We start from the raw sequence: 57,671 nt of genomic DNA, 5'->3' as shown, positions 1-57,671 counted from the left end.
ACATGGAAATGAAGACGACCGATTCGAAAATTTTCTTTATTGTTCTCTCCAGTATCTCCTAAATAAATATGCGCATGGTGCGTTTTAGAAGTCAACACGGTTCCTATGCCATGCCCAATTTCATGCATTAGTAGGCTAAGTGGAACGATAAAAATAAGTAGTACTATGTTCATACGCCTTACTCACTCCCATTTATACTCTCACAAAAGATGATGATTTTTTATTTATATAGAACTTCTCTTACAAGAAAATATCTCCTTGCCACTCCCATTGATCAAAGAAATCAAGATCTGCTTGGTCCAGCTCGAAGTCAAAGACTTCGAAGTTCTCTTTGATTCGTTCTTCGTGAACGGATTTTGTTAATGGAATATAGTTTTTATCTATCCCATAACGTAACAATAATTGTGCGATGGATTTTTGATATTTTTCTGCCATTTGGATGATTGTTTCATTTTCTGCCATTTGTGGGATCGGTGACAATGGAGACCACGCTTGGATAGCCATTCCTGCTTCACGGCTCATCGCTACTGTTTCTGCTTGGAGCAAACCTGGATGTAAGCGAAGTTGATTGACCATTGGTTTGATGCGGCAGTTTGGCAATAGGTTTTCTAAGTGTTCTACTTTGAAGTTACTGAGACCAATTGCTTTTAATTTACCTGCTTCATAAGCTTCTTCCAATGCGCGCCATGTTTCAATGTTATCTTCGCGCCAATCTTCTTCATGACCATCTACTACTGGCCAGTGAATCAAGAATAGATCTAAATAATCTGTACCTAGCTTTTCTAAGGACTCATCGATCGTTCGAACAGTATTTTCATACCCGTGGTTTGAATTGTTTAATTTGCTTGTTAGGAAGATTTCTTCGCGAGGAACTCCACTTAAACGCATTCCTTCTCCTACTAACTCTTCATTGCCATACATTTGAGCCGTGTCGATATGACGATAACCCATTAATAAAGCATTCTTCACACCTTCTACACACTCACTTGGATCTGTATTTCGCCAAGTACCATATCCTAACACAGGAATTTCTATGCGATTTGACAATTTTACTGTTTTCTGCAAATTTACTCACTCCTACTCTTTAAGTTATTCTTATTTTACCGCATTTTCGCTTTTTATGCAGGAGAACGGTTTGTTTTCTAGGGGAACTTTCTTTAAAATGAATAGAAGGATGTTTCGACCGATTATTTAAAAATGATAGTAGAAGGAGCATATTTATGAACCGTTTTAAAGAATCAAAACTCTTTTTCTGGACGATAGAACTATTAGCGATCTTTTTGCTTGTATGGACAGGAACAAAAATCAGTTTTGTTTTCTATCCGATTGGTGCCTTTTTCTCAGTTTTATTTACTCCCTTAATCATTGCTGGGTTTCTTTATTATTTGATGAATCCTTTAGTAGAAATATTAGAAAAAATTCGCGTTAAACGAATGTATGCCATTCTAGCTTTATTTGGTTTTGTTATTTTTCTGGCTGTTATTGTTTTAACTAAGTATATACCCATTTTAGTTAGTCAAATTAACCAGCTCGTTCTAGGTTTTCCAGAATTTCTCACAAATCTTCAAAATACAACCATAAGCTTAATGGATCGCTTTGGACTGGATGACCAAACCATACAAAATGCCTTTGCCGAGTGGAACGTATCCTTTTCAGAATTAATTAAAAATACTTTTTCAAATGTTTCAAGTGGATTAACCTCTTTTATCGGGATTATTTCGCGAGTGACAGTTGTCCTTATTACTGCTCCAGCAATCTTATTTTTTATGTTAAAAGAAGGAGACCAATTTTCTCAAGCTGTGGTTAAGTTTTTTCCTGAAAATTTCCGTAAAGAAGCCCTCGATTTATTTGTTAAATTAAACAGAACCTTATCTTCTTATATCACTGGTCAGGCTCTGGTTTGTTTATACGTTGGCATCTTTACTACGATTGGATACTTCATCATCGGTATGCCTTATGCTTTGCTTTTAGGGACAATTGCAGGAGTAATGGATATTATCCCTTATTTAGGTCCATGGATTGGAATTGCTCCTGCATTTTTTATCGCCTTTTCTATCTCGCCACTCCAAGCTCTACTAGTAGTAGGAGTCGTTTTAATTGTTCAGTTAGGCGAGTCCTATTTTGTTTCCCCATTTGTACTGGGAAAACATCTGAAAGTTCATCCTTTGACAATTATCCTGATTCTACTTGTTGCTGGAAATATCGCAGGATTAATGGGAATGATTTTAGCGATTCCTGTCTATGCGATTTCGAAAGAAATTTTGATAAATGTCTACTCTATCTACCAAGACCATAAGAAAGTGAACAAGGCTTAATCAAGAGACTGTCTTTAACGATTTTACACAAAAGGGATGCGTTCAAGCGCATCCCTTTTGACTCTCTATTATGAAGTTAGGTTTTTATTATAAAAGCTACAAAACCAATAATAAGCAGAAAAAAAACGATATCTTCCAGAATCCATACGAACTTATTACTTTTAGCTTGATGAATGAAATAAAATTCTCCCATTAAAAATAGAATGCCCACTACGAATAAAGCATAGATATTATAATAGTCAAACCAGATCATCAGTGAAAATACTATGGTCAAAGGAAAACAAAATCCGAATAGGTAACTATTGTGGTATTTCTTTGGCAATAATTCAAATTGTTCTGTAAACATATAACTCCTCCAGATAAAATTAAACTATTTTTGAGTAAAGAGTCAGCAAGACTATGACTTTTAGAATAAAAATAATTTCGGAATAGAGCCATTCTCTTTTTCCGTATCGTGCTTTACTGATAAAAAACAGGCTTCCAATTACATATACAAAACCTAAAATCAAAATATTGTTTAGAATAAAGAAATCAAAATAAATCATTCCTAACAGTATGATTAGTAATGGCATTAAAAATCCAAATGAGTAGAATCTTTCAAGTTTTAACGGAAGTTTTCTAGTATTCACTTTGTTCCCTCCTTAAGAGGATTGTTCTTTCTTTTATTGTACCCTATTTATTTAATACGAAGTACTTGAATTATCTGGTCCTCTGACAACTTATGCCGAATTAACCGAAGCATTAAAAGTTGCTAGCGGCAAAGAATTCGACGTCATTTCTATGAGCGATGCAAATTACAAAAAAGTCTTAGTGAACAGTGGCGTACCGGAGGCTGGAATCAATTTTGTTCTCCCTCTTTAAAAAGACATTCGTGAACATCAATTAGAAGTTGAATCAAGTGATTTTGAGAAAACACTAGGAAAACCATTGACTCCGCTGGTGGATGCTTTGAAAGAATTTTTAGGAGAATAAAGACAATCAGCGAGAGGTTCAGAAACATTTTTTGCTCTGAACCTCTCGCTTTTTTGTCTCCAGTATTTAGTGTAACTCAAGAAAGTCTCTGTAATAACTAGAAAAGCTTCTCTGAATAGCATAAGACAGCTATTTCTATAATCAATCACTAATATAAGCTTCCTAAGTTATATATTCACATCTTGGTTATTTAGTAGCCTATGTGCAACGTATGTTGCATTTATTCTTCGAAATTACAAAACCATCTTCATCAATGTAATAATCAAATAAAAGGTGGTGAACAGATTATGGAAGAGATTATTATCATTGTAATAACAGGAGGAAAACCTCCATATTTCAATCCTTTATAGTGTGCATTCTAATAATTTGTCACTATCCAATGGTTCAAAGAGACTATTTTTTCAGATAGTTCGTCTTTACCAATAAGCTGCAGACTCTCTACAAAAGAAGAAAAATTTTTACTTGCTTCTCGCTCTCCTTCTGCATAATCTAAATAACTGGCTAACAATTTTTCAAAAAAGCTTTCAAAAAATAATGTTTCTCGGGTCGGAAAAATGGATAATCGATTATGCCATTTTCGTGCTAAAGCTACTTCTTTCCTACTTAAGAAAGAAATAATCGCATTAATCATAATTCGAGAAATGCGGTTTTGATATTCTGGATTTTCTTCATATGCTGAATAGCTATGTAATATATTTTTTAAGAAGTAATCAATCGTTTCAGTAGGCAATATTTTTAGACAATTACCGAACATCATTATTTCATAATGTGTCCATGTTTCTACTCTATTCAGGTAGCAAATCAAGTCATTATTTTTCCACTCTGCTTCACTATAAGAGCTAAATTCCAAAAGTATAGAGATAAGTGAAATGATATGTTTTTGAGCTTGAGGATTTTCCCAGTCTTCCTCGCTTAATTTATTTTGTAGTACTCGTAACTTGTCCTTGTTACCGGAGTTGAAGTGGACTTCAATTTCTAATATAGCGACTATTGTTGGATTGTTATGGTAGCCATTATGGATAAAAAGAAATTCCTCATACGATATGTTCAGCCGCATGAGTAAACGATTAAATTTTGAAATACTAGTATCGATTTCTCCATTTTTAAAACGATTATAGGTAGAACGAGTCATTATGTCTTCAACTAATTCATTAATAGGGATATTCTTTTTCCTTCTAATTTGATTAAGCGTCTTTCCGAAGTTTACATTCACGACAGCCCCTCCTATGTAGCATATTTGCTGCTAATGACGCAATTATAGTACAAAATATTTTGATTTACTATCTTTATTTTATAATTAATATAAAATTAGGAGGTATCTATGAATAAAGCAAAGAAGTTAAATAGATAGAAAACCAGAAGATTATCTTCCAAAGCAGACAATCAAGGAGTTTCTCCTATTTGAAAAATTTTATATAAAGTTATTTAGGCAGCCTTTAACAATGAAGAAAGTGAATCCGTAAATTCTGAAGACTTCAAACATTTTGAAGAAATACTTGAATGGCTAGATTATGATGGTCTGTCATGAAAAATTAAAAATACAAACTGATGGATGTTGGAGCATTATACTAAAAATATGATAAAAACAGTAGTTGTTCATTACGTACCTATCCTTGAATCTATATACAATAGAAGCTACTATAGTACGTTAAAATGTTAGAATGGTGGTTAAATAGTTTACTATATAGAGTAGAAAGGTTGATGCTAGTACAAATAATTTGATAGATGTAGATATTAAAACAAAGGGGGGCTAATAATTAATTGTTTGTGAAAGATAGATTTTCTAACAAAAGTCAGTATAAATATAAATGAGGAGGAAAAGTACTGAAAAATCTTTTAAACATTTTCTTTATAGCTTTAGTTTTAGTAATAAGTTCTGGCTGTACACAAACAGAAACAGTGGATCTCTCTGAATCAAGTTTAGCCAACACACTATATATACAAAATTCTCCTTCTGGAGGGGTAAATAAACAATATTACTTTTCTGAGAACACATTAACCATCAGTTCCACAGATAAAATAACCCCAGATTTAGTTGACACCGAAAAATACGAAAGTCCGATTTCAGAAGAATACGATAACATTAAAGTAACCGAAAAAAAAGATGAAATTATTATCACGGATGAGAATGAACTTCGTATAGTGTTTACAAAAACTTCTGATGGTTTATTAAAGAATGAAGATGGAGTAACTTTTATAAAAAAAAATTGAACTATTGATGATAGTACATACAGAGGAACTTTAAAAGTTGTAGAATACTGGGGTAATAAAGATGGTACTTTTACTGCAACCTATTCAGGAAAAGTTTATAAGGGTGCCATACCTCTTCCCGACTCTCTTTCAGAAGAAATAGAGTAATTAAAAAATTATGTTTACTATGAATAAAACAGGAACCAAACCCTTTCTATCAAGAGTTTGATTCCTTTTTATTTATATACTATTCTCCAAAACCGTATATCTGCCACTTTGTACATACACCATCAGGACTGAAATGTCTGCTGGGTTTACGCCGCTGATGCGGCTTGCTTGGGCAATGGTTTCGGGTTGGATTTTTTTCAATTTGTCTTTGGCTTCTGTCGCAATCCCGTTGATGGCATCGTAATCGATGTTTTCTGGAATGCGTTTTTCTTCCATTTTTTTCAATTTATCCACTTTTGCGACTGCTTTTTTAATGTAGCCTTCGTATTTGATTTGGATTTCAATTTGGCTAATAACTTCTTTTGGCAACTCTTCTTCAAGCGGCGCAAAAGGATACAAAGCAGCGTAGTCTAACTCTGGACGCTTCAATAAATCACTGAACAAGAATCCGTCTTTTAATGCGGCAGAATTACGGGATTCTAGGAAAGCTTGTAGCTCGGCAGTTGGTTTTAAACGAATCGATTTGATTCGGGCAATTTCCGCTTCTACTGCTACTTGCTTCTCAATGTATGCTTGATAGCGTTCTTCCGGTAGCAAACCGATTTCGTGCCCGATTTCTGATAAACGGATATCTGCATTATCATGACGTAACAATAAACGGTACTCTGCACGAGATGTCAATAAGCGGTAAGGCTCAAGCGTTCCCTTTGTTACTAAATCATCAATCATGACACCGATATAGCCGTCGCTTCGTTTCAATACCAATGGTTCTTTTCCTTGAACAGCAAGCGCGGCATTAATTCCTGCAATAATTCCTTGACCGGCAGCTTCTTCATAACCTGAAGTTCCATTCATTTGACCAGCAGTGTATAAGTTTTTCACTAATTTTGTTTCCAGTGACGGACGAAGTTGATGTGGTTTAACGACATCGTATTCGATCGCATAACCGGTCCGCATCATTTTTGCATTTTCCAAGCCGTCAATCGAATGCAATACATCCAACTGTACCTCTTCTGGTAAAGAAGAAGAAAGTCCTTGAACATATACTTCTTCTGTATTGCGTCCTTCGGGCTCTAAGAATAATTGATGGCGCGGTTTGTCGCTAAAACGAACCACTTTATCTTCAATGGAAGGACAGTAACGAGCGCCTACTCCTTCAACAATTCCCGTAAACATCGGTGCACGGTGTAAATTATCACGAATAATTTGATGCGCTTCTGTTCCTGTATAAGTCAGCCAGCAAGATAGCTGATCTTGTAAGTAATCTTCATCTTTTGATGAGTAACTAAAGTGATTCGGCTCTAAATCTCCCGGTTGTTCTTCTGTTTTTGAATAATCAATGGAAGAAGCCAGAATTCGAGGCGGCGTTCCTGTTTTAAACCGTGCCAAATCAAAACCTAAGTCCAATAAATTTTCAGATAATTTAATCGATGGTTGCGAGTTATTCGGACCGGAAGAATATTTTAATTCTCCGATAATAATTTGCCCTCGAGAAGAGGTTCCAGCTGTCAAAACGACAGCTTCCGCGCGATATACTGCACCGGTGTGGGTGACCACGCCTTGAACAACGCCATCTTCCACGATTAATTCTTCTACAATCCCTTGACGTAGTAAGAGATTTTCTTGTTTTTCAAGTGTTTTTTTCATTTCTTGTGCATATTCATTTTTGTCTGCTTGTGCACGTAATGCTTGGACAGCAGGACCTTTTCCTGTGTTCAACATCCGCATTTGCACGTAAGTCTTATCAATGTTACGCCCCATCTCGCCGCCAAGTGCATCCACTTCACGAACAACGACTCCTTTAGCAGGGCCGCCAATCGAGGGATTACATGGCATAAAGGCAATCATATCTAAATCAATCGTCAATAGTACCGTTGAACTTCCCATACGAGCAGCCGCTAAAGCAGCTTCTGATCCAGCATGTCCTGCACCAACAACGATTACATCAAATTTTCCAGCTTCATATCGATTCATTCGTTTTTTCCCTTCTATATATAGACATTTTTTTATCTCTATTCTGACGTGCTTTTATCTTCTCAATTTTTTTAAAATGACAGTTGAAAACGAAATTAGATTTGCAAGTGTTCAAAAAGAACCAAAAACCGTAGTTGAAAATAAAATTTTGTTTGCAAGTGACGTTTTTCGGCCAAAACCCGCAGTTGAAAACAATATTCGACTTGCAACTGTCAATCCGTCGCTCAATTCCTCTTATTTTCCAAGGCAGAATTGACTAAACAATTGTGTCAGCAATTCATCTTGTACCGTATCTCCGGTAATTTCACCGAGTAATTCCCACGCTCTTGTAAAGTCAATCTGAACAAGGTCTACTGGCATATCCATTTCAATTCCAGAGATGACTTCTGCTAATGCTTCTTGCGCTTCGTGCAACAATGCAATGTGACGAACATTTGAAATATAAGTAGCATCTTGCTCACCTGTTTCACCGGCGAAGAACATCTCAGAGATTTGTTTTTCTAATTGATCGAGTCCGGTTTGCTCTAGCATAGAAGTAGTAATCACATTTTCAGGACTACTCCACTCTGCTAATTCATCCACAGACACTTGAGGAGCTAAGTCACTCTTGTTCAATAAAATAATTCGATTCATATCTTGTGTCAGGTGAAGTAATTCTTTGTCTTCTTCCGCTAGTGTTTCACTTTGGTTGATTAACAGTAGAATTAAGTCTGCTTCCATCAATGCTTTACGGCTGCGTTCTACTCCGATCTGTTCCACTATATCATCTGTCTCTCGTATCCCAGCAGTATCTACTAGCTTCAACGGTACACCATTCACATTCACGTATTCTTCAATTGTATCCCGTGTTGTTCCTGCAATATCAGTTACAATTGCTTTTTCTTCTCGAATCAAGCGATTCAATAAACTTGATTTACCAACGTTTGGACGTCCAATGATAGCTGTTTCCAGCCCTTCACGAAGGATTTTTCCTTGTTTTGCGGTATGTAATAACTGCTCTACATGTCCTTGTACTTCCATCGTTTTTTCTTTTAGTAATTTTGTTGTAACTTCTTCTACGTCATCATACTCAGGATAATCAATATTTACTTCCACTTCTGCCAACGTATTTAAGATGATCTGACGAATATTGCGGATCAAATTGGACAAATCGCCATCTAACTGACGAAGAGCTACGTCCATTGCTCGATCTGTCTTCGCACGAATCAAATCCATTACCGCTTCTGCCTGGGAGAGGTCAATCCGCCCATTCAAAAAGGCACGTTTGGTAAATTCACCCGGCTCTGCCATTCTCGCTCCATTTTGCAAGATTGTCTGTAAAATACGATTCACGCTCACCACGCCGCCGTGGCAGTTAATCTCTACGACGTCTTCTTTCGTAAACGTCTTTGGTGCTCGCATGATAGTAACCATCACTTCATCAATAATTTCATCTGTTTTCGGATTACGAATGTGTCCATAATGGATGGTGTGACTCGGTACATCCTTTAAGTTCTTCGAACCTGCTTGGTACAGAGTATCCGCAATCGTAATTGCATCATCTCCACTTAATCGTACAATTCCAATTGCCCCTTCTCCTGGAGGCGTCGAAATTGCTGTAATTGTATCAAATTCATTTATCATGAGGGAAAGCCTCTCCTTCCTGTTTAAAATGTTTGGTTAAAAGCGGACTTGTCCCGCTTTTTTTGTGTCTAGCTCTCAAGTCCGCTTTTCTTTGTTTTTGCGCATGAAAAAAGCGCCCACTCCACCCTGCGGCTCCGCTAGGGTGGTTAAGCACTTTGACTGCGTAACACATTTTTATCTATATTTTATTTCGCTATTGAATTCTATGAAATTATACAGGCATTGCTTACTAAATGCAAGTACTTTGTTTCAATTTTAAGGTATATATGCCTCCCTTTTTCATGTTAAGATAAAGTCAATCATTATTAACGGGAAGGACTTATGTATGAAAATCATCATCTCACCCACTAAAAAAATGGTGGTAGAATCAGATAGCTTTTTTGCGGAAAGCCAGCCGCAGTTTTTACCAGAGACAAAACAAATTCTCCAAGAGCTTAAAAGCTTGTCCTATGAAGAAGCTAAAAAACTTTGGCGATGCAGCGATAAAGTAGCTCAGGAAAATTATAGTCATATACAAAATTTGGACTTAAAGCGCCAAAGTTCACCAGCGATCATGACTTATAAAGGACTCCAATATCAATATATGGCTCCTGATTTATTCACCGAAGAAGCTTTCATTTATATTAAAAATAATTTACGTATCTTATCCGGTTTTTACGGTATTTTGCGTCCTTTTGATGGGGTTAGTCCGTACCGTTTAGAAATGCAGGCCCCTTTATCTGTATCAGAGGCTAATAATCTTTATAAGTTTTGGGGAAGTAAGCTCTATGAATCACTTCATTTCGATGAAGGACCGGTCATTAATTTAGCATCTAAAGAATACACGAAAACAATTGCACCTTACCTAAAATCCACCGATCAACTAATAGAGATTGTTTTCGCTAGTCTCGTCAATGGAAAACCAAAAATAAAAGCCACTTTAGCTAAGATGGCACGTGGCGAAATGGTTCGCTATATGGCGGAAAATCAAGTGAAGGAAGTCGAAGAAATTAAGCAATTTGAGCATCCTGATTATGTTTTTTCCAACGAACTTTCAAATACTAATCAGTTTGTTTTTGTTTCTCAAAAATAAACTGATTAGGTCTGGAGAGATTTTTTGACTAGTAAGTTCATGAATGGATTTATCTTTATTGGTGGTTTACTTTTTTAACAGGGTGATCAGCGCTAGTGGAACAAATGTTTAATAGGAGCCCTGACTGCTATACCTCGAATACAAAGATATTAACAACATTTCTACTATCGAAAATACTTTTTTATCCACTTTATTTCTCCTTACAAAGTAAATATTCTTATTCTAATTCAACAGCAAAAGAAGATTTTAAAGTATTTCAGATACACTGAATAGCATGCATGCCCATCAGTCATATTTAGAAAAAGAATTAGAAATCATCTTCCAAAAAAAATGAGGTCTTAGTTGATATGATTGAATGATAATAAAATAAAGGAGGAAACTTAATGACTTATCGAGGAAAAGGAAACATTGCTTTAAAAGATTATCTCTTTTTTAATTCAACTTTCACTATCAAAAGTTATGCAGCGTACGCTGGACTTAGTTTAGCACTTTGCTATCTATTCTTCTTACAATTCATGGAAGCTTATACTGTAAAGAAACAAATTTTTTCTGTTGTTCTTATTTTTATAATCTTTTTTCTTTCTTTTATAATTGCTCAGACAATTTCATTATTAATTAGACTTAAAAAAAGTCCGCATGAAATTGGAATAAGGGATATCATTATCAATGATGATGGGCTTTTTTCAAAAAAAACAACGGACGATATATGGTACCACTTAGAATGGAATAGGATTCAAGGTCTTATTAAGAGAAAAGAATTCTGGCTTTTAAAGATAGATGATCATCATATTGAAATCGTTCCTTATTCAGCTTTTAAGGAAAACGAAATTCGGGAGATAGAGCTCTTTTTAGAAGATAGAACACGGGGTTAACAATAAAACTTTATTTATTTTCCTTATATTTATTGATTAACCACATTAAAATATAAAAAAACATTAGTGTCAGAAGGAAAAAACCTACCTTTGCATTGTTTGGTGCTATGAATAGTTGAATAAGAATAAAAATTTCAAATAAAATGATCATGCAGATGTATAATAAAAGTTCACCTTTTTTCAATAGTTTTTTCCTTTCGTATTTATTGTATTTGTATCTTAAATCAAAGAAATAATTGAGCAAATTGTGTTAACTCTATTACCTAATATATAAAAAAGGCTCTACAGAAAAATAAGGGACGTACGTGAAATCTAATCCACAAAAAATTAACAATCCTTACATGGTTTTGGTATGATAAATTTACAACAAAAGAAGGGAGAGCTCAAAAATGTATCATGGAACAGCTAATTTTTCTTTAAAAGATTATCTCTTTATAAACTTAACAGTAAACACGAAAAAATATTTAGCATATGCCGGTGCCACTTTAGTGATTTGCTTGTGGTTTATTCTTCTATTTATGAAAGAATATACATTGGAAAGACAAATTATTTCTACCATTTTTATTTTTATATTTATCTTTCTATCTTTTGTGGTTGCTGAAATAATTACCTTGATAAAGAAACTAAAAAAATACCCTCACTCTATAGGAGTTAGAGAATTCATTATTACCAAAGAAGGCTTTCAAACAAAGAACCTTGAAAAAAATGAAGCTATTTTCTTCATTTGGGATGAATTTCAATGCTTGATTAACCGGAAAAAATTTTGGCTATTAAAAATCAACGATCAGCAAATTAAAGTCATTCCCCATGCTGCTTTCAACGAAACCAAAATAAAGGAAATTACCCAATTTATAAGCGACAACATTGAAATTTAAAAACAGAATAAATATTTACGGTTTTATATAGTATTTAATTAACCATACGGAATAGGATATCGAAAGCAAGGCAATAATAAAAGAAGCTAACTTCTCATCTTCTGGCATAATAACCATTACACTGGCATTATATATCCCATATAGTATGAGAAGGCATATTAGTATCAGCAACCCTATTTTTTTTATTTTTTTCACTGCTAGAATTCGTTTAGTTACCTTTGTCTAACATTCATACTGTAATTGGAATTCCCAATGCTGGTACGGCTATTCATGAAGCTATTGCTGGTAAAATTGGAGCAGCTATCGCCATAAGGAATCCTAAACCAATAAAGGAAACTGTCGCCACTGCTCCAGTAATGAGGGCTTAGTTAGTTTGATGAATCAGCTTGAAAAAGAACACCATGCTTTTATTATTAATCCATAAAAAATTAACAATCCTTACATAGTTTTGGTATGATAAATTTACAACAAAAGAAAGGAGAAAATTAATGACTTACCATGGAAAAAGAAAATTACCATTACAAGATTTCTTATTTATAAATCTAACCATAAAGAAAGAAAAGTACCTTATTTATGCTGCTTTTTCTTTATTACTTTGCTATTTATTCTTTATGGAATTTATGAAAAACGATACATTTGAAAAACAGGTTATTTCTACTATTCTCATTTTTTTATTTATCTTTTTGTTCATTATCCTTACTGAAGTCTTTCTCCTCTTTCGTTCATACAAAAAATTATCTAAAATGAACCAACATAACGAATATATTATTAACGATGAAGGTATCCAAACGAAAAAAGGAAGTAGCGAAAATCGTATTTTTTTACCATGGGAGATACTTACTGACTCTATTAATTGTAAAAAGTACTGGCTTTTAAAAATAGAGAATGAAAAAAAATTTATTCTTCCTCATAATGCCTTTGATAGAAATAAGATTGAGGAAATAACTATCTTTTTAAATGAACGGATTAAGAAGTGAGAATCGACACTCATTTCTTAGCCTTTTTATAATTTTGAAATAACCAAGTGAAGTTAAAAATAATAATTAAAAGCAAAAGAAAGTACCCTATTTTTTCATTCATAGGAGCTTGAAACAGGAACACAACATCGATGACTCCAAATATGATAGTTAGAATCATTAGCATTAAAGCATCTCTTCTTTTCAAAAAAATCTGTCCTCTCGTTTTTCAAATATGTTCATGTACTTTACTTTAAAATAAACGCTATTACTCAACAAGTTACTGAGTTTAATTTTCTACAATAGATAAAGCAATGGTCAAGCAATTTTTATCTGCTAGTTATTTGTTTTATTTTTAAAATAAGATAATTCTCTTGTTAGCTGATGCTCGTTTCCCACTAGGTTTAAGGCTATGATTACAAGCGATAATAAAAGAATGATCGTAGTCCCAGTCAATAATTGTAGTGTAAATAACGATTACTTATAATTAAAATAGTTTTTGCTTCATCACTATCTTTGGTATGATTTAACTAACGATAAATAAAGGAGGCAAATCAATGATATACCAAGGAAAAGGAACTCTTTCTTTAAAAGATTCCCTATTTTTAAATTTAACACTAATCACTAATAATTATTTGATTTACGCTAGCTTCACTCTGTTCCTTTGCTTCATTATTTTTATGATCTTCATGGGAGACTATACAGTAAATAGACAAATTGTTTTAAGTATTTTGATTTTTTTATTCATATTTTCTTCTTTTATACTTGCGGAAGCGCTCAGCTTAATAAAAAGCGTCAAAAAATTTCCTAAATCTATTGGGTATAGAGTATTCATTATGGATAAGGATGGCCTTCAAATAATACAACCTAGCAATGATGGAACAAAATTTTTCTCATGGAATGAATTTGAAGGCCTTATTAATCGAAAGAAATTCTGGCTCTTAAGATTAAATAATCAGCAAATTAAAGCGATTCCCCATGCAGCTTTCAAAGAGAATGAAGTTCAGGAAATTAACCATTTTTTTAGTGAAAAAATTAGAATCTTAAACTAAGATTTGACTCATTTTTTCTTATTATTCTTGACTAAAAATATAACGTACAAGGCTATTGATAAAAAGAGAATAACAATTCCTACTTTTCTATTATTTGGAACAATAAAAAATAAAAGAATATTCCAAATTTCAAAAAAAATAAGAAAAGAAATTAGCAATACGAAGGTTCTTTTCTTCAAGAGTATCTCTCCTTTCAACATTTTTTAAACCATGTATATCATACATTAAATGAATAACTATATATAATAATTCCTTTTACTTAGTAGATAATGTGTAAGACAAATTAAATAGTCCAGTAAAGTTATTAAAACTACTACTGGACTATTTTTGTAACAATTTGTTCTAAAATACGAATTTCTAGTTCTTCTAATTATCTACAATTAACATTATTACAACTATTCCAACCGCCACTAAGGGCAATGCAGGCCCTGAAGCTAATGCTGCTAAAAATGGTGTAAGTTCAGCGATAAGTAACCCTCCAAGAATAACAGAAGAAGTTACTAATACTGATACGCCCGCTGTACTTAAAAAATTCGAATATTTATTCACTGTTTGTAACCATTACGCCTGTTGGTCCCGGAGTAATGAGCGTACCATCATCAATTTCAAAGGTAATCCGGCACGAAGCTCCCATTGTACTTCCGTCAGATAACGTAATGGAATTAAAGTTAACAATGTAATTGTACAGCATCTTTCCGCTTCGATATCCTACTGAAAGAACTACATTTACTTGTTTTTCTCGTATGACATCTCTCTAAGAAAATGAAGCCTTTGAATATAACTGTCTTTACAGGCACATTTGTTCCATATACTTTGCCTGCTATGAAGTTACCTATGTTCGATCCTAAATGGTTATTAATAATTGTCAATAAAATCTTTCTTAATGAACATAATCTTTGGTATGGTCGAATAATAACATCAAGGAGGCAAATCCATGACCTATCACGGTAAAATTGATTTATCTGTAAAAGATTATCTCTTTTTAAATTTAGCAGCTACCACCAAAAATTATATAGCTTATTCGGGCCTCTCTTTAATGATTTGCTACCTATTTTTTGTAAGCTTTATGCGAGATTTCACAATAACAAAACAAATTATTTCTCTCTTTTTACTCTTTTCAGTCACTTTTCTTTCTCTTATATTTATTCAAGTGATTGGTTTACTGATATGGTTGAAAAAATTACCTCATTATATTGGTCAAAGAAAATTTATTATCAACAATGAAGGAGTTGAATTAAAACAATTAGAAAATAATGAAGGAAATTTTTACTCATGGGAAGAGTTTCAAGGCCTGATCAACCTAAAAAAATACTGGCTTTTAAAAATAGACGATAAACAGATTAAAGTGATTCCTCATGCAGCTTTTAAGAAAAATGAAATTCTAAAAATAAATCAGTTAATGAATAGTAAGATAGACGTTCTAAAATAAGATTATTACTTATCTTTCTTGTACTCCTTGATTAACCAGATAGAACAGGAAAATGCTAGGAAGGCGAGTATGATATGACCTATCTTTTCGTTAACAGGAGCATAGAATACTAAAATGCTAATGATGATTCCATTAATTGTCAAAATACATATTAAAAGTAATAGTACAAATTTTTTCAAAAAATCATCCCTTTTTATTTTTTATTATATCTTAAACCAAAAAAATAAAGGCATTTTACGATATCTAATTCGTCGGACATACTGCCTATCTGCACAGGATTTCTCCCCAATTCCGCATAAATGTGATAGAATTCATATGAGAAAGCACATGCAGCTACTAAAATGTATGTTGCTAAGGAGTTTAATTGTATGAATAAATTTTATGAAATCTTTCGAGATTTAAAACAAAAAATTGACCAGAAAGAATATCCAGCAGGTTCTTTACTTCCAAGCGAACTGAATTTAGCACAAATGTACAATGTTTCGAGAGAGACTATTCGAAAGGCACTGAATCTGCTTCTTGAAAGTGGTTATATTCAAAAACAACAAGGAAAAGGCTCTATTGTATTGGATATCCAACGGCTGCAGTTCCCTGTTTCCGGTTTGACCAGTTTTAAAGAGTTACAAGAAGGACAGCAAATTGACAGCCAAACAATTGTTATCAAAAATAAGACTGAAAAAATTCCAAGGTACCTAGCAGAGCAATTTCATTTACCAGAAGATACCGATGTTGTCAGCCTAGTACGTTTACGGAAAATTTCTGGCGAAGTTATTATTTTGGATAAAGATTATCTCTTGCATGACATTGTTGATTCTGTTCCAACTGAAGCAGCAGAAGTTTCCTTGTATGGCTACTTGGAAAAAGAATGCAAACTAACTATTGCTTATGCCAAAAAAGAATTCGTAGTAGAACCAATTACACAAGAAGATCAAAAATACATGAATTTAAAAAATGATACGCATGTTGTTGTTGTAAAAAGTGAAGTGTACTTAGAAGATACTCGATTATTTCAATATACGGAGTCAAGACACCGCTTGGACCGATTTAAATTCGTGGAATTTGCAAGAAGAAAGCATACGTTGCTATAGGTGGAGAAAATAAACAATCGGGGGAGTCTACACGTATGACGAAAACGAAAAAGTTACTCTATTTATTCTATGTCGCTTTGGCACTCGTTCTAGGCCTGTTAGAGGTCAACCATATGATTCAGATTCGTAACCAAGTTGTTTGGTTTCTTGGAATTGTCTTTGCAGTAAAGTTATTTACAACAATTCCTTTTCCTCAGCATGAGCTTTCAACTATAAGAGCAACAGAGAGGCTTAGTAAAGAACAACGAAAACACCCTACCATGAATTTTCTTGACTTTTTACTTATCATTATTCCTCCCATTCTTTTTTTAGGACTTACTTAAATAATCATAAAATTGAGAGGGGCTGGGAAAAAACTCCCGGCCCCTCTAGTATTAACGAATAATAGTGGTGTAAACGTGCTCAAAAAGGCAGATCCGACATCCACTTCACGAATAATGCGCGGATGGTCTTCGTCCATCCTGTGCTTATTCGTTCCAGTGATTCGGATCTAAACGCCTTTTTTCCCACTCTCTTTTATTTGTTTTAGCACGCTGCCTATTGTTTTCTTTATAAAGTCGTTTCCCGTATGATAAAGAAAAATAGACAGTGAGGGTGAAAATGATGCCGAAAATTGAAAGAAGAAAACGTGAAACCAAGCCCCCGAAAGATGAAGATATTATCGTGAAAGTAGGCAAATATCGTTTTTATTTCCAAAATTATTACACAATTATCTCGTTAGCAAACGACATGCTTACAGGCGCTCTATATTTTATTGGCAGTCTTTCCAATCTATTGGGAGCGAATCCAATGGTGGGACAAATTTTGTATATTTTGGGCGGATTTTTCTTGTTAATGCGACCCATTTTACGAATACTGCGTAATATCTTTTTTTATGATGAAGAACAGTTTCAAGAAGAAGTCGGCGATATCGATACCGAGGAAGTAACTTTTCTCAAGAAAAAGACTGACAAAGACTGAACAAACAAAAAGTGTTATAATAGAAACTGTTTTCAAGAATAAATAAGAAATGATGTGAGCGTTTGCAGTCGGATATGACAAGTGGAAACATCTCGAATCAATTAATTCGTTTTTCAATCCCAATGGTTTTAGGGAATATTATTCAATTATCTTATAACGCGCTCGACTCCATTATTGTCGGTCGTTTTGTAGGAAAAAATGCTTTAGCAGCAGTAGGTACTTCCAATCCAATTATGACAATTTTTGTATTAGGAATTAGTGGGATTTGTATTGGCGCTTCCGTGTTGATGAGTGAATTTTATGGTGCGAAGGACTATACGAAGTTACGTAAACAAGTATCGACTGTATTGTTATTTGGAGCTTTATTTTCTTTTATTGTTTTATTTTTTGGACTTATTTTTACCCCGAATATTCTCTTGCTTCTAAAAGTACCTGTTGAAATACTTAGCGACGCTACTATTTATTTACGGATTGTGTTAATTGGATTTCCCTTTACTTATTTGTATAATGCTTTAGCCGCTGCTTTGCGGAGTATGGGCAATTCAAAAATACCTCTCTATTTCTTAATACTTTCGTCTGTATTAAATGGAGTGCTTGACATTGTATTTGTTGCTTTTTGGGGTTGGGGAGTTGCAGGAGCAGCAATTGCTACGGTTATCGCTGGGATTTTATCCGCTGTTTTATGTTTGATTTATGTCTACAGACATATAAGCGAGCTTCAAGTAAAACGAGGCGAATGGCAGATCGACAAAGAATTATTAAAAATAACCTTAAATTATGGTTCAGTCACCGCTTTGCAACAAGCAGCGCAACCGATTGGTAAATTATTGATTCAAGGTAAAATGAATACGTTGGGCGTGGATGTCATTGCTGTTTTTAACGCCGTAAGTCGGATAGACGACTTTGCCTTTACACCACAGCAAAGTATCGCCAATGGAATGACTGTTTTTATGGCTCAAAACCGCGGAGCCAAGAAAAAAGTCCGTATGCAAAAAGGATTCCGAACGGGTTTACGTCTGGAAACAGGCTACTGGTTGATTATTTGCATTCTCATCCTGCTATTCCAGCAGCCCATCATGGAGTTATTCGTTTCAGCTGCTAATCAGCACCTTGTTGAAATGGGAACGAGCTACTTAAGTTTGATGGCTTTCTTTTATTTATGGCCTGCTTTTACAAATGGCATGCAAGGATACTTCCGAGGAATTGGAAAAATGCAGCCAACATTAATCGGGACCGTGATTCAGATTTCCTTCCGTGTTCTCTTTGTTTATCTATTAGTTCCTAGACTGGGAATTCGCGGCGTTGCTTTCGCCAGCATGATTGGTTGGAGTTTTATGTTGGTGTATCAAGTGTTTACGTATCGTGTCTTGAAGATGAGGAAAGAATGATTTTAAAGCTAAAAACAGAGTACCACGTTGAATAACGGCAGGCACTCTGTTTTTTTATAAAGGATGAAAGCTCCTTATTCCTCTTCAAAAGACTTCAGAAAAGTGATGATTCCATCACTAATGACCCAAACAGAAATTAATGTGAACAGGCACTTCAAAATATAAATCGTAACATAGAAGAGTTCTGAGTAAGGTTCTTCTCCCATTGTGTGAATCATGAAAACTGGAATAAGCAAGATAAATATTCCTTTTAAAAAATTTATGATTAGAATCGCGATTCTCATAGGTATGACCTCCTTACCAATTTAAGTAAGATTCAATATATCTATAAGCATAATGATTCGATGAATTACTTACACCAAAACTTACACTTGCTGATTCACCTATTCCAATATTAACTCCAGCATTAAATGTTGTTGTTCCATTATTATAAAAATCTCCATTTACAATAAAATAAATTCTATCCGAACGCTCTAAATTCGTATAGACAGTTCCTCCAAATTGTTTTGATATTCCATTATATCCTCTAATCATATTTACAGTTAAGATTTTTAAAACACCATGGTATAAACCGCTTTCGCTTGTTTCACAGTAAAATCTCATTGTCGGTTTATAAGTAGAGGTGACTGTAAATTGTTGGGAAAGAGTTCTAAAAGTTGCTGCCTTAACAGAAGCAACTGATTTACTTGTACTATTTTGAAGAACCATATTTTCTGCATCTGCCAAAGAAATTTCTAAATCTTTAGAAATTTCTTTTGTTATCTCTTCAAATGTTAAAACATTACTTATTTCTGAAGTAGAGTCTGTAATTTCCAAAAGATATTCGTGATTTACATCCGATGAAATAACCTCTTCTGCATTAACTTCTTTTCCTATGATTAGCAAAGGGATGAGTAAAAACGAACCTAAAAGCAAAGTCATTTTTTTCATAATTATCATCTCTTTTCTTAGTCTTCAAAATTTTTTTACAAAATTACGTGCTTATTAGAGAAACCTTAATCAAATCATTTCCTAACTCAATAATTATAAAGTAGATATCAGTACCTACCCTCCTTTTATACTACTTACAACTACTATCTAATAAATTTAAATAGGCTATAAAGTGTATAATTCTCTACCTCTACTAATATTATCCTGTAATTAGTATCCGTTGAAAAGAACTTAAAAGTTGCTTTCTGCTTTTTTGTTAATAATTTTGTCACTTTTAAAGAGCTAAAATTTTATTTATACAATAAAACGTTAAAATGTGGGAGAAATAAAGGTTGAGACAATTTTCGTCTCAACCTCTCTCATTCTTTATTCGTTAAAATATTCCGGCATTCCTTCATCTGGTCTGCCGCCTTGTCCTCCCGGCATGCCGTTCATACCACCCGGTTGCATGCCGCCCATACCCATGCCACTTCCGTTTGAAGTAACCATATCTTCCAGCGTTAACTCTATTTCCGTACCGTCGATTGCAATGACATACGTTTCCCCGACTACCAAATCTTCAGAACTGAAAATTAAGGAAGAGAAACTCTTCGCTGCCGTCCATGATAGAAGGACCGTGCCATCTGTGCTTTTCACTTCGACTAGAGTTCCAGCAGCATAGGTACTATCTAAGTTATACAATACATTCGCTTGTGTCGAATCACTTGCAAAGCCTTCTGCCATGCCGCTACTTCCTGCTCCTACAATTGTACCACCTTTAATCGTCGTGCCGCCGCCTGAATCAAGGGTTCCATTTCCTGAGTTTTCCGGTCCACTTACAATAATATCGCCACCGTTGATGGTCGTTGTCCCGTTCGAATCCAAACCATCTCCTTGTGCATCCACAACAATTGTACCGCCATTGATGATCAGTTGGTTTTCGTCATTTGATTCAAATGGATTTGCTCCTGGTCGATCCAAGGATGAACCGTCATTTCCCCCTGCAACATTAAAGCCGTCATCGCTTGCCGTTACTTGGATATTTCCCGCATCTACGGTAATGGTACTTCCTTCAATCCCTTCGTAACTATTAATAATCGTAATATCTGCCCTATTCAGCAACAGATCGCTATCTGCATGAATCCCGTCATCTCCTGTATCGGCAATAATACTCCCACCCGATAACGTAATTGTTCCATTTGAGTGAATACTATCATCAGCTGTATCAAAAACAAATTCACCACCATTGATAATGAGTTCATTTCCCGCTTTTAGTCCTTTCGTGCTAGGTGTCTCTTCTGTTTCAGTCTCTTCTGTATTTGTTTCAAAATTATCAAATGGACCCATTGTTTCTGTATGGTCGACTCCATTTTCACTTCCGCCAGCCGTTACAACTTCAAAAGTCCCGCCGGTTACTTGAAGCAGAGTCTCCGCCTGAATGGCATCTCCTTGGCTTTCGATAAAGAATGTACCGGACTCAATGTATACAAATCCACGTCCTGCATCTTCTGCATTATCCGATTGAATCGCATCTTTTTGGGTCGTCAAAGTGAAGGTTCCTTCTTTGATTTTTACTGCATCTTTCCCAGAAAGTCCTTGTCCATTAGCAGTAATATTGTAGGTACCGCTTGTAATAATGAGATCATCTTTCGAAACAATGCCATGTTTTGTATTGGCTTGAATCGTTAATTCGCCCGCTCCATTGAAAGCAAGGTCTGCCTTACTGTAAATAGTACCATCTATCGTACTGCTATCTTCCCCACTACCAATTGTGTCGGTACTCCCTTCTGCATCAGTCAAATAATTTTCACTTCCTTCGTTTAAGGTAATCCAAACTTTGTCTGCTTCTGTTATTGAAATAGGCGCACTCGTTGACGATGTCATATCAACTCCATTTAAAATAATATGCACTTTCTCCGTATCTGCCACAGAAACTACTACTTGACCATCGCTCAAAGTTCCTTCAATCAAGTAATCTCCACCTGCTGTAATGGTGATAATATCATCCTCAACCGCTGCTCCTTCCCCATCTATAGAACTGTTCCCATCTCCGAGTTGAATAGTCGTCACGCTTTCTTCTTCATAGCCCGTTTCCAAATCTGAAGAACTAAACGTCAAGTCATATTCTCCCGAACTCTGTGAGGTTCCTTCACTAACGATTTCTTCAGTTGATGTCATTTCGGAAACTTCACCGCTAGTTTCTGAAGAAGCTGACTCTGCTGCTCCAGTTTTTGCTGTACAAGCTGCTAAAAAACCTGTTAAAAAGACTGCTGTTATCCCTCTTATGAGTTGATTCCATTTTTTTGTCATAAAACTTCTTTCCCTTCTAGTGACCGGCTGCAGCTAATTTCCAAATTCCCATTTCGCGTACGCAAAGCATCAATCAATTGTTTTTCGTTTTTTGCATCCTTCATTTCAACCTGATATTCAACACGAAATAAACTACCCATATTCGTTGTTCTTACGCTTATTAACTCATTTTTCGTTAAATATTCTTCGAATACCTCATCAAATACATTCGTATAATCCAAATTTTCTGGAATAGTAATGCGTAAGAAGCGCTCGCCTGCGCCTTTTTCCGCAAAGGATGACCCGTTTAGCACCAGCATCGTCGCACAGACCATGACTGTAAATAAAATGGCGATTCCCACATAGCCGGTACCTGTCGCAAGCCCCACCGCCATTGCCAAGAAAATGCTGCTAATCTCTTTGGCAGTTCCCGGAATCGAACGGAAGCGCACCAAACTGAATGCTCCTAAAGCTGCTACCCCAGTGCCGACGCTACCGCTGACTAACAAGATGACCATCTGCACGATGGAAGGTAAAACAAACAAGGTAATGACAAAGCCTTTGTTATATTGATTTGTTTTCATGTAACTCCATGCAATCATCCATCCCAAAAATAAACTTGCGACTGTGCACATTAAAAAATCTATCAACGAAAAAGCGGCTGTACTCTCTACTAATAAGCTGTTAAATAATCCATTCATGCACTATATACCTCTTTTTCTGTTTTTTCTTTTGCTTGTGTCTGTAGATAATCCTCATATCCTGTCGAAAATTTAGAAAATTTCGCTGGATAAATAGCTAAATCTGTCAACGCATTTACCAGCCAAAGCGGCATGCCGCCGCTAATCTTTATTTCCATCAATAACTTCTCTTCCGGCAAAATTTCTTTCCCATAAGAGCCTTGTGCAAGCGATAAGTCATAAGTCCTGTAAAGAATATTTTGATCGAATGTCATTCGTACATTTGGATCTTCTTTTCCAAGATAGGCTAGACGTTCGTAAGAAATATACATGGCTGGCTTCAAATCTGGATAGCAAGCCATCACATATTGAAATTCTTTCAGGATTTGATTTGACTCTGTTAGAAGACTGATCTTCTCATGACTTAAAAACCGTTCTGTTCGATTTAGTGGCATACTCGTCCGCCTTTTATAGACAATCCCTTTGTATTTTTTCTTCAATTCAAGAAAGACAGCTTCATTCATTTGCGGCACACCGTAACTGCGCACCCGAACTTTTTCTTTGTAGGTTGGTTTCGACATGGAATGCCGAGCCAAGTACCAAGTATTCGTATCATAGTAGATATTTGAGATTAAATGTTTTCCATATTCATCGAGCTTCATGAATGGTTCCATCTGTTTTAATAGACTTTCCCACTGTTTATAGCTAAGCAAGTATTTGACTTCTTTTCTTTCAAAGATTTTTTGATAATTCCCCATTTCTTTCATTCCCTTCATCTTTGAGTAGCTTTACTATACTTCCACAACCTAAAATCAACCTTAAGTTTCAATGTTTTTTTGATCGTACGTATAATTTCATCTAGTGAACCGATTTTTTAAGTCCACTGAATGAAATTCAAGTCGAATCTCTTCCAGTGGTGTCTTCTCAAAACTGTCACTGGATGAGATCAATGATTATTTTCATCTAGTCCAATCAAAATGACTCGCTCACTAGATGAAATCAGGAATTCCCACTTTTTTTCTGCAAACAAAAAAACCCACAAAGCAGCTGAACTAAACTGCCTTATGGATTTTATAAAGGAAATCGTACGTCAAACTGAATCTGATTTGAAGATGGGGAAGATGCTTCAATGGATCCCCCGTGTTGTCCAACAATTGCTTGTGCAAGAGATAGACCAATTCCATAACCGCCCACACGTTGATTGCGTGACTCGCTTTCTCGGTAAAAACGGTCAAATAATCGATCTAGTTTCTCTGGCAGTGAATCAACAGAATTCGAAACAGATAGAACTACCTTTTTCTTTTCTTTTTTCAATTCTACTTGAATCATTCCTTTTTCAGTTACATACTTCTGTGCATTGTCCAACAGAATCGAACAAACTTTTCGCAGAGATTCCTTCTCTCCTTGAATGACAATAGATTCTTCAATCGATGTAGAAAATGAAATCCCCTCTTGCTCACAAAGCAGTTGAAAAGGAGTGATCTCTTCTCGTACAACTTTACTCAGCTCGATGCTTTCCATCTTTTGTATAAACGATCCTTCCTCCATACGAGCAAGGCTCAACATCTCTTCTACTAGACGATTAAGGCGCACGATTTGATTTCGGGTACTTTGGGTCCATTCACTTTGTCCGTCTATCAATTCTTGTACATCATTATTCGCTGAAATAATCGATAGTGGCGTCTTGATTTCATGCCCTGCATCTGTAATGAATCGCTTCTGTTTATCCAGATTTTCTTGAACAGGCGCAACGATTTTTTTAGAAAAGAAAACAACCAACAACAAAATCATGATCAAACTGGCTATGCCAATAAAAATAGAATTCCTCAAAAAAGATCGGAAAGTTTCCAGTTCTCGGTAATTATCTACAAACAAAAGCAATTGTGTTCCCTCTTCTTGCATGACCTTCCAATAGCGGAAATCATCCAGGTAACCTTTTTCTTTATCCCCTGTAAGTACTGCTTCTCCATAAGATTGGGCTAGCTCGGAGTCAACGGAACGAACCCTGCTTGTATCAATCTGAAGAATTTCTCCTTCTTCATTTGCGATCACCTTAAAAAAACGAGTCTCGAATGGTGTCTCTGAATTAATTGCATTGCCTGGACCAAAGTTGTTTCTGGGTCCTTCCAATTGGGGGAAGCTACCGTCATTTTCTGCTAAAACTTCTAATACTTCATCCGCTCGATTACGAGCATGGATATAGTTGAAGCCATTCAACGCCAGCAAAATTCCTGCCATCACAAAAAACACAGAGCCCATTGTGATAATAATAAATTTATATCGCAGCTTCTCAATCATTGCCTTCCTCCAGAGAATATCCTGCTCCACGAGTTGCAACGATGCGAACCGATGACTGCAGTAGCGCTAATTTTTTACGCATGTTACTAATGTGAACCCAAATACTGTTCATTTCCACATCCGATTCGAATCCCCAAATTTTTTCTAATAACTGGTCCGCCGAAAAGAGGCGGTGCGGATTCTCAATCAATAGTTCCATAATTTGGAATTCTTTATTCGCCAACTTTACTTCCTTGTCTTTACAGGACAATGTTCTGGTTTCACGGTCTAATTTCAAATCACCAAAGGAAAGAATGTCCGCGACAAAAATCGATTTACGTCGGGTCATCGCGCGTACGCGCGCAAGGAGTTCTCCCATAGAAAATGGCTTAGTTAAATAATCATCTGCTCCGCTGTCTAATCCATCAATCCGGTCTTCGACAGCCGATTTTGCAGTTAATAATAAAATTGGTGATTGAGATCCTTCTTCCCGAAGTTTCTTCACTACTTCCACGCCAGAAATTTTTGGCATCATAATATCAAAAATCATACCGTCATATTCAGTTAAATTTGCATAATCATAGGCATCTTGCCCGTCATGAACGACATCTACCAAATAGTCTTGCTTCTCCAGAATGACTTGAACAGCCCGCGCCAGCTCTTTTTCATCTTCTGCTAATAAAATCCGCATGTTCATCCTTCTTCCTAACCCTCATTCGTTGCTCTATTATTTACCCAAACAGAAAAAAATTGCAACTTATTTTTCTGACGAACGTTCAAATCAGTTTTTTATTAAAAATCACCTAGGCAATAATAGCGCATTACTCTTTAGGAAAACGGACAAGTCCTCCTTGGATTAATCAAAAAAAGACGGACCATTACAGTCCGCCTTTTCGCATTTATTTATCCTATTCTGCTACGCCTTCCATATCTACCTTGAAGGATTCGTCTTCTTGCATGGAGTAGTGGCCCGATTCATATGGTGCTCCTTCAATCGTTAAGACCACTTCTTCTACGCCATAGTAAGTTCCGATTGTATTGACAATTCCTTGTAGGAGTAGTGATTCACCTGAACTACCAGCATTCATGTTTGCCACCAATTCTTGTGAGAAATCTACATAGACTCTGCCGTCTTCATTTAAGTACATACTGTTAATCGATGCATCTTCCGGAATCAAACGTCCATATTCGACATCAGGAACTTGTCTCAATAATTCTGTCATTGTTTCGCGAGTCACGTCATTCGTAAAGAATGCTACGCTAACATCTGCTGTCTCAATGCCCATCGCATTTGCATCTGGGAAGAATACTTTGATTGTAGCTGCTTCCGGTGTTTCTTCCGTCTGTTCTTCTAAAGTAGAGGTCACTTCATAACTACCTTCTGTATCAGTCGCAACTTCTTTTACTAAGCCAACGCCGATTGAATAGTAGCGAATATTGATGGAATTTTCTTCAGTAGTGGTAACTTCGATTGATGGAAATACACCAAGCGGCGTCTCAACATCTACATCAACAGCTGTAATTTCGACTGTCCCGCCAGATGGATTTTCCCAGTTATTGCCCACTTCTAGCGGTTCTTGCAATAAAATATTTCCCGCATTTTCGCTCGTTTTATCTAACATATTTTCGCGGAAATAGGTTTCAGGTCGTACAAATTTCTCTACTAATTGGCCATCCGTATATTCCAAAACAGTCACGATGTTCGTACCACTATTTTTTTCTACATATTGGATCCGATTCTCTTCGATATATTGTGGATACAATTCATAAGACGAATACTCGATGCCATCACCTAAATAAGAGGAATAAATACTCTCCATAAACGGGAAATAATCTCCGATTGATGCTGTTTCTTCTTCTGAACTAGATTCCTCAGATTCTGGCATTGATGAACTTTCTTCCGAACTACTTTCAGAATTAACCTCTGAACTCATTACCTCGGAGGACGAGTCTGCATCCTGATCGGTATTCGTACATCCTGTCACAAATAGCGCAAGTAACCCCACCACTAATAAACGATTTTTTTTCAAAACAATCCCTCCTACCAACTTCTTTACCTTATAATAATTATATCATAACAAAACTTCGATACGAATTGATTCGAGGAGGAAAAAAATGACGAAATATTCAACACATTTTGGGGTGTACGGTGTTGCGCTTAAGAATGAAAAATTATTATGTATTAGAAAAAATGCAGGTCCTTACAAAAATCGTTTTGACTTACCCGGTGGTAGTCAAGAAAATGGGGAAAGTTTAACCGAAACACTTTTTAGAGAAGTTTTAGAGGAAACAGGCTGTAAAATAAGCTCTTATCAAAATAACCGAATCTATGATTCCTTTGTAAAAGAAACAGGACGTCCTGACACTGTTCACCATATTTTTGTGCTTTATTCGATTGAGTTCTCAGATGGTAAGAAAAAAGAAATTCCAGCTATCGTTGCCGACGGAAAAAACGATTCCGATGGGGCAATTTGGGTAAAAATTAGTGAGTTGAATGAAGAAAATTCTTCTCCAATCATATTAAAAGTTTTAGAAGAAATAACCCAAAGTAGTAAACTTTTAGAGGCAAGTAATTATTTACATTGGAAAGTAAAATGCTGAAAATATAACTTTTTTAGAGGAGAGTGGGAAAAAAGGCGTTTAGCCCCGAATCACTGGAGCGAATAAGCGCAGGATGGTTGTAAACCATCAGAGCATTATTCGTGAAGTGGACGTCGGGGCTGCCTTTTTGAGCACGTTTACGCTACAATTTTCGGGTATAGTCAAGGGGCTGGAGTTTCTTCCCGGCCCCCTCTTTCATTTATATAAGCTTTGGATTTTTCTAGCACTTCTGCTTGTATCTTCCGCTCATATTTTCTTATGAAGTGTAAAAATTTGTGAACAAAAGCGACTATGATATAATTGAATCAATATAAGTGGTATTTCATTCAGTCAGCAATTATAAAAGGAGAAGAAAATGAAAAAACAATTATTGTTTTTAACAATGTCCGCAACTATATTAACCGCCTGCGCCTCTTCTCAGCCAAACGATGACCAATCTTCTGTCTCTTCTTCAGTAGTTGAAGAGTCTAGCTCCAGTCAGTCTTCTCAAAGCAGCGAGGCTTCTTCGGTTGAGGAATCTGTTTCTTCTGAACCAATAGAAGAATCTTCCTCTAGAGAACAGACTTGGTCTTCCATGGACGAGGCTATTGATTTTTATGAAAATACACTGAGAGCTGATTTGGGAGAAGAACAAGCACGTATCGACTTGGAAAGTAAGTTTTATGACCGGGATGGGTGGGAATTGATTGAGAATGAAGGAGACACGATGGTTCTTTTCAAACCAAATATTGGTAGAGAAGGAGGACAAGCTGTTGAATTTATTAAGAGAAAAGATTATACAGAGATTACCTTTTTTAAAAATGATACTCCCTACCCTGAGCAGCCCGGTACAACAAAAGTCTTCCGCAATGAGGATCACATTCTCATAGACAAGGAGAAGAAAGACTCAAATTCAAGCGGAGTTATTGACCCCTTCACTCCTGAAAATGCTTTTGAGTACATGAAAGAGACAGGAAGATACGGTATCAATGATGATATCGTAGTGGAGTATTCTGTTTACTATGAAGATGAAAATTATTATCAGCTAAAACTAGTCTCCAAGTCCATCCAAGCTCAAGGCGGTAGTGGAACGGTAGGAATTTATCATGTATATGAGGACGGGATAATTGTAGATACCTATGCAGTTTAAAATCTTTTTAATAATCTTCTTTTATATTACATAGAGATTTTTTTCGTCTAAACGTCTTATACTGAAATTTTAAAGCTAATAAAAGGAGAAGAAAATGGAAAAACAATTATTATTTTTAACAATGTCCGCAACTATATTAACCGCCTGCGCCTCTTCTCAGCCAAACGATGGCCAATCTTCTGTCTCTTCTTCAGTAAGTGAAGAAGCTAGCTCCAGACAGTCTTCTCAAAGCAACGCGTCTTCTTCGGTTGAGGAATCTGTTTCTTCTGAACCAATAGAGGAAGAATCTTCGTCTGAGGAACTAACGTGGTCTTCCATGGATGAAGCGATTGATTTTTATGAGAATACATTGATTGCCGAAAAGGGAGAGGAATTAGCGGGAATTGGATTAAATGGTGAGTTTTATGAGCGGGATATGTGGGAGTTGGTTCAGAATGAAGGAGATACCATTGTCCTTTTTAAACCAAATCTTGGCAGAGGAGATGGAAGAAACGCTATTGAATTTGTCAAAGGAGAAGAAAATACGGAGATTACCTTCTTTAAATACAATACTCCTTATCCTGATCAACCTGGAAAAACAAAAACCTACCGCAATGAGGATTATGTACGCATAGATAAAGATGATTCTCCCCTTACTTGGGAATCGATGGATGAAGCTGTTGAATTTTACGAAAATACATACAAAAATACGAGTAACGAAATAAGCAAAGACATTGCTTGGGAAAATTATGACCGAAGCGCTTGGAGCCTAGAAGAATTAGAAGGAAATCATATTGTCTTACACTGGACAAACATTGGAGGAGCAGGTGGCAGTTACGTTGAATTTTATAAAGGAAGAGAATACACGGAAATCCTTGAATATGATGGGAATGCTTCTTACCCTGGTGCGCCTACCAAGCAGTATATCGTTCGTAATATTGACTTTGTTGTGGTTCCTGCAGAAGAAATGGGAAATTAGTATCATTTGTTAAAAATACTTATAGATCTATCAGAAAAAAATAAGGAAGAATAATCTAAAAACTGCAGTTTCATGTTCTTAGGAAAATGCAGTTTTTTTATTCCTGATAGAGTTATCATTATTTTAAAAGAAATATTTATGTTACGATTTAATCAATAGAATGATAGAAAAGGAACAACTCTTTTAGGAGGAGAAAAAAATGAAAAAACATTTCTTATTTTTAACAGTGTCTGCAGCTATGTTAACAGCTTGCTCACCTTCTCAGTCCGATAATGATTCAAGTAGTTCAGTCTCCAGCTCTTCTGCCTCCTCTTCAGTAAGCGAAGAGTCTAGCCAGTCTTCTCAAAGCAGTGAGACTTCTTCGGTTGAGGAATCTGTTTCTTCTGAATCAATAGAGGAAGAATCTTCGTCTGAGGATCTGACCTGGTCTTCCATGGATGAAGCGATTGACTTTTATGAGAATACATTGATTGCCGAAAAGGGAGAGGAATTAGCGGGAATTGAGTTAAACGGTGAGTTTTATGAGCGGGATATGTGGGAACTGGTTCAGAATGAAGGGGACACGATTGTCCTTTTTAAGCCAAACCTTGGTAGAGGAGACGGAGGGCAAAACATTGAATTTGTCAAAGGAGAAGAATATACAACACTTACCTACTTTGAACCGAATACTCCATACCCAGAAGAACCTCTTTCCAAACATGTTGTCCGAAATATAGATTATGTTACTATAGATACGGAGAACATATCCTCTCGCACTTGGGACTCACTGGATGAAGCAATTGATTTTTACGAGAATACGTACAAAAATACTGATAACGAACTAAGTAAAAATATTGACTGGGAGAATTATGATCGGAGCGCATGGGAATTAGAAAACTCAGAAGGGAATCGAATTGTCTTACATTGGACAAAAACTGGAGGTATAGATGGTACTTACATTAAACTCATTAAAAGGAACGAAGAGTATACTGAACTCTACAAATATGAGAATAATACTTCTTATCCCGATTCACCTGCTGTACAATACATTATTCAAAATGATAATTTCACTGTTATCTCCACAGTTGAAATAGGATGATGGATTCTATTACAAAAAAGCAGCCTGAAACTAAGAAACTATCCCTAGTTTTCAGGTTGCTTCAATCTAATAGATTTTTTTAATGGTTTTTATTACTCATTGATTGTACCCCACAATTCCCCAAAACTACCGTCATAAGTTCGACAAGGAATATATCGTTTCTGTCCACTTTCTCCTAAATATTCAAGCCATACATATCCATTGCCAATATGAACTGTGTGATATATCAACGATTCTCCGCTTAAGTAAGTGGCAACGTGATTCCCACTTGCATTTGGAATATCTCGAACTAAGATCGTATCATTTGGAGTAAACACTCCATATTCTGTATATTGACGAATGATTCCTGGTATTTCAGAGTTCCCCGCTTCCCTGTCAGAGATTGTACCCCATAATTCTCCCAATTCTTCATTAACTTCACGGCAAGGAATATATCCTTGCTGACCGTTCCCACGTGAATATTGTAGCCATACATAGCCATTACCCATATGAATAGTATGGTAAGTCAAGGATTCTCCACTTACATAAGTGGCAATGTGATTCCCGGATGTGCTTGGAATATCACGAACAAAAATTGTATCGTTTGGTGTAAAGACACCTGATTCAGCATACTGTTTGATAATTCCTGTATGGACTGGTTTCCCACTAGGAGCGTCACTGATCGTTCCCCACAGTACTCCGAAGTTCCCATCGTATTCGCGACAGGGAATATACCCTTGTTGGCCATTCCCTCGCAAGTACTGAAGCCATACATACCCGTTTCCAATCTGCACAGTGTGATAAAGTACAGATTCTCCACTTAGATATGTCGCAATATGATTTCCCGTAGTACTTGGGATATCTCGAACTAAGATCGTATCATCAGGCGTAAAGATCCCTGATTCAACATATTTTCTGATAATTCCTGTTTGAGTGGGACTGTCACTAGAAATGTCATCGATTGTTCCCCATAATTCTCCAAATGTACCGTTATTATATTCACGACAAGGGATGTATCCTTGTTGACCATTCTCTCGCAGATACTGAAGCCATACATAGCCGTTTCCAATATGGACGGTATGATAGGTCACCGATTCTCCACTTGAGTAAGTGGCAACATGGTTCCCATTTATACTCGGCATATCTCGTACTAAGATAGTATCATTTGGAGTAAAAATTCCTGACTCAGTATATTTACTTTCAATACCTGTATCAGTACCGGGTTCCGGATCTGAACTACCATTATCTGGTAGCTCTCCTTCAACTCCAGAAAATTCCTGAACCATTTCAAGAAATCTCTCCCATTTTATCCCTTCTTGTCCAGCCCTAATTTGTGCTGGACAATCTTTATTATCCCTAGCCCAATAGTTGTGTTGGTAAACATCACTAATGGTTAAACTTTCTTGTTCCATTATGAGAGCCGTCAACTTAGCCATGTTTTCAACTGCTTCGGTATAATTTCCATCCGAATTAATACACCCTTCAATAGCGATCGTATGCATATTACCATCACCTGTGCCATCCAAGGCATGAAAACAGGATACATCGTGTTCGAAAGACTGAACAGCTTCATAATCGTCAACTTGCCAATGCCATGAGCTTACATCTTTATCATAGTCATCTTCTTTATCCATATTTTCCACTTTATCAATTTGCAATTTAGCATGCATTTGGGCATGAGCACCAGGAGCTGGGTTACCTGTTTGATGAATAGTGATTCCGTTTTTCTGATTAACACGTCCAAAACTGTTATAGCCTAGTACAATAGGAGCTAATTTCTTTCTTTTACGAATGGTAGGGGGATCTGAGGGAGATTCTAATTCAGATAAAAACATCTCCACTTCCTCTTCGCGACGTCTGACAATACCAGGATCCACTTCTCCATTGACTTTATTGTAAGTTTTCATTTCCTCTGCAGCTGCTGTCCAATTTTCGTTGTTAATTAGTTCTAAAAGTTCAGAGCCTTCTAGTATATACACTCCTAAATTGAAATGAAAACTTGCCAAAGCATCAAACTGACTTTGATTTAGTGGCACTGTAATAAAATTAAAAATCCCCTCTGTATGACTATCGATATCTTCTTCAAGATAAGTTAGCGCTTCTTCCTCTGTAATAACCATCCCTGGATAGACTCCTTGAGTATGTCCATAACCAATTGTCCATACTCCTGCACCATCTGTATATGCTTCAAGTCTTAGTCCTTCAAATCCTTTAATGAAATCTATTCCTCTTTGAGAAATTTTCATATTCTCGTTTACCATTTAACTCTCTCCTCTTCTTTTTTCTCTTCTACCTTTTGTTTACCTCACTACTACTTCTAATGTTTCCATTGCATTTATTACATCTTTCAATCATTTCTCGAAACGGCTAATGCCGATGAGTTTGGTTAATTCTTCCATATTCTCCTCCTACTCCTTTCATGGTTCCTGGAAGGAACAGGCTGCTACGATTTTGATACAAAGCAGGTAGTATTCCTGTAAAAAGTCATCTTGATCCTGCAGAGCCACTCCTCTCAAGTTCTTCCAAAAAAGCGGTTGAAGACGCTTCAAGATATAGGCATAATTTTTTTCTTTGAAAGCATACACTAGTTGGTCATCCATACGTTATTCCTCCTCGTTTTTCAAAACTCCTCTGAGATATTTGTAGGCTCTCTTTTTCGTTTGAGAAATAGAAGCAGGTGATAATGATAAATCTTCAGCTACTTCTTCTTGAGACTTTCCTTCCACAAACATCTTCCATACGATTTCCTGTTGACGGTCGGTCATATTATATAGAGCGCTGATTAAATGCTCGTCTTCCAATAAGAATTCCCAATCAGCAGTAAATGTTTGATAATCCACCTCTTGCTCTTTAAGAGATCCTCCCATTTCATCAAGAAAGGTAACTTCTGTTTTATGGATTTTTTTTGAATCTTCTAAAAGATCCTTCCGCTTATATTCTACTTTTAGCCGAAGTAAACCTAGCAATCGCATAGCTTTCTGCCAATCATGTTCCGTCAATTCCCTCCTTCTGTTGACAGACTTTTCTGTAAGCATAGATTTATCGTCAGGGTTGTTTGTATGATTCGTGTGCACCCTCCTCACACTCCTTTCTGCTCGATTCTCTTTTTGCTTACACTAATAAAACGGGAAAAATGTCCAAAAAATTAACCTCTATTGCGAAAAAAGCGAACTTATGTTCTTTCCGGTTGTAAAAAAAAGGCCGTAAACGGCTTCCTCATCGTATTTTACTCTCAAATTTTTTTGAGAAAAATACTTTTCCATTTCATTAACTTCTCTTAGTAAGAAAAGAGAACCTTTACATATTTAATTATACGAACGCACGTTCAATAGGTCGACTTTTCTTTCGATTTGTTATCAGTTTTTATTCATGATTTATGTAGATGCCCTCGCATTCTTTTCTCATAAAGTCTCTTGATACTTACAATATTAAAAAAGCACAAGTCTTTTTACAACACCGAGTGTTGCGTGTAGAATATGGTGTAAAAGAGTAAGCTTATGATTACCTCAAAAACAAGAATGCAAGGAAGTTCCGTTGTTATCACATTACCTCCTAGTAATGGAGAAAAACCTACTCCCAATACAGAATACATTGTAGAATATTCAAATGATGGCACTATTATATTAGTTCCAAAAATGGACGATACTTTTAACGTGGAAGAAATAGGGGTTTTTTACGAAACAGATGAATAGAATAATCTATCTCCTGAAGGGAGAGAATTGCTATAATGGCCGATAAACAAAGCTACATTCCTAGAAAAGGAGATATTGTATCGATTTATTTTGACCCTTCTTTAGGAAAAGAAATCCAAAAAAAGAAGACCAAGACTAGTAGTTTCCCGGTATGAGTTCAATCGCTCAACATTGTTCGCAATAGTTTGTTCGATTACTTCTACAAATAAAAATTTTCCGACGAGATATACTTTATCAGAGGACTTAGAAACTTCTGGGCAAGTGATTATTTCCCAGTTAAAATCTCTTGATTTTCAAGCTAGGGATTTAGAATTTGTAGAAAGAGTTCCTAAACAAGACATGGTAAAAATAAATCAAGTCATTGAGTATATTTTCTAAATAATAATTTTTAAAAAAGGTCCTATCGTTATGCCCCTGTATAATAATTGCAGTTGGGAGGAGGCCAGGGACATAACGATAAGACCTTTTCTAACTTTTAATCTTCTACTTTTATAAATACTTTTCCTTCTTCGTTCTCTAATTCATCTTCAGAGATTTTTGTGAACTCAATTTTAAGATTGTGATCGCCTGTAATGACTATTTCATCTTCGGTTTCAACCACTTTAATATTTGGGTATTCTGCAGAAATCGTATTTTGACTTTGATTGTTCGGAATGTTATTTGGATTCTCATGACCAACCGCACAGATTCTTAATGTGTCTTCCGAAAAGATATATTCTCGATTCGCTTCACCGGAAGGAGCGTTTTGTAAATAGGTTGAATTTGCCAAACTGGATTCAGAAAGATTAACGGCTTCTATTTTGCTGCAACTGAAACTCATTAATAAAACCAGACTAGCTAAAATGATTTGCAAAACCCTTTTCAAAAAATCCTCCCCTTCCCAAAAATAACTTTCATGAGAAAACACTTACTTACCATGATTTTCTCAATCATTTGAACGCTTGTAAAGCACCTGTTGGTTTGCATTAGGGGGCACTTATTAAGTGCGGTCTTCTAATTAACAAAATAGAAGGAATTCCTTAATAAAATAGTTGCAATTTTATACAAGTTATGAATTTCACAAAAATAAGGAGAAAAATACTATAATTTAATATATACTAATACTAACAAGATTTTTTTATAGAATGGGAGTTTTTATTATGGAAAAAAAGAAAACTATCTTTTTAATCTTTAGCCTTACTATTTTATTATGGTTTATCCCTGTTAATTTTGCATCTGCTTCAGAAACAAATAACAATGCTGCTTATTATGATTTAGAAGTTGGTGGAACCCAAAGCTTCACCTTGATTGATGAAAATCATGAAGAAGTCATCATTACAGTTGAAGAGATTCTGCCCACATCTAACGTTTCATTATTTGCGGTCTCCAATGGTAGTTACCGAATATCAGGAACAAAATCTGGAATCTGGGAAGCCAATTACTATATAACTGTCTCGAATAATAACATTACCAGAGCTTACTCTCCTAGCGCAACCGTTCTTTCTGGTAGTTTTACAAGTACGAGTCTAAAAGTTGATAATACTAAGCAAGCGACGTATTATTTAGATTGGAAACTAGGAATGTTTACGTCAAAACATTATTTACGATCGAATATTTCTAGTGGCTCTTTAATAATCAGCTACTAAGGGCCCATATATTCTACACTTGTAGTACCCCCAAAATGGAAAATAGCAGACAAGTGCCCATACAAACTAAATAAACTAATAAAGATACTAATAATTGAAACAACAATAATGATTATTTTAAATAACCTTGTTGTTGTTTTGCTTTTTACTATCGTTATCGGAGCAACGATAAGACCTAATGGTGACAAAAACCAAAAGATGACATTAATTAAAGCGAGAATGATACCTAACATGACCTCTTCTTTCATACTTCTTTTTTCTATTTTTAATGCTTTCTGGACTGAAGTTTCTAATCCCATGAAATTTTCAGCATGTTCTTCAGATCCGTTCTGCAGAAGTTCAATATTTCTTTCATAAACCGCTTCTTGTTGGCTTTCTTCTATTGATTCCTTACCATATAGAATATAATCTGAGGTCACATCAAATAACTGACATAACAATACCAAGTTAGCATGATCTGGCGTATTTGCTCCAGTTTCCCATTTTGATACTGATTGTCTTGATATATTCAATTGGTCAGCAACATATGCCTGAGAAAATTCTTTCTTTTTTCTCGCTTCCTTCAATCTATCTTTAATTTCCACTACATTACTCCTCCACAAAGCCAAAAATAAAGATTCTATTTTTATACATTGAATACATATCATATCTATTTTCCGTTTATAAATAGTATAACATTTATCGTAATTTTTTTGGAAAAATAAAGCATCTTAAAAAATATATTGAGCAAATAAAATAGGAGCACTCAAAAGGTGACAGTTATTTTGATAAAAAAACAAAAAGCAACTGTTAAGTGCTTTAAAAGAGGCTTTAAATATGAGATGCTATTCAGTAAAAATAGTCCTTATATTAGGAAATGATACACATTAGTTAGAAGCTTACCAATTAAAATATCCAAATCTCTAAATAGCATCGCTCATTCATTAAATTCTCAATGCAAGGAAGAATGACTGAGCTCTCTTATATTACTATTTTACTTGTTAATAGGATCGAATATATATGATTCCCAGACATTTTCACAATTTTTATTCTCATAATGATTGTAATAAATATAATTATGAATCTACACGCTCTTATCAAAGAAAAAAAGCCACTGTTAAGTGCTAGTCAAATGACTATTTAATGAGATAATTTCATTTGTTCTTCTCTGTTAACGCTTAATAAGGATTTTGAAGGAAGGAATGTATAATATGAACAAACGAACTGCTTTTTCAATTATTTTTTTACCAGTTTTATTGATGGGGACAGATATTCTTTTTGCAGAGGCTATCAGCGAATACACACTACGGACAATGAATCCACTTCCGAATTACCTTTCAATTTTAGTACAAGTCATTCTTCAAGGACTGACGCTGCTCATTATGTATCGCAGTTTAGCGTATAAAAAAGAAAAAAATTATCGTATTATTCTATCAGTTATGATTATTGCATCCATTCTGATATTCTTTTTATCAACATCATTGTTTATACCTTTCCAACTCTATCTCATTTCCCCATTTTTGATTGCTTATTATGGCAGTTCGTTACTTTATAGTCTGTTTTCAAAATAACATTTTATTGGTTTCATAAAATGTATGTTTCAACTATTTTTTTTGTTTTTTAGTAAATCAACCTTCTGAGAAAGAAAGGAATGCTTACAATGATGAAAAAAGTTATTATTCTTTATTCCACTCCTTGCCCTCATATACGGTTGTGAAAAATCATCTCAGTATACAACCGCTGATGATATGGAAAGTCTAACCATTTCAGCAGGAGACTATCAATTGAACAGCGAGACAGATTCTTTTATCAAAATAAAGGTTGAGAACGCTTTGGAACAGGATCTTTTAAACGCTAATTTTTTTATTTCTATTCATGAGACGGTGTGGTTAATTCGCCGAACCCACTTTATCTTCTTCCTCAAGACAATCGAGCAACGATACCAACAGGAGAAGAGCTAGAAATTCTATTTGAAATTCCACAAGGATTTCTGGCGAAAAATGACATCAGCGATATAGAAAGTGGCGGATAACTCATTATTTTTGTACAATCCGATGGCTATATTGGCAGTATCGAGGAAGAGAATTACTACTCCTTTGGTAACAGTATTGAGTATCCACTAAATTAATTTGTGAGGAGATTGTGCATTTGAAGAAAGTGATTCTATTATTGACAACAATTTTATTTTTAACAGGTTGTTCTGGAGGAAAAACACTAGATGTTTTCTCTTTTGATGCTCGAACCAAAGATATTGCATTGGAAAATGTCGTGCTTATCTCGAATGGAGAATCGATTTATGTCCAGCCTACCTACCAACTATTTTGGATTAAACCGCTAGGCAGCAAAGAGCTAACGCCCATTAAATCTGCTGGTTTTGAACTTTATAACGAAGATAAAGAAATTTTCTATTCCCAAACAATAAGCGAAAGCCACTATGATTTTCTCGATACTAGGCAATATCCGCTGGAAGGCGATTTAGCCGGCACAGTGTTTGATTACAACGGAATCGAAGATGGAAAGAAAATATATGTGCGCTTTTCATACGAAAAAGATCAAATACCAGTCGAAGAGGAAATTGAAGTTGTTTTACAAAGGCAGTAGTGCAAGTATTAAAAAAATAGAGATTTCCTCCCTACTTATAGGAGAAAATCTCTATTTTTATTTAATCAAAAATGCCACTGTCTCATACGGTCGAAGCTTTATCTCAGCCGTTAATTTTGCATCCGAATAGTTACCAATAACCACTTTCGCATCTTCTGCCACCCATTCTTCTGGAATCTGTACAGTGTAATCTGTCCCATAAAAATGGTTTAATACAAGCAATTTCTTTCCGTCTTTTTCGCGGATATAGGCATAAACCTCTGGATCATCCAAAAGAATTCCTTGATACGACCCATCTGCAATAATCGGTAACTCTTTTCGTAGTTGAATGAGTTTTTGGTAGTAAGGGAATATTTTCCCGTTTGTTAATTCTTCTTCTACATTTAAATGGGAATAATTATCGGCTACTTTTAGCCACGGAGTCCCCGTTGTAAAACCAGCATTCAAGCTATTATCCCATTGCATCGGTGTACGGCTGTTGTCCCGAGATTTTTGTTTGATAATTTGAATAGCAGTCTCGTGCGTTTCGCCGGCTAGACGCAGGGCTTCATAAGCATTATGTGTTTCTACATCGACGTATTCGTTGATATCACTATAGTCTGGATTGGTCATCCCAATTTCTTCTCCTTGATAAATATAAGGAGTTCCCCGCAGCAAATGGATGGTTTGAGCGAGCATACTTGCAGTCTCGAAGGGATAGTTGTCCGGATCCCCAAAGCGGCTGTTCGAACGAGGTTGGTCATGGTTATTCCAAAACAATGCGTTCCAACCATTCCCATCCGACATTCCTACTTGCCATTCATCCAAAATTCGCTTCAATTCAATGAAATCAAACGGCACATCTGTCCATTTTTCCCCTTGATCATAATCAACCTTTAAATGATGGAAACTAAAAATCATCGACAGCTCGTTGCGGGCTGGGTCAGAATACAAGATGCCATTTTCAACCGTAGTCGAAGACATTTCACCAACTGTTACGATATCTTCGTATTGTCCAAAGCTCTCACGATTCAGTTCTTGTACGTAATCATGCACGATTGACGTATCTGTATAGAGACTCTTTTCATTGTCCCCTGCACTATCTACCAATTGTTCTGCTTTCCCGATTACATTTAATACATCAAAGCGGAAGCCGCGAATCCCTTTTTCCAGCCAGAAGCGAACGACTTGGTACAACTCTTCTCGTACTTCGAGGTTGCGCCAGTTTAGATCAGCTTGCGTCTTATCATATAAACATAAGTAGTACTTTCCAGTTTTGCCGAATGGAGCCCACGCATCTCCTCCGAATTTTGACTGCCAATTGGTCGGCAGACTGCCATCTTCTTTTGGCTCTCGGATAATATAATAATCTTCGAACTCTTTTTCGCCTGCAAGCGCTCTTTGGAACCACTGGTGGGTAATCGATGTATGGTTAAATACCATATCAAACATGAGCTCAATCTTTCTCTCTTTTGCTTTTTTGATTAACTCTTCTAACTCTTCCATCGTTCCAAATAATGGATCAATGGCTGTATAATCCGTCACGTCATAGCCGTTATCCTTTTGTGGCGATGGGAAAATAGGGTTCATCCAAATCATATCGATTCCTAATTTTTCTAAATACGGCAGCTTTTCAATAATCCCTCGAATATCTCCGATACCATTCCCATCAGAATCCTTGAATGATTTTGGATAGAGCTGGTAAATGACTTTTTCTTTAAAATGCTCCATAATATCCTCCTTCTAACAACGAGACAGGGCAAAAGTGAGCAAGCTCTTCTTCTGTCCTGTCAAATGAAATTTTATTTATTTTTGACCTGTTTCAATAACCGGTGCGTCTTCTACAACACCTTTTGGTACTAAAATTTGTCTTTTCTCAAAGAACATGGTGAGTACAAAAGGAACAACGATCGCAATCGCCATGCTTACAAAGAACATTGGCCAATGCTCAAATTGGATGGATAGGAACCCAGGGAGACCACCTACGCCGATAGAGGCTGCCGTTACCCCGGAAAGTACCGAAACAAAGCCTGCGATACCTGACCCAATCATAGCAGCGACAAATGGATAGATATACTTGATGTTAATACCAAACATCGCTGGTTCTGTTACCCCTAAGTAACAAGAAATCATCGCTGGAATCGAAACTTGTTCTTCCTTCTTATTTCCTCTATGCATGAAGATAATTGCCAGAACTGCAGATCCTTGAGCGATATTTGACAAAGCAATCATCGGCCATAGCTGTGTTCCACCAAAGTCCGATGTTAATTGTAAATCGATCGCATTGGACATATGATGCAGTCCTGTAATAACAAGTGGTGAGTACAGCGCCCCGAAGACTAAACCAAACAACCAACTGAAGCTTCCAGTAATTCCTGCGTAAACCACATTAGAAATCCACTGTCCGACTGTCCAACCAATCGGTCCTAAAATGGTATGGGCAATAATAACTGTTGGAAGTAAAGCAAATAAAGGAACAAAAATCATCGAAATTGCTTGTGGAATCCATTTCCGTAGCCAAATTTCAAGATAGGCTAAGGTAAAACCTGCCAACATAGCTGGAAGTACTTGTGCTTGATAGCCGATCATGTCAATTTGGAAGAAACCAAAATCCCAAAATGGAATTTCCCCAGCTGCTGCTGCGTCTGCTACACCATATGCATTTAATAATTGCGGAGATACTAACGTAATCCCTAATACAATACCAAGAATTTGAGTGGTACCCATTTTCTTCGTGACACTCCATGTAATACCAACTGGTAAGAAGTGGAAAATGGCTTCACCGATTAACCAAAGAAAACTATTAACCCCTGACCAGAATTGACTGACATTGACAATCGCATTATAGATTGGCTCACCAGCATTCGTAAAGGCTGGAGCACCATCCACCATCAGTTGACCAAGTGATTCGAATTGAATTCCTTCTAATATATTACGGAAACCGAGAATAAGACCCCCAACAACAATTGCCGGAATTAGTGGACTAAAAATTTCTGCCAATACTGACATAGCTCGCTGAATCCAGTTTTGATTCTGTTTCGCAGCTGATTTTGCTTCGTCTTTCGATACGCCTTCTTTTCCAGAAATCTTCGTGAATTCGTTATAAAACGTAGGAACTTCGTTACCAACAATTACTTGAAACTGACCAGCTTGTGTAAATGTTCCTTTAACGGAAGGGATATCTTCAATCTTCTTCACATCTGCCTTATCAGGATCATTCAACACAAAACGCATACGAGTGGCACAGTGACTAACCGCTGAAATATTATCGGATCCACCAATATGTTTCAGCAAGTCTTTGGCATCTTGCTTAAAGTCTGCCATATTCTTTTTCCTCCTTCTTCGAACTTGTCTATACAAGTTCCTTGATAACTTTATTCTACCTTGTTCATTTGGAAAATGCAACCGTTTACCATTGCATTTCAAACTTTTTTTAGTAGTTGAACACAGTGTCTTGTGACATCTTGGATTATTCACTTTATTCATTTAGTGAAGGGAGTCTGTGAGGTTCACTCGATGAGATTATTCCCCTTATTCATCTAGTAACAAGAGAATTTTCTGCCCACTAGATGAAATTACCGGTTAATCTCATTCAGTGAGCATGCCGACCGATATTCAATCGATGTTATTACTCATAACAAGCACTTTTCGTGTTGCCATTTTTCTTATATCTTGTTTTCAATGCTTTGTATACTCTTTGATGTGAATAAACTTGGTTGCACCAATCATAAATTTGGCTTGTTTTAATCATTTTATCTGGAAAGAGAAGTTTAAACTCTTCCGTACTACGATAAATTGCCTGAACAACTGCTTCCTTATTCCCACAATCTAGACAAATACGATTTTGCCGGCTATGTGTATGGTTAAAGGAAAAACACTCCGGGCAGTAAATTCCTTTTCTCAAATCAGAATAGTCATATTCCGGAATTTGTTTGGCCCGATAATCCGGATTGTTCAACGCTAGAAGGTCTCGAATGAAGTCCCTATGAGAATCCATCTCTTCATAGGGAAATGCCTGGTTAAGATGGGACTCAATTTGAGATAAAAACAAATAATTCTTATCAGAAGGCGCGTTATACATAAAAAAGTTTGGGTGAATAAATACAATATTCTCCTTCACGTCATACTGATAACCCAACTCACGAACGAGATTATATAACAAAGATTCTGCACGGTCCGATTGCCCGGTTGGATTTGCAACATGAGAATTGGCATGAGAACGCAGTTTGCCATTTTCGTAATAAAAATCCCCTTTGAAATTCTTCACTTCGTATAAATGTAACGTGTTATCTTTAATGATTAACGCATCAATTTGAAATTCATTTTTTCTATGTTCCAAATTCAAATCATTGAGAACGGGATAGCGTTTTGAAAACTTTATTGTATGAGAGTCTAGTTCGCATTCTCCCTCATGCCCACTTATTTGATTGTAGTAATATTTTTTCCCTTCTTTTGACAAATCCATCCGATAAAATAGTGACTCCATAACTCGAAGCGTCACCGGCCTTGTTCTGTTCTTTATAAACATTTTTTTCTCCTCTCCATTTCTCTTCTATATAAAGAAGTCCGTGAATGACATGATTTACGTTTTTTAAATTTAGTCAGACGTTATTTTTCTTTCACTAGATGAGATTACTCCTTAATTTCATCGAGTAGAATGTTTCTGCCACCTTCACTAGATGAGAATGGTCTCTAATTCCATCTAGTGAATGTTAAGGGATAGGTTCACTCGATGAAATCAATCTATAAATGTAGTTTTTGCATACAAAAAGGGATGAGACCATTTGCCTCACCCCTTTTTAGAGATTATGTTTATGAAAAAGAGAATCTGTATCTGTTTGCTTTACTAATCTTTGCGCTAAATTACTTTTGAATACATGTTTTTCTTGATTACTTAAAAACTTTCTTTCTAATGAAGGAAAGAGTAATAATTTTTTATAGTAATTAAGAGCAGAAGCCATTAAATAAGTCTTTCTTTTCAAATGGTGTTCGTAAGATGCATATAGCAAACGGACAACCTGTTTATTTTGATAAAATGTTTTTATTTTTTGTTTATCTTCTTTATTGGAAATCATATGTAGTAAGAGTTTCTTTGGCAGGACCGTATAAAGAACTTCTTTTTCATTATTGGTGCCTTCTATCGACTGGTTCAGTAGAAAATCATCCACATAATACTTGGCAACATTATTTCCTGCGCTCGTTACATAATAATTACTGGAACCTAAGCGGCCATTCAATTCAAAAAAGACATATTTCCCTCGATCAGAATCGTACTTCACATCAAATGTCGCAAAACCATAAAAGTCAGATGCTTCTACAATCTTTATAATTGATTCCATCAATGCTGGCTCTTTCCGTACAATACCTGCTAAACTATTTCCAATTGCGGAAGGGGTGGGATCATCAACTAAAACATTCGCGAAAGAAACCAACTTCAACTTCCGATCTTTTTTTGCAACATATGCAGTCACAATACCAAGTGACTGATCGTCTCCCTGAATATATTCTTGCACAATCAACTCTCCCTGGTAACCGTTCTGGTAAATCAAGGAAATATTTTCGCTTGCTTCCTGCATATCGTAACAAATATATACCTTCTGCTTTCCTTCAAATGAAAGAATTTGGAAATCCGGCGTTTGAGCCGGCTTAATGATTACTGGAAATGTCAACGAGAACGTTTGCTCTGCTTTTTTCACAATAGAGGTGCGTGGATAAGGCACTCCAATTTGATGACATAAATCATAAAATCTACTTTTATCCGTTACCTGTTCATAGGTTTCCTTTTCGACATAGGGTACAATCCATTGATTCGAAAACTGCTCGCGCTTATTGATTAATAGTTCTACATAACAATCATCACTGCCAAAAAGAAGCTTTTTCGAATTTGGAAAGTCAGCTTCAATCTGCTGAAAGGTACTCATCAACTGTTCGATATTCATGATGTTTGATTGTGAATAATAATCGATAATCATTGAATGAAGGATTGGTCCTGTTTGATAAGGGCTAACCACAATCGACTTGATGCCATATTCTTCATAAAATGCTTGGGCTAATCCATAGGCTCCGCGATTTCCGCCTAATATAACAGCTAAAAAGCCGGTTGATTCGATACTCTCCAATTTCTTCATTCCTTTCATCCCATCCAGGCAGCTAAACAATTTTAAACAATATAGTATGCTTTCTTTCGGAAATCATACTGGAGAGATCCTCTTTCTTTTTGTTCTTGATCCGAAATTAACTGGCCTTTGTCTAGTGTTAAAATCCGATACTGAAAATTCATGATTACTTTTTGATCATGTGTCGCGAGTATGACCGTTGTGCCGCTTTTGTTAATGCGATGAAGTAAGCGAAAAATCTCCATAGATGTTCTTGGATCCAGATTGCCGGTTGGCTCATCTGCGATGAGAACACGCGGATTATTGATAAAAGCTCGTGCAATCGCTGCGCGTTGTTGCTCACCACCTGAGAGTTCATGCGGATAATAATCGGCTTTGTGAGCAATTTCTACCATTGTCAGCGCTCGGCGAATTTTACTATCGATTTCATCAAGAGGAGTATCCGTACTTTCTAAAATAAATGCAATATTTTCATAGATGGTCTTGTTCGGAAGTAGTTTGTAGTTTTGATAAACAACACCGATTTCTCTACGAACTTTGTAAAAATCTTTTTTCTTTAACTTACTGAGATCATAGCCACAAACGATTGCTTTCCCTTTTGAAAGGGTTTCTTGACACGACAACAAATTGATAAGAGTTGATTTACCAGAGCCGCTCGATCCTAATAGATAAAGAAATTCTCCTTCTCTAATTGAAAGGGAAACATCTTTGACCCCAGCTACGCCATTTTGATAAATCTTCGTTGCATTCATACACTCAATGATGTTCATTTCATTACACTCTTTCTATTGCTTAAACTGATTAATCATACTCATCATCTCATCCGCACTTTGCGCTGCTTTTACATTCATAGCATAAGCACGTTGTACCACCATCATATCTGTAAAACGGGTAGCCAAATCCACATTGGAATTTTCCAAGTAACCTTGAAGCACCGTTGCGTTATTGTCTTGAACAGCTGTTGCACCATCGGCCAAGACAAATTTATTTTCGCCTACTGCTATTAATTGCTCTGGATTGATTAAATATACCGGTGTATCAGTCGGTACTGCGTTGGCTGCAATCGTTAGTGCTTCCCCATGGGCATTCACAACAATACCATTTGGATTCACAAGAAAGTTTCCATCGCGCGTGTAGTAGGCTTCTCCATCAGCTCCTGTAACTTGGAAAAAACCGCCTTCTACAATCGCTAACTGAAACTCGCCTTCGCTCGCTGTCAAACTTCCTTGCTGCATGTTCAATGCAGAAACTTCATTTCTTGAGCCGCTGCTGATCTCAATCGTCAGGTCTTCGGGGGTGGTTGTCGCATTTGTCAACAATGTTTCAAATTCCGATTGGCGGCCTTTGTAAGCTGTTGTGTTTACATTGGCTATATCGTATGAGATTGTATCCATCGCATTTTGAAATGCGTGCATCCCTGTTCGAGAAATTCCTAAAGCTGGATTCATTTATGTCCGGTCTCCTTTTCTAAACTTTCCCAATTTCATTGCTTGCTTTTCGCAAGGTCTCGTCACTTGCATGAAGCGCGCGCTGGTTTGCTTCAAATTCACGAGAAATTTTCATCATCTCAATCATTTCATCTGCTGCGTTCACATTAGACAGTTCAATGTATTGTGTCGGGTTCGTATCATCCTGTCTCAAAACCCCTGGTGTATTATCTTCATAAACTTCATCAATATAATTGCTAAAAGTAAAACCACCAATATTGGTTCGTTGATCTCGGTTCGCACCGCCTAGGTTATTAAACATCTCTCGTTCTTCTTGCGTACTTTGTACCGATTTTTGGGCACGATATCCCGGCGTATTTAAGTTTGAAAGATTCGAACTAACCATTTCCTGCTTCCTTTGTAAGTTAGCAAAGTTTTGTTGCAAGGTATTAAAACTTCTAATCACGGTATTCCCTCCCAATATAATCTCTTAGTTTAACGATCGCCTTTCCGTGAATTTGGGAAATGCGTGGTACTGAAACATCAAAGATATAAGCAATTTCTTTCAATGGCAGCTTATCATGATAATATAACTGGAGAATTTGTTGTTCTCTCTCAGTCAGCTGCTTAACCGCTTCAACCAAGTAAGCTTTTTGTTCTTGCAGCAATACTAAATCTTCTGCTTGTTCCGTATGCGGATCTTCAATAAACTCAACAAGCGTTGTGCCATTACCATCTTCATTAAATATCAACTGTTCTAAACTTACTGCTGAAAGCTGGTGAATAATATCATAAATATCATCCAACTGTTTTTCAGATAAATTCATACTCTGCATGATTTCCTTCTCAGAAGGGTCACGTTTTAAAGAATTTTGTAAATCTTCTTTGGCACGATAGAATTTCTTTACTTTGTCCATTCCATTTCGAGATACATGGGAAGTCTTTCGAACTTCGTCAATAATGGCGCCGCGAATTCGTAAATACGCATAGCTTTCAAATGGAACTTTTTGAAGATGATCGTATTTTTCAATGGCATCCATCAATCCGATTACACCAAAATTGATTAAATCTCCTCGTTCATATTCACGGCTTTTCACATTAATTCCATTCACAACTTTTTCTACCAATGGTAAATATTGAAGAATCTGATCTTCTCGGCTTTGTTCATATTCAGAATACATGGCTCACCTCCTATAGACTTCGCTACACGATTGACTCAACCATTCCTGCTGCTGTAATCGCAATTTCATTTGGCACTTCATTTAATGATAAGACTGCCAATTCAGGAAAATTATAATTAATTAAATTCTTCATTGCAGGACGAATTTTGGGCGAAACTAGGAGAATGTGGGGAATCCCCTGCGCCTCCAATTGAAAATGAATCGTTTTGATGGAATCAAATAATCTTGTAATGACATCTCCCTGTAAAACAGGGATGGAGCCGGCAGAAGATTTTTGAATATTTCGTCCCAATAATTCTTCTGTATCTGGATGTACCGTTACGACATGTAGGGTTTGCGTTTCATCCATATAGGGTTGAACAACGGTATACTTCAAGGCTTGGCGAACATATTCTGTTAATAGTTCCGTATCTTTCACAGTATTTCCATAGTCAGCAAGAGTTTCTAAAATGGTAACCATATCTGTAATAGGAATTTGCTCTTTCAGTAGATTCTGCAGGACTTTTTGAACTTCTCCTAAACGCAACACATCTGGAATCAATTCATCAATAACAACATTGTATTTATCCTTCAATCCTTCAAGTAACTGCTTCACTTCTTGTCGTCCCAAGAGAGAATAGCTGTTCAAGCGGATGGTTTCTTTCAAATGTGTAACAAGAACAGTGAGTGGATCTACAACTGTAAAGTCACTAATTTCTGCCATTTCTCGGTCAGAAGATTCAATCCATAATGCATCTAAACCAAAAGCCGGCTCTTTTGCTGGAATCCCTTTAAAGGAAACTTCTTGTCCATCGGGAATCAACATCAATTCTTTGTCCATATAAAGGGTACCTTTTGCTTGCGTATTCCCCTTTATCTTAATAGCATATTCGTTCATCTCTAATTGCAAATTATCGCGAATCCGAATCGGTCCTAATAACAGCCCTAGTTCTTGTGCGAATTGCTTACGAATAATCAATACTTGGCTCATAATATTTTCGTCTTTACTTTCATCGGCGATACCGATCAATCCGTAGCCAATCTCAATAGAGATGGCATCCACTTGATGCGGCACAATGACTTCTTTTGTATTTTTATCACGTTCGGTTCTTTTTTGAGCAAGTTGCTCTTGCTCAGATTGAATGTTTTTTTCTTTTTGTGCTTTTTCATTTTCATTCAATAGATAGCCACCTACGCCAGAAGCTATCCCAACCATTAAGAAGGTAAAAGTAGGAAAGCCAGGAGTGAAGCCAAATACAATCATGATGCCACAAAGGATAAACATTACTTTTGTAGTTGAAAATAATTCGGGAACTAAAGAACTACCAAAACTTTTAGATGTTCCAGAACGAGTTACCAAAATACCAGAGGCAATCGAGATCAGCAAAGCTGGAATCTGACTTACCAACCCATCTCCAATCGTTAACTTACCAAATTGATTTAATGCCTCTCCAATTCCCATACCATGTTGCAGGGAGAAAATTAATACACCACCAAGTAAGTTGATTAAGGTGATGATAATACTCGCCGTTGCATCGCCTTTAACGAATTTACTTGCCCCATCCATCGCTCCATAGAACTGCGTTTCGCGCTCTAAGTCACTGCGGCGTTTACGAGCATCTTCTTCAGTAATCAATCCGGAAGCCAAATCAGAGTCAATCGACATTTGTTTTCCAGGCATCGCATCCAAGGTAAAGCGGGCAGATACTTCCGATACCCGGCTCGAACCGCTCGTTACAACGATCATCTGCACGATAAAGATGATTAGAAAAATAACCGCTCCAACAATCATGTTATTACCGGCTACTAAGTTGGCGAAGGTATCGATTACTTGCCCGGCATTTCCTTCAGTCAAGATCAGTCGTGTGGAAGCCACACTTAATCCAAGGCGAAACATGGTAGTGATCAATAAAACAGTTGGAAAACTAGAAAATTCCAAGACGCTTTTCGTAAATAAGGTTAATAATAAAATTGTAATAGAAAGAGCCAAATTCAAGACCAGCATAAAATCCAATATACCTACTGGTAAAGGAAGAATAATCATCGCTAGAATCATTACGACAAAAATCGATACACTGATGTCCATCGTTGCCGTTCTTCTTTGTGCTTTTTTCAAAATATTCATGGCCATTTCTTTCTTCCTCCATTATTTCTATACTGATTAAATTTTCTTTTTCTGTAACTCTTCCATTTGATAGACAAGAGCTAAGATTTCCGCAATGGCTTGATACATGTCCGCGGGTACCGACTGGCCTGCATCGACTGTCTGATACAAAGCCCGTGCGATTGGTTTGTTCTCCATAATGGGAACATCATGGTCTTTCGCGCGTTCCCGGATAATAGCTGCCATGTGATCGGCTCCTTTTGCTACAACAATTGGAACATCATCTTTTGAACGATCATATCGAATGGCAATAGCTAGATGCGTTGGGTTTGTAATCACAACCGTTGCCGTATCAACATCCTTTACCATCCCACGCGTTAACTGACGATATTTTTGTTTCCGCTGCGACTTCACTTGCGGATCGCCTTCCATTTCCTTGTATTCATCTTTTATTTCCTGTTTACTCATTCTCATTTTCTTTTGGAAACTATACTTTTGATAGGCAAAGTCCGCTGCTCCTAATACAAACAAGAGTCCTGCCAAATTTGCGCTCACACTTTTAATGATTTCCAGCATAAGAAAGAATAGTTTTTCCGTTCCCACTCTCCCGGCATTCAGTGCATAATAGCCTGCTTCTTCCGCAGAAGAAAGAGCAACCCAGAGCAGCAAACCCAGCTTCGCTAAATTTTTTGCGAGATTGAATAAGGCTGTTGTACTGAACATATTTTTTAATCCGCTCACTGGGTTCAATCGACTAAGTTTTGGCTTCAATGCTTCTTTTGAAAAAAGAAGCCCAACTTGCATGACATTCGCGAGATAAGCACCAACAAAGCCAACCAATAGGAAGGGACCGACAAAAATAAAGAAATAAAGAATAGCTTGCAAGCCGATTTGATTCAAATCATTTTGAATCGTATCAACGGATTTGGGAATGGTCAGCATCCGGATTAAAAAAGGATAAGCATTTTCCAATGTATAAGTAACGAGTGTCACACCCACCAAAGCAAAAATCGCAAACGTTATGGAACTGGACAATTCTTGACTCTTCGCGAGTTCTCCTTTTTTTCGGGCATCGCGAAGCTTCTTTGGGGTGGCCTTTTCTGTTTTTCCGTCCTTTTCAGACATCTTCTACTTTCACCTTCTTATCCAATAGACAGCGAACGAATGAACTCGTTCGTATACTTAATCATCAGTGGCAGGAAAGCAGATAGATTTTCCAAAAGCACTGGCAGAAAAGCAAGCATAAAAATAACAATCACAAGTACTTTTAAGGGCATACTTAAAATCAAAACGTTAATTTGCGGCACCGTTCGAGAAAGTACTCCTAATAAAATCTCCGTTAAGAGCGCAACTATCATTAAAGGTGCTGCTAGATTAAAAGCAGCTGTAAATACCATCGAGAAAAGTGTTACAATTCCCTCGGTTTGAATGGCCGCTGTAGTCGTTGCAATCGGTACTTGCTGGAAAGAATAGACAATCGCTTGAATCATTAAATGATGCAGGTCTGCAATAAAAAAAATCGCTAGAGTTAACCAATAGTAAACTTTTCCTAGAAAAGACATGTTGATGCCCAATGAAGGATCCAGTAAAGCAGCCATTGTGAAACCGGCCTGCGCATCTGCAAGCGAGCCTGCCATTTCCGCAGCAGTGAAGAATAGTAAAGAGATATAACCGATTGTCAAACCAATTAACGCTTCTTTTGTTGCGAACCAAGCAAATACTGGAAAAGCATAGGATTCTGAAAAAACAGGAAGAACACTATAAACGGGAAAACTCAATCCAACAGAAAGACCAATCTTCATAAAAGCGGGCATTCCTTTGAGAGAAAATCCTGGCGAAATGAATATGAAAGAACTGACTCGCACCAATACTAATAAAAAAACCTGCAAACTTGGCGACACTTCCTCAACTCCTACAATCCAGAAATGATTTCAAAAATTCTTTCAGTAAAACTGACTATGGAATTTAACATGAAGTTCCCCAGCACAATCAGTGAGCCAATAACCGCTAAAACTTTTGGCACGAAACTCAGGGTCTGTTCTTGGATTTGTGTGGCAGCTTGGATAATACTAATAAACAGCCCTACAACTAAAGCCACTAGCAAAACTGGCCCTGCTACCGTAATAATTACGAGAAAAGCTTCTCTTACGATATCTAAACTACTTTCTAACGTCATTTTCTACCCCTCGATCCGTTCATCCGTTCTAGAAAAAGCCTAAAACTACTGACTCCACAACTAAATACCAACCATCAACTAATACAAATAACAACAATTTGAACGGTAAGGAAATCATTACCGGGGATAACATGAACATTCCCATCGACATTAAAATACTCGCTACAACCATATCAATAATCAGAAAAGGGATAAATAGCAAAAAACCAATGGTAAATGCCGTTCGGAGCTCACTGATCGCAAATGCAGGAATCGTTGCCGACAATGGAATGTCTGCTCGGGATTCAATCTCTAAATCAGCGTTAGATAATTCTAAAAATAATTGCAAATCTTTTGCTCTTGTTTGATCCAGCATGAAATCTTTAATTGGGACTTCTGCCCTCTCCAAAGCTACTTCAATGCTAATCTCATCATTCAAAAATGGCTGAAGTGCTTCGTCATTTACTTGAGAATAAATTGGTTGCATAATAAAAACCGTCAGAAACATTGCTAAACCAGTCAGTAACATATTCGGTGGATTCTGCTGCGTTCCTAGTGAGCTTCTCAAAAAGGATAAGACAATGATGATACGCGTAAAACTCGTCGTTAAAATTAAGAAAGCAGGAATAATGCTCAATAATCCAAGTAAAACATATAATTTCACTGCATCAGGCGTCGCTGCGCCGTCTGACAGAATATCTTCTAATCCAGTTGCCTTTACAGCAGGCATAGTAGAAAAAAGGATGAAAAGAGAGAGCAATATCGGCTTCATTGCTTTTTTCAATTGCTACTCCTCTTTTCTTTCAATTGATTCATAAGAAAACTAGAAGAGGTGCTTCTCTTCATCTCAGTTTCATCCAACTCTTTGAGAATTTCATTATGTTGTTCGGTGCAACTCATCAAATAATACTTTCCCATAATCTCAACGATACAAATAGAAGAAGTACGGCTGACAGCCATTCTTTCAACTATTTGCATGTTTGGGCTGCCTTTTGATGAGAGTCGATTCATTTTTTGCAATAAAAAATTTGCTGCAACAATAATAATCAACAGAGCCACGACACTCTTCAAAACATATTCCATTCCCATTTGAGTTTCAGCACCTTTCTTTATTGCATAACCATATTCGTCACATAAATATCTTCAATAATTGGACGACCGATTATTTCATTTACTTTTTCTTTTATTTCTGTCTTAACTGTTAAGCTGCCATTTTCTTCTGAAAAAATTGTATCAGCAGTCTTTTGACGTAAAATGGCAATCACTGCATCACGAACGACAGCTTCTTGGGCAAGCAGTTCCTCTTCATCTTCTGGTCTCAATACCATAAATGAAAATTCGATTCGTAAGTAACTTTTATCATTAGAAGAAACAGGTTTTAAATTTAATAAAAATTCTGACAAAGGAACGGTAATCTCTACTGTTTCTTCATCTGTTGCCGCAAAAAATTCTGCAGCTTTTTCAGAGTCAAACATCGAGCCGATTACTCCGCCTCCAATAGCGAGGATGGCAATTACGACACCCAATATAATAATTTTAGGAAGAGTAAGTCCCCCGTTATTCTTTTCATTTTTCAAGATTATTATTCCTCCCGTTCATACACAACGACGATATTCACTCGTCGATTTTTAGCGCGGTTTGCAGCTGAATCATTTGGCACAAGAGGCTTGTGTTCTCCATAACCAACGGCAGAAAGGCGATTCGGATCGACACTTTCATTTTCGCTCAAATAACGAACCACTGAAACAGCTCGACTAACCGATAGTTCCCAGTTCGTTGGATATTGCCCATATTGATTAGGAATATCATCAGTATATCCTTCAACGATAATTTTATTTTCAAAACGATTAATTAATTCCGCTACAGAAGTTAGTAATTCTCTTCCATCTGTTGATACAGCAGAACTTTCTACTCCAAACAAAATAGTACTATTCATATTTACGTAGATACCGTCTTGATCAGCCGTCAATGAAATTTTGTCTTCTAATCCATGTTCTTGCACAAAATAATAGACTTCATGGTACATGTCCAATAATTCAGGATCAAAGGAGGACGTATCAACCGCTTCATCAACTTGCTCATCCACGAGTTCCTCTGGTGGCATAATGATTCCATCTAAAATCCCATTTCCACCCGTAAATGCCCCAGACAAGGACGATGCCATTTTATTAAACTTATCATCGCTTACTGATGACATGGAGAACAAAAGAATAAAGAAGGTTAATAGTAGCGTTACTAAGTCAGAGAAAGTTGTCATCCAAAGCGGTGAGCCAGCGCTCTGAACTTCCTTTTTCTTTTTCTTACGCATAACCTTGTCCCTCACTTTGCAGCACTGCCTGTGAATCTGCTACACGTGTCCGTTTGGGTTTCCCATCTAAATAACTGGTTAATTTTTGTTCGATGATACGTGGATTTTGCCCACCTTGAATTCCTAATACCCCTTCAAGAATCATCTCAGAGATTAATACTTCTACCTCTGTTTTCGATTGTAGATTCGTTGCGATTGGAACAAACACCAAGTTCGCTAAGAAACTACCGTAAAAAGTAGTAATCAATGCAATTGCCATCCCCGATCCGATTGTACTTGGGTCGGTTAGAGCTCCCAACATGTTAATCAAACCAATCAAAGTTCCTATCATACCGAAAGCAGGAGCCAATTCACTCCATTTTAGAAATATCCCTTGTCCAATTCCATGGCGATCTTCCATATTAGAAATTTTCATTTCTAATATTTCTTCAATGGTCTCTGGATCCATTCCGTCTACCACCATCTTTAAGCCTTCTGATAAAAACTCATTCTCGATTTCAGCCAATTCGTTGTCCAAAGCTAAAAGACCTTGGCTCCTAGCGATTCGAGCCAGTTCAACAATTCGCTCTATTAGTTCTTCTCGGTCCACATCAGGCGATGCAACTAGTTTCTTTAAGACCCGGGGAACTTTCTTGATTTGCTCGATGGGATAACTAATTAAAAGCGCACAGAAAGAACCAAATACAGTGATGATAATAGAAGGAACGTCAACGAATGCTCCAACGCTGCCTCCGCCATCAATGATAGCCCAAAAAATCATTGCAAATCCTACTGCTAATGATATGACTGAAACGTAACTTCTTTTCATTCGCTATCCCTCCCTTCAATGTAATCCACAGCATTCATGATTCTTCGCTTATATGCGATAACTTTTTCTGTAATTTCTTCTCCTGTGTTAGCCACAGGAATTGTTTTACCATTTGTTAACGTGATAATCGTGTCAAAATTCTCATCAATCCGATAAATTAGTTCGCAATTCAAGAAAAAATCCTTCCCTGCGACAGTTTTCAAAATAATCACGGTATTCTTACCTCTAATCTATTAAAAATTTTTTATTAACGTTTTAATGCTAATAGCTCTTCTAACATTTGATCAGAAGTCGTGATACTACGTGAGTTTGCTTGGTAAGCACGGCTCGCTACAATCATTTCAGTAAATTCATTCGATAAATCCACATTTGACATTTCTAAGAAGCCACTACGGATTGTACCGTATTCAGATTGGTGGGCTGCACCTACTTGAGCTTCTCCTGAGTTATTAGAAGCTTGGTACATGTTGCCCCCGATTTTTTCAAGTCCGCTTGGATTACTGAAATTCGTTAGTGACACTTGTCCGATTACATAAGATTCACCATTGTAAACACCGTAGATTAAACCATTTCCATCAATCGAATAGCTATCTAAATCTTGTGCAACACCAGCAGCATCTGTCATTGTTTTTGGAATCGAAATTTTACTGATTCCTGTTGCCTCATCGTATTCAAGAGAAGTAATATCAAAATTTTCATCAAGTTTTGCAGGAGACATTACTCCCAGCACATGATAGCCGGATGCTGTTACAAGTTCATTATCTGGGTTAATATAAAAACCGCCATCTCTTGTGTAGTAAACTTCATCGTCTTCTCCATCTGCACTTACAGTAAAGAAGGAGTTATCGCCATTTTCAATCCCAAAGTCTAAGTCTCTACCAGTAGATTGTAAGTTTCCTCCACCCATAACGTTATCAATGGACCCAACTTGAACACCTAATCCAACTTGTTTTGCGTTAACATTTGTTTGGGCATTTGCGAGTGTCTGACTGATCATATCTTCAAAACGAACACGGCCTGACTTAAAACCAGTTGTATTTACGTTCGCAATATTATTTGAGATAACATCCATTTTTGTTTGAATATTCTTCATTCCACTAACACCAGAGTATAAAGATTTTAACATTTTATTATTTCCTCCACTTCATTCTGTTTCATTCTTATTGGTGTCTACATCAATCGGTCAGTAGACGAGGCTTCCTTGCGGTCCAGCCCTTGTGTTTTTACAAATTTTGTACTGTCAATATTCGTAATGGTATCAACCTCATCACGGTCTAGCGCAGTAATAATGGTGCGATTATGGATACTGGCGATTAAAGCCAAATCTTTGTAAAGCAATAAAGAATTTTTTGAGCCTTTTTCCTCTAATTCATCCACGGCTGAATTTAACTGTGTATAATCATTTTCTTCTAGATGAAGACCACGCTGTTCCAGACGCTTTTGTGCATGGTTGGATATTTTTAAATCATTTAACTTTTTTTCTGATAAGACAGATTGAAATTCTTTCTTATCCTGGACGATTGGTTTCTGTAATGGATTGGGTATTGGATACGACGGTTGGTTTATTCGTAAATTCACTGAGTATTCGCTCCAACTTCCATGACGCTGCTCATATAGTAATCTTTTCCATTAATTTGAAGAGTCGCATATCCGTTTAAAAATTTTGCTTTTTCCACAATTCCCGTAACCCGTTCGCCATCCTGTACCACTGTTGCCTCTTTCCCAATCATCGATAGTGCTTGTTGTTGTTGCGTCATCAGCATCGTTGTCGTTAATGATTCTGATAAATCTTGTAACTGCTCAATGGTGCTGAACTGAATCATTTGACTCATATAATCCATCGAACTATCTGATCCACCTTCACTACCGCCCATAGATGGCATTTGCAATGAAGCGGCCAATATTTTCAGGAAATCATCCATATTCATATCGGAGTTTGATTTCTTAGCAGCCGTTTGCACTTGATTAGTAGAGCCAATTGTAAAATTCTGTGAAATTTCCATGTTTGTTCCCTTTCTCAGATATAAAGACTTAATCCTTTTGAAGCTGGTTCCTGGATTTCTTCCGTTTCTTCTTCAAAATCTTGTATACCTGCTTTATTTATTTTTCCCGAATTATTTGTAGATTGTTGGTTTGCACCAAAGTCCATCGTTTGTCCAGCAAATGCAGTATTTGCTTGAGGCATTTCTTCAATGACGATGGAATGAATCATTGTTTCATTTTGAGTATTAGCTATAATTGTCGGCACTTTTCTTTCAACAAGCTCTCTGATATCTTCTTTTTGGATAAACATTTTTGCGACAATTTTATCTTCTTTCCATTCAAGATGGATTTCCATTTCACCCAGCTTCTCTGGTGTAATCGTTACTTGTATCCGTTTATTTTCATGAGTTTCCATGTCTTTAATAGAAAGATTCATGCTTTCTCCAATATCCTTCACGAATTGTTCGGGATTTTGCCAAGTAATTTGTACTTGTTTTCCGCTTGGCGCAATCGTTGTTTCTTTCGGCAGCTCTATCGGAACGCTTAGATTCTTTTCAGGCAACTCACTTGATAACTCTGTTACAACGAATGGTTTCTTCTCGATTTTCTCTTCGACAGGAACAGATTTCGTCGGCTGAAATGCAATCGTCTCGTCTGATTTTTCAGTTATGAGCTTTTTAGGCAAGACCTTTTTTTCTTTTGACAAGCTTATTCCGTTAGATTCTGATAGTTCTTCTATTTGTTGGAGTTGCTCATCAGCTGACTCGAAGTTTTTCTCATCAAAATGTACCTTTGAATCTACTTGATGATTTTCAATTAACAAGGTGGATTGATCTGTTCCAAGTTTTTTTTCAAATAGTAGTTGCTCCTTAGGCGGAACAAGCTCTGATACTTGAGAAG

At 36.5% G+C, this 57,671-nt stretch carries 64 protein-coding genes and 1 pseudogene (2 of these 65 only partly in view); 22 read left to right on the top strand and 43 right to left on the bottom strand.

Going from position 1 to position 57,671, the window contains the following annotated elements; all coding sequences use genetic code 11:
- Window positions 1–173 carry the start of a hypothetical protein gene (locus EJN90_RS06570; RefSeq protein WP_126109641.1) on the bottom strand. Its footprint begins 295 nt before the window's first position, so the window shows 173 of its 468 coding nt (coding positions 1–173); its start codon is at window positions 171–173; the stop codon falls past the left edge of the window.
- A gap of 67 nt (window positions 174–240) precedes the next feature.
- Window positions 241–1,065, bottom strand: coding sequence for an aldo/keto reductase (locus EJN90_RS06565; RefSeq protein WP_126109639.1), 825 nt, complete (start codon window positions 1,063–1,065; stop codon window positions 241–243).
- Window positions 1,066–1,220: 155 nt separating this feature from the next.
- On the opposite strand from EJN90_RS06565, the gene EJN90_RS06560 reads away from it, so the two are divergent.
- Entirely contained in the window at window positions 1,221–2,315 is a 1,095-nt protein-coding gene (locus EJN90_RS06560; protein ID WP_126109637.1) for an AI-2E family transporter, read from the top strand.
- Between the two features lie 76 nt (window positions 2,316–2,391).
- Here the strand turns inward: EJN90_RS06560 and EJN90_RS06555 are convergent, their stop codons facing one another.
- The 3 genes from EJN90_RS06555 to EJN90_RS06545 form a co-directional block, all read right to left on the bottom strand.
- Complete coding sequence (locus EJN90_RS06555; RefSeq protein ID WP_126109635.1) at window positions 2,392–2,661, bottom strand: hypothetical protein; 270 nt, start codon at window positions 2,659–2,661, stop codon at window positions 2,392–2,394.
- Between the two features lie 19 nt (window positions 2,662–2,680).
- On the bottom strand, window positions 2,681–2,944 hold the full coding sequence (locus tag EJN90_RS06550) for a hypothetical protein (protein WP_126109633.1): 264 nt from the start codon (window positions 2,942–2,944) through the stop codon (window positions 2,681–2,683).
- A 701-nt stretch (window positions 2,945–3,645) separates the two neighbouring features.
- On the bottom strand, window positions 3,646–4,500 hold the full coding sequence (locus tag EJN90_RS06545; protein ID WP_126109631.1) for a helix-turn-helix domain-containing protein: 855 nt from the start codon (window positions 4,498–4,500) through the stop codon (window positions 3,646–3,648).
- Window positions 4,501–5,186: 686 nt separating this feature from the next.
- Between EJN90_RS06545 and EJN90_RS06540 the strand changes: the two genes are divergently transcribed.
- Complete coding sequence (locus EJN90_RS06540; RefSeq protein WP_126109629.1) at window positions 5,187–5,498, top strand: hypothetical protein; 312 nt, start codon at window positions 5,187–5,189, stop codon at window positions 5,496–5,498.
- 219 nt (window positions 5,499–5,717) lie between these two features.
- Here the strand turns inward: EJN90_RS06540 and mnmG are convergent, their stop codons facing one another.
- Complete coding sequence (gene mnmG / locus EJN90_RS06535; RefSeq protein WP_126109627.1) at window positions 5,718–7,619, bottom strand: tRNA uridine-5-carboxymethylaminomethyl(34) synthesis enzyme MnmG; 1,902 nt, start codon at window positions 7,617–7,619, stop codon at window positions 5,718–5,720.
- 234 nt (window positions 7,620–7,853) lie between these two features.
- Complete coding sequence (mnmE, locus tag EJN90_RS06530) at window positions 7,854–9,242, bottom strand: tRNA uridine-5-carboxymethylaminomethyl(34) synthesis GTPase MnmE (RefSeq protein WP_126109625.1); 1,389 nt, start codon at window positions 9,240–9,242, stop codon at window positions 7,854–7,856.
- A gap of 325 nt (window positions 9,243–9,567) precedes the next feature.
- Between mnmE and yaaA the strand changes: the two genes are divergently transcribed.
- The 5 genes from yaaA (at window position 9,568) to EJN90_RS06505 (ending at window position 14,069) form a co-directional block, all read left to right on the top strand.
- Window positions 9,568–10,314: a peroxide stress protein YaaA gene (yaaA, locus tag EJN90_RS06525; RefSeq protein WP_126109623.1), complete on the top strand. Its 747-nt coding sequence runs from the start codon at window positions 9,568–9,570 to the stop codon at window positions 10,312–10,314.
- Window positions 10,315–10,697: 383 nt separating this feature from the next.
- Window positions 10,698–11,186: a YcxB family protein gene (locus EJN90_RS06520; protein WP_126109622.1), complete on the top strand. Its 489-nt coding sequence runs from the start codon at window positions 10,698–10,700 to the stop codon at window positions 11,184–11,186.
- Window positions 11,187–11,575: 389 nt separating this feature from the next.
- Complete coding sequence (locus tag EJN90_RS06515) at window positions 11,576–12,061, top strand: hypothetical protein (RefSeq protein WP_126109620.1); 486 nt, start codon at window positions 11,576–11,578, stop codon at window positions 12,059–12,061.
- A 488-nt stretch (window positions 12,062–12,549) separates the two neighbouring features.
- Window positions 12,550–13,038 (top strand): YcxB family protein, encoded by a 489-nt coding sequence (locus EJN90_RS06510; RefSeq protein WP_126109618.1) that lies wholly within the window; start codon window positions 12,550–12,552, stop codon window positions 13,036–13,038.
- A 536-nt stretch (window positions 13,039–13,574) separates the two neighbouring features.
- A complete protein-coding gene (locus EJN90_RS06505) occupies window positions 13,575–14,069 on the top strand; it encodes a YcxB family protein (protein WP_126109616.1) in 495 nt (164 codons plus the stop codon).
- A gap of 541 nt (window positions 14,070–14,610) precedes the next feature.
- Here the strand turns inward: EJN90_RS06505 and EJN90_RS13875 are convergent.
- Entirely contained in the window at window positions 14,611–14,760 is a 150-nt protein-coding gene (locus EJN90_RS13875) for a hypothetical protein (protein WP_164544026.1), read from the bottom strand.
- A gap of 243 nt (window positions 14,761–15,003) precedes the next feature.
- Between EJN90_RS13875 and EJN90_RS06500 the strand changes: the two genes are divergently transcribed.
- The 5 genes from EJN90_RS06500 to EJN90_RS06480 all read left to right on the top strand — a co-directional run bounded on the left by EJN90_RS06500 (window position 15,004) and on the right by EJN90_RS06480 (window position 18,934).
- A complete protein-coding gene (locus tag EJN90_RS06500; protein WP_126109614.1) occupies window positions 15,004–15,498 on the top strand; it encodes a YcxB family protein in 495 nt (164 codons plus the stop codon).
- 368 nt (window positions 15,499–15,866) lie between these two features.
- Window positions 15,867–16,586, top strand: a complete 720-nt coding sequence (gene treR / locus EJN90_RS06495; RefSeq protein WP_126109612.1) for a trehalose operon repressor — start codon at window positions 15,867–15,869, stop codon at window positions 16,584–16,586.
- Between the two features lie 35 nt (window positions 16,587–16,621).
- Complete coding sequence (locus EJN90_RS06490; RefSeq protein WP_126109610.1) at window positions 16,622–16,909, top strand: hypothetical protein; 288 nt, start codon at window positions 16,622–16,624, stop codon at window positions 16,907–16,909.
- 280 nt (window positions 16,910–17,189) lie between these two features.
- Window positions 17,190–17,546 carry a YrhK family protein gene (locus tag EJN90_RS06485; RefSeq protein ID WP_126109608.1) on the top strand — a complete coding sequence of 119 codons (357 nt, stop codon included), beginning with the start codon at window positions 17,190–17,192 and terminating at the stop codon, window positions 17,544–17,546.
- Window positions 17,547–17,620: 74 nt separating this feature from the next.
- Window positions 17,621–18,934, top strand: a complete 1,314-nt coding sequence (locus EJN90_RS06480) for an MATE family efflux transporter (protein ID WP_126109606.1) — start codon at window positions 17,621–17,623, stop codon at window positions 18,932–18,934.
- A 74-nt stretch (window positions 18,935–19,008) separates the two neighbouring features.
- On the opposite strand, the gene EJN90_RS06475 is transcribed toward EJN90_RS06480, so the two are convergent.
- The 8 genes from EJN90_RS06475 to EJN90_RS06440 all read right to left on the bottom strand — a co-directional run bounded on the left by EJN90_RS06475 (window position 19,009) and on the right by EJN90_RS06440 (window position 27,119).
- Window positions 19,009–19,218, bottom strand: a complete 210-nt coding sequence (locus EJN90_RS06475) for a hypothetical protein (protein WP_126109604.1) — start codon at window positions 19,216–19,218, stop codon at window positions 19,009–19,011.
- A gap of 13 nt (window positions 19,219–19,231) precedes the next feature.
- On the bottom strand, window positions 19,232–19,864 hold the full coding sequence (locus EJN90_RS06470) for a hypothetical protein (protein ID WP_227872598.1): 633 nt from the start codon (window positions 19,862–19,864) through the stop codon (window positions 19,232–19,234).
- 366 nt (window positions 19,865–20,230) lie between these two features.
- Complete coding sequence (locus EJN90_RS06465; protein ID WP_126109602.1) at window positions 20,231–22,153, bottom strand: carbohydrate-binding domain-containing protein; 1,923 nt, start codon at window positions 22,151–22,153, stop codon at window positions 20,231–20,233.
- Window positions 22,150–22,833 carry a DUF4956 domain-containing protein gene (locus EJN90_RS06460; protein ID WP_126109600.1) on the bottom strand — a complete coding sequence of 228 codons (684 nt, stop codon included), beginning with the start codon at window positions 22,831–22,833 and terminating at the stop codon, window positions 22,150–22,152. The genes EJN90_RS06465 and EJN90_RS06460 overlap by 4 nt, the downstream gene beginning before the upstream one ends.
- A complete protein-coding gene (locus EJN90_RS06455) occupies window positions 22,830–23,579 on the bottom strand; it encodes a polyphosphate polymerase domain-containing protein (RefSeq protein ID WP_164544025.1) in 750 nt (249 codons plus the stop codon). The genes EJN90_RS06460 and EJN90_RS06455 overlap by 4 nt, the downstream gene beginning before the upstream one ends.
- Before the next feature lie 304 nt (window positions 23,580–23,883).
- Complete coding sequence (locus tag EJN90_RS06450) at window positions 23,884–25,110, bottom strand: sensor histidine kinase (protein WP_126109596.1); 1,227 nt, start codon at window positions 25,108–25,110, stop codon at window positions 23,884–23,886.
- Entirely contained in the window at window positions 25,103–25,780 is a 678-nt protein-coding gene (locus tag EJN90_RS06445) for a response regulator transcription factor (protein ID WP_126109594.1), read from the bottom strand. The genes EJN90_RS06450 and EJN90_RS06445 overlap by 8 nt, the downstream gene beginning before the upstream one ends.
- A 217-nt stretch (window positions 25,781–25,997) precedes the next feature.
- The gene (locus EJN90_RS06440) at window positions 25,998–27,119 is read right to left on the bottom strand and encodes a GerMN domain-containing protein (protein ID WP_126109592.1); all 1,122 of its coding nucleotides are present in this window, start codon (window positions 27,117–27,119) and stop codon (window positions 25,998–26,000) included.
- An 85-nt stretch (window positions 27,120–27,204) separates the two neighbouring features.
- Here EJN90_RS06440 and EJN90_RS06435 point away from each other — a divergent pair, with 85 nt between their 5' ends.
- The 4 genes from EJN90_RS06435 (at window position 27,205) to EJN90_RS06420 (ending at window position 30,855) form a co-directional block, all read left to right on the top strand.
- A complete protein-coding gene (locus EJN90_RS06435; protein ID WP_126109589.1) occupies window positions 27,205–27,690 on the top strand; it encodes an NUDIX hydrolase in 486 nt (161 codons plus the stop codon).
- 355 nt (window positions 27,691–28,045) lie between these two features.
- Complete coding sequence (locus tag EJN90_RS06430) at window positions 28,046–28,819, top strand: hypothetical protein (RefSeq protein WP_126109587.1); 774 nt, start codon at window positions 28,046–28,048, stop codon at window positions 28,817–28,819.
- A gap of 94 nt (window positions 28,820–28,913) precedes the next feature.
- Window positions 28,914–29,777 (top strand): hypothetical protein, encoded by an 864-nt coding sequence (locus tag EJN90_RS06425; protein WP_126109585.1) that lies wholly within the window; start codon window positions 28,914–28,916, stop codon window positions 29,775–29,777.
- Window positions 29,778–29,976: 199 nt separating this feature from the next.
- Window positions 29,977–30,855: a hypothetical protein gene (locus EJN90_RS06420; RefSeq protein ID WP_126109583.1), complete on the top strand. Its 879-nt coding sequence runs from the start codon at window positions 29,977–29,979 to the stop codon at window positions 30,853–30,855.
- A gap of 92 nt (window positions 30,856–30,947) precedes the next feature.
- Here EJN90_RS06420 and EJN90_RS06415 read toward each other — a convergent pair whose 3' ends face one another.
- From EJN90_RS06415 to EJN90_RS06405, 3 genes are all read right to left on the bottom strand, one after another.
- Window positions 30,948–33,095: a glycoside hydrolase family protein gene (locus tag EJN90_RS06415; protein ID WP_126109581.1), complete on the bottom strand. Its 2,148-nt coding sequence runs from the start codon at window positions 33,093–33,095 to the stop codon at window positions 30,948–30,950.
- A 156-nt stretch (window positions 33,096–33,251) separates the two neighbouring features.
- A complete protein-coding gene (locus tag EJN90_RS06410) occupies window positions 33,252–33,434 on the bottom strand; it encodes a hypothetical protein (protein WP_126109579.1) in 183 nt (60 codons plus the stop codon).
- A 3-nt stretch (window positions 33,435–33,437) separates the two neighbouring features.
- The gene (locus EJN90_RS06405) at window positions 33,438–33,908 is read right to left on the bottom strand and encodes an RNA polymerase sigma factor (protein WP_126109577.1); all 471 of its coding nucleotides are present in this window, start codon (window positions 33,906–33,908) and stop codon (window positions 33,438–33,440) included.
- A gap of 423 nt (window positions 33,909–34,331) precedes the next feature.
- On the opposite strand from EJN90_RS06405, the gene mazE reads away from it, so the two are divergent.
- A complete protein-coding gene (gene mazE / locus EJN90_RS06400; RefSeq protein WP_126109575.1) occupies window positions 34,332–34,526 on the top strand; it encodes a type II toxin-antitoxin system PemI/MazE family antitoxin in 195 nt (64 codons plus the stop codon).
- A 35-nt stretch (window positions 34,527–34,561) separates the two neighbouring features.
- Window positions 34,562–34,904: pseudogene (locus EJN90_RS06395) on the top strand (type II toxin-antitoxin system PemK/MazF family toxin).
- A 97-nt stretch (window positions 34,905–35,001) separates the two neighbouring features.
- Here EJN90_RS06395 and EJN90_RS06390 read toward each other — a convergent pair.
- Window positions 35,002–35,391: a hypothetical protein gene (locus tag EJN90_RS06390; RefSeq protein WP_126109573.1), complete on the bottom strand. Its 390-nt coding sequence runs from the start codon at window positions 35,389–35,391 to the stop codon at window positions 35,002–35,004.
- Between the two features lie 274 nt (window positions 35,392–35,665).
- Between EJN90_RS06390 and EJN90_RS06385 the strand changes: the two genes are divergently transcribed.
- Window positions 35,666–36,151: a DUF5626 family protein gene (locus tag EJN90_RS06385; protein WP_126109571.1), complete on the top strand. Its 486-nt coding sequence runs from the start codon at window positions 35,666–35,668 to the stop codon at window positions 36,149–36,151.
- Here EJN90_RS06385 and EJN90_RS06380 read toward each other — a convergent pair.
- Window positions 36,148–36,735 (bottom strand): helix-turn-helix domain-containing protein, encoded by a 588-nt coding sequence (locus EJN90_RS06380; RefSeq protein WP_164544024.1) that lies wholly within the window; start codon window positions 36,733–36,735, stop codon window positions 36,148–36,150. The two genes, EJN90_RS06385 and EJN90_RS06380, sit on opposite strands and share 4 nt — an antisense overlap.
- A gap of 606 nt (window positions 36,736–37,341) precedes the next feature.
- Between EJN90_RS06380 and EJN90_RS06375 the strand changes: the two genes are divergently transcribed.
- The 3 genes from EJN90_RS06375 to EJN90_RS06370 all read left to right on the top strand — a co-directional run bounded on the left by EJN90_RS06375 (window position 37,342) and on the right by EJN90_RS06370 (window position 38,731).
- The gene (locus EJN90_RS06375; protein WP_126109567.1) at window positions 37,342–37,701 is read left to right on the top strand and encodes a hypothetical protein; all 360 of its coding nucleotides are present in this window, start codon (window positions 37,342–37,344) and stop codon (window positions 37,699–37,701) included.
- A 314-nt stretch (window positions 37,702–38,015) separates the two neighbouring features.
- Window positions 38,016–38,162, top strand: a complete 147-nt coding sequence (locus EJN90_RS13870; protein ID WP_164544023.1) for a hypothetical protein — start codon at window positions 38,016–38,018, stop codon at window positions 38,160–38,162.
- 116 nt (window positions 38,163–38,278) lie between these two features.
- Window positions 38,279–38,731 (top strand): lipoprotein, encoded by a 453-nt coding sequence (locus EJN90_RS06370; protein ID WP_126109565.1) that lies wholly within the window; start codon window positions 38,279–38,281, stop codon window positions 38,729–38,731.
- Window positions 38,732–38,788: 57 nt separating this feature from the next.
- Here the strand turns inward: EJN90_RS06370 and treC are convergent, their stop codons facing one another.
- The 22 genes from treC to EJN90_RS06260 all read right to left on the bottom strand — a co-directional run.
- Entirely contained in the window at window positions 38,789–40,441 is a 1,653-nt protein-coding gene (gene treC / locus EJN90_RS06365) for an alpha,alpha-phosphotrehalase (RefSeq protein ID WP_126109564.1), read from the bottom strand.
- 75 nt (window positions 40,442–40,516) lie between these two features.
- Window positions 40,517–42,034, bottom strand: coding sequence for a PTS system trehalose-specific EIIBC component (gene treP / locus EJN90_RS06360; protein ID WP_126109562.1), 1,518 nt, complete (start codon window positions 42,032–42,034; stop codon window positions 40,517–40,519).
- Between the two features lie 304 nt (window positions 42,035–42,338).
- Window positions 42,339–43,238: a nuclease-related domain-containing protein gene (locus EJN90_RS06355; protein WP_126109560.1), complete on the bottom strand. Its 900-nt coding sequence runs from the start codon at window positions 43,236–43,238 to the stop codon at window positions 42,339–42,341.
- Between the two features lie 271 nt (window positions 43,239–43,509).
- Window positions 43,510–44,838, bottom strand: coding sequence for a carboxylate--amine ligase (locus tag EJN90_RS06350; RefSeq protein WP_126109558.1), 1,329 nt, complete (start codon window positions 44,836–44,838; stop codon window positions 43,510–43,512).
- A gap of 32 nt (window positions 44,839–44,870) precedes the next feature.
- Window positions 44,871–45,596 carry a cell division ATP-binding protein FtsE gene (locus tag EJN90_RS06345; protein ID WP_227872597.1) on the bottom strand — a complete coding sequence of 242 codons (726 nt, stop codon included), beginning with the start codon at window positions 45,594–45,596 and terminating at the stop codon, window positions 44,871–44,873.
- Window positions 45,597–45,611: 15 nt separating this feature from the next.
- On the bottom strand, window positions 45,612–46,274 hold the full coding sequence (locus tag EJN90_RS06340; protein ID WP_126109556.1) for a flagellar hook-basal body protein: 663 nt from the start codon (window positions 46,272–46,274) through the stop codon (window positions 45,612–45,614).
- 19 nt (window positions 46,275–46,293) lie between these two features.
- Window positions 46,294–46,719: a flagellar basal body rod C-terminal domain-containing protein gene (locus tag EJN90_RS06335; protein ID WP_126109554.1), complete on the bottom strand. Its 426-nt coding sequence runs from the start codon at window positions 46,717–46,719 to the stop codon at window positions 46,294–46,296.
- Window positions 46,712–47,434, bottom strand: a complete 723-nt coding sequence (locus EJN90_RS06330) for a sigma-70 family RNA polymerase sigma factor (RefSeq protein ID WP_126109552.1) — start codon at window positions 47,432–47,434, stop codon at window positions 46,712–46,714. Before EJN90_RS06330 ends, EJN90_RS06335 begins: the two co-directional genes overlap by 8 nt.
- A gap of 22 nt (window positions 47,435–47,456) precedes the next feature.
- On the bottom strand, window positions 47,457–49,538 hold the full coding sequence (gene flhA, locus EJN90_RS06325; RefSeq protein WP_174919295.1) for a flagellar biosynthesis protein FlhA: 2,082 nt from the start codon (window positions 49,536–49,538) through the stop codon (window positions 47,457–47,459).
- Between the two features lie 36 nt (window positions 49,539–49,574).
- Complete coding sequence (gene flhB, locus EJN90_RS06320; RefSeq protein WP_126109549.1) at window positions 49,575–50,642, bottom strand: flagellar biosynthesis protein FlhB; 1,068 nt, start codon at window positions 50,640–50,642, stop codon at window positions 49,575–49,577.
- 17 nt (window positions 50,643–50,659) lie between these two features.
- Window positions 50,660–51,418 (bottom strand): flagellar biosynthetic protein FliR, encoded by a 759-nt coding sequence (locus EJN90_RS06315; RefSeq protein WP_164544022.1) that lies wholly within the window; start codon window positions 51,416–51,418, stop codon window positions 50,660–50,662.
- A gap of 11 nt (window positions 51,419–51,429) precedes the next feature.
- On the bottom strand, window positions 51,430–51,693 hold the full coding sequence (fliQ, locus tag EJN90_RS06310; RefSeq protein WP_126109547.1) for a flagellar biosynthesis protein FliQ: 264 nt from the start codon (window positions 51,691–51,693) through the stop codon (window positions 51,430–51,432).
- A 28-nt stretch (window positions 51,694–51,721) separates the two neighbouring features.
- Window positions 51,722–52,444: a flagellar type III secretion system pore protein FliP gene (gene fliP, locus EJN90_RS06305; protein ID WP_126112332.1), complete on the bottom strand. Its 723-nt coding sequence runs from the start codon at window positions 52,442–52,444 to the stop codon at window positions 51,722–51,724.
- A gap of 8 nt (window positions 52,445–52,452) precedes the next feature.
- Window positions 52,453–52,761: a flagellar biosynthetic protein FliO gene (locus EJN90_RS06300; protein ID WP_126109545.1), complete on the bottom strand. Its 309-nt coding sequence runs from the start codon at window positions 52,759–52,761 to the stop codon at window positions 52,453–52,455.
- 20 nt (window positions 52,762–52,781) lie between these two features.
- Complete coding sequence (locus EJN90_RS06295) at window positions 52,782–53,249, bottom strand: flagellar basal body-associated FliL family protein (protein WP_126109543.1); 468 nt, start codon at window positions 53,247–53,249, stop codon at window positions 52,782–52,784.
- Window positions 53,250–53,254: 5 nt separating this feature from the next.
- Window positions 53,255–53,980 (bottom strand): flagellar motor protein MotB, encoded by a 726-nt coding sequence (locus tag EJN90_RS06290; RefSeq protein WP_126109541.1) that lies wholly within the window; start codon window positions 53,978–53,980, stop codon window positions 53,255–53,257.
- Complete coding sequence (locus EJN90_RS06285) at window positions 53,973–54,788, bottom strand: motility protein A (protein ID WP_126109539.1); 816 nt, start codon at window positions 54,786–54,788, stop codon at window positions 53,973–53,975. The genes EJN90_RS06290 and EJN90_RS06285 overlap by 8 nt, the downstream gene beginning before the upstream one ends.
- Window positions 54,785–55,000 (bottom strand): flagellar FlbD family protein, encoded by a 216-nt coding sequence (locus EJN90_RS06280; RefSeq protein ID WP_126109537.1) that lies wholly within the window; start codon window positions 54,998–55,000, stop codon window positions 54,785–54,787. Before EJN90_RS06280 ends, EJN90_RS06285 begins: the two co-directional genes overlap by 4 nt.
- A gap of 35 nt (window positions 55,001–55,035) precedes the next feature.
- The gene (locus EJN90_RS06275; RefSeq protein ID WP_126109535.1) at window positions 55,036–55,914 is read right to left on the bottom strand and encodes a flagellar hook-basal body complex protein; all 879 of its coding nucleotides are present in this window, start codon (window positions 55,912–55,914) and stop codon (window positions 55,036–55,038) included.
- Window positions 55,915–55,958: 44 nt separating this feature from the next.
- Window positions 55,959–56,366: a TIGR02530 family flagellar biosynthesis protein gene (locus tag EJN90_RS06270; protein ID WP_227872596.1), complete on the bottom strand. Its 408-nt coding sequence runs from the start codon at window positions 56,364–56,366 to the stop codon at window positions 55,959–55,961.
- Window positions 56,363–56,791: a flagellar hook capping FlgD N-terminal domain-containing protein gene (locus EJN90_RS06265; protein WP_126109533.1), complete on the bottom strand. Its 429-nt coding sequence runs from the start codon at window positions 56,789–56,791 to the stop codon at window positions 56,363–56,365. The genes EJN90_RS06270 and EJN90_RS06265 overlap by 4 nt, the downstream gene beginning before the upstream one ends.
- A 14-nt stretch (window positions 56,792–56,805) precedes the next feature.
- Window positions 56,806–57,671: the 3' portion of a flagellar hook-length control protein FliK gene (locus tag EJN90_RS06260; protein WP_126109531.1), read on the bottom strand. Its footprint extends 403 nt past the window's final position; 866 of the gene's 1,269 nt are visible here — the last part of the coding sequence; the start codon falls outside the window, past its right edge; it ends in the stop codon at window positions 56,806–56,808.

It is taken from the genome of Jeotgalibaca ciconiae (genome assembly GCF_003955755.1).
Taxonomy (GTDB): Bacteria; Bacillota; Bacilli; order Lactobacillales; family Aerococcaceae; genus Jeotgalibaca; species Jeotgalibaca ciconiae.
Note: the sequence above shows the minus strand (reverse complement) of the source record. Positions and strands in the feature narration are given on the sequence as shown.

Excerpts from the sequence above, each read along its gene's own strand:
- EJN90_RS06560 (WP_126109637.1), top strand. The coding sequence starts at position 1,221 with ATGAACCGTTTTAAAGAATCAAAACTCTTTTTCTGGACGATAGAACTA.
- EJN90_RS06555 (WP_126109635.1), bottom strand. The coding sequence starts at position 2,661 with ATGTTTACAGAACAATTTGAATTATTGCCAAAGAAATACCACAATAGT.
- mnmG (WP_126109627.1), bottom strand. The coding sequence starts at position 7,619 with ATGAATCGATATGAAGCTGGAAAATTTGATGTAATCGTTGTTGGTGCA.
- mnmE (WP_126109625.1), bottom strand. The coding sequence starts at position 9,242 with ATGATAAATGAATTTGATACAATTACAGCAATTTCGACGCCTCCAGGA.
- yaaA (WP_126109623.1), top strand. The coding sequence starts at position 9,568 with ATGAAAATCATCATCTCACCCACTAAAAAAATGGTGGTAGAATCAGAT.
- EJN90_RS06520 (WP_126109622.1), top strand. The coding sequence starts at position 10,698 with ATGACTTATCGAGGAAAAGGAAACATTGCTTTAAAAGATTATCTCTTT.
- EJN90_RS06515 (WP_126109620.1), top strand. The coding sequence starts at position 11,576 with ATGTATCATGGAACAGCTAATTTTTCTTTAAAAGATTATCTCTTTATA.
- EJN90_RS06510 (WP_126109618.1), top strand. The coding sequence starts at position 12,550 with ATGACTTACCATGGAAAAAGAAAATTACCATTACAAGATTTCTTATTT.
- EJN90_RS06505 (WP_126109616.1), top strand. The coding sequence starts at position 13,575 with ATGATATACCAAGGAAAAGGAACTCTTTCTTTAAAAGATTCCCTATTT.
- EJN90_RS13875 (WP_164544026.1), bottom strand. The coding sequence starts at position 14,760 with ATGCTGTACAATTACATTGTTAACTTTAATTCCATTACGTTATCTGAC.
- EJN90_RS06500 (WP_126109614.1), top strand. The coding sequence starts at position 15,004 with ATGACCTATCACGGTAAAATTGATTTATCTGTAAAAGATTATCTCTTT.
- treR (WP_126109612.1), top strand. The coding sequence starts at position 15,867 with ATGAATAAATTTTATGAAATCTTTCGAGATTTAAAACAAAAAATTGAC.
- EJN90_RS06490 (WP_126109610.1), top strand. The coding sequence starts at position 16,622 with ATGACGAAAACGAAAAAGTTACTCTATTTATTCTATGTCGCTTTGGCA.
- EJN90_RS06485 (WP_126109608.1), top strand. The coding sequence starts at position 17,190 with ATGCCGAAAATTGAAAGAAGAAAACGTGAAACCAAGCCCCCGAAAGAT.
- EJN90_RS06480 (WP_126109606.1), top strand. The coding sequence starts at position 17,621 with ATGACAAGTGGAAACATCTCGAATCAATTAATTCGTTTTTCAATCCCA.
- EJN90_RS06475 (WP_126109604.1), bottom strand. The coding sequence starts at position 19,218 with ATGAGAATCGCGATTCTAATCATAAATTTTTTAAAAGGAATATTTATC.
- EJN90_RS06470 (WP_227872598.1), bottom strand. The coding sequence starts at position 19,864 with ATGAAAAAAATGACTTTGCTTTTAGGTTCGTTTTTACTCATCCCTTTG.
- EJN90_RS06465 (WP_126109602.1), bottom strand. The coding sequence starts at position 22,153 with ATGACAAAAAAATGGAATCAACTCATAAGAGGGATAACAGCAGTCTTT.
- EJN90_RS06460 (WP_126109600.1), bottom strand. The coding sequence starts at position 22,833 with ATGAATGGATTATTTAACAGCTTATTAGTAGAGAGTACAGCCGCTTTT.
- EJN90_RS06455 (WP_164544025.1), bottom strand. The coding sequence starts at position 23,579 with ATGAAAGAAATGGGGAATTATCAAAAAATCTTTGAAAGAAAAGAAGTC.
- EJN90_RS06450 (WP_126109596.1), bottom strand. The coding sequence starts at position 25,110 with ATGATTGAGAAGCTGCGATATAAATTTATTATTATCACAATGGGCTCT.
- EJN90_RS06445 (WP_126109594.1), bottom strand. The coding sequence starts at position 25,780 with ATGCGGATTTTATTAGCAGAAGATGAAAAAGAGCTGGCGCGGGCTGTT.
- EJN90_RS06435 (WP_126109589.1), top strand. The coding sequence starts at position 27,205 with ATGACGAAATATTCAACACATTTTGGGGTGTACGGTGTTGCGCTTAAG.
- EJN90_RS06430 (WP_126109587.1), top strand. The coding sequence starts at position 28,046 with ATGAAAAAACAATTATTGTTTTTAACAATGTCCGCAACTATATTAACC.
- EJN90_RS06425 (WP_126109585.1), top strand. The coding sequence starts at position 28,914 with ATGGAAAAACAATTATTATTTTTAACAATGTCCGCAACTATATTAACC.
- EJN90_RS06420 (WP_126109583.1), top strand. The coding sequence starts at position 29,977 with ATGAAAAAACATTTCTTATTTTTAACAGTGTCTGCAGCTATGTTAACA.
- EJN90_RS06415 (WP_126109581.1), bottom strand. The coding sequence starts at position 33,095 with ATGGTAAACGAGAATATGAAAATTTCTCAAAGAGGAATAGATTTCATT.
- EJN90_RS06410 (WP_126109579.1), bottom strand. The coding sequence starts at position 33,434 with ATGGATGACCAACTAGTGTATGCTTTCAAAGAAAAAAATTATGCCTAT.
- mazE (WP_126109575.1), top strand. The coding sequence starts at position 34,332 with ATGATTACCTCAAAAACAAGAATGCAAGGAAGTTCCGTTGTTATCACA.
- EJN90_RS06385 (WP_126109571.1), top strand. The coding sequence starts at position 35,666 with ATGGAAAAAAAGAAAACTATCTTTTTAATCTTTAGCCTTACTATTTTA.
- EJN90_RS06375 (WP_126109567.1), top strand. The coding sequence starts at position 37,342 with ATGAACAAACGAACTGCTTTTTCAATTATTTTTTTACCAGTTTTATTG.
- treC (WP_126109564.1), bottom strand. The coding sequence starts at position 40,441 with ATGGAGCATTTTAAAGAAAAAGTCATTTACCAGCTCTATCCAAAATCA.
- treP (WP_126109562.1), bottom strand. The coding sequence starts at position 42,034 with ATGGCAGACTTTAAGCAAGATGCCAAAGACTTGCTGAAACATATTGGT.
- EJN90_RS06355 (WP_126109560.1), bottom strand. The coding sequence starts at position 43,238 with ATGTTTATAAAGAACAGAACAAGGCCGGTGACGCTTCGAGTTATGGAG.
- EJN90_RS06350 (WP_126109558.1), bottom strand. The coding sequence starts at position 44,838 with ATGAAGAAATTGGAGAGTATCGAATCAACCGGCTTTTTAGCTGTTATA.
- EJN90_RS06345 (WP_227872597.1), bottom strand. The coding sequence starts at position 45,596 with ATGAACATCATTGAGTGTATGAATGCAACGAAGATTTATCAAAATGGC.
- EJN90_RS06340 (WP_126109556.1), bottom strand. The coding sequence starts at position 46,274 with ATGAATCCAGCTTTAGGAATTTCTCGAACAGGGATGCACGCATTTCAA.
- EJN90_RS06330 (WP_126109552.1), bottom strand. The coding sequence starts at position 47,434 with ATGTATTCTGAATATGAACAAAGCCGAGAAGATCAGATTCTTCAATAT.
- flhA (WP_174919295.1), bottom strand. The coding sequence starts at position 49,538 with ATGAATATTTTGAAAAAAGCACAAAGAAGAACGGCAACGATGGACATC.
- flhB (WP_126109549.1), bottom strand. The coding sequence starts at position 50,642 with ATGTCTGAAAAGGACGGAAAAACAGAAAAGGCCACCCCAAAGAAGCTT.
- fliQ (WP_126109547.1), bottom strand. The coding sequence starts at position 51,693 with ATGACGTTAGAAAGTAGTTTAGATATCGTAAGAGAAGCTTTTCTCGTA.
- fliP (WP_126112332.1), bottom strand. The coding sequence starts at position 52,444 with ATGAAGCCGATATTGCTCTCTCTTTTCATCCTTTTTTCTACTATGCCT.
- EJN90_RS06300 (WP_126109545.1), bottom strand. The coding sequence starts at position 52,761 with ATGGGAATGGAATATGTTTTGAAGAGTGTCGTGGCTCTGTTGATTATT.
- EJN90_RS06290 (WP_126109541.1), bottom strand. The coding sequence starts at position 53,980 with ATGCGTAAGAAAAAGAAAAAGGAAGTTCAGAGCGCTGGCTCACCGCTT.
- EJN90_RS06285 (WP_126109539.1), bottom strand. The coding sequence starts at position 54,788 with ATGAAAAGAAGTTACGTTTCAGTCATATCATTAGCAGTAGGATTTGCA.
- EJN90_RS06275 (WP_126109535.1), bottom strand. The coding sequence starts at position 55,914 with ATGTTAAAATCTTTATACTCTGGTGTTAGTGGAATGAAGAATATTCAA.
- EJN90_RS06265 (WP_126109533.1), bottom strand. The coding sequence starts at position 56,791 with ATGGAAATTTCACAGAATTTTACAATTGGCTCTACTAATCAAGTGCAA.